This is a genomic window from Micromonospora sp. NPDC005299 (assembly GCF_042872345.1).
Taxonomy (GTDB): Bacteria; Actinomycetota; Actinomycetes; order Mycobacteriales; family Micromonosporaceae; genus Micromonospora.
The window spans coordinates 225459-283129 of record NZ_JBIAKG010000005.1 but is presented as its reverse complement, the minus strand read 5'-3'; the positions used below and the strand labels follow the sequence as shown (position 1 = coordinate 283129).

Annotated in this window: 42 protein-coding genes and 1 pseudogene (2 of these 43 cut by a window edge); 18 read left to right on the top strand and 25 right to left on the bottom strand. The window is 71.4% G+C overall.

The annotated features are described in order from the left end of the window. Positions 1–97: the 3' portion of an RNA polymerase sigma factor gene (locus ACFYPD_RS17160; protein ID WP_387114381.1), read on the top strand. 404 nt of this gene lie to the left of the window's left edge; only the last 97 of its 501 coding nucleotides appear in the window; its start codon lies beyond the left edge, outside the window; its stop codon occupies positions 95–97. Further along, positions 90–824, top strand: coding sequence for a hypothetical protein (locus ACFYPD_RS17155; protein ID WP_387113901.1), 735 nt, complete (start codon positions 90–92; stop codon positions 822–824). The genes ACFYPD_RS17160 and ACFYPD_RS17155 overlap by 8 nt, the downstream gene beginning before the upstream one ends. Positions 825–850: 26 nt before the next feature. Here the strand turns inward: ACFYPD_RS17155 and ACFYPD_RS17150 are convergent, their stop codons facing one another. Together ACFYPD_RS17150 and ACFYPD_RS17145 are read right to left on the bottom strand one after the other, a co-directional pair. Beyond that, entirely contained in the window at positions 851–1555 is a 705-nt protein-coding gene (locus ACFYPD_RS17150) for a response regulator (protein ID WP_387113899.1), read from the bottom strand. Then, entirely contained in the window at positions 1552–2787 is a 1236-nt protein-coding gene (locus tag ACFYPD_RS17145) for a sensor histidine kinase (protein ID WP_387113897.1), read from the bottom strand. Before ACFYPD_RS17145 ends, ACFYPD_RS17150 begins: the two co-directional genes overlap by 4 nt. Before the next feature lie 323 nt (positions 2788–3110). Here ACFYPD_RS17145 and ACFYPD_RS17140 point away from each other — a divergent pair, with 323 nt between their 5' ends. Both ACFYPD_RS17140 and ACFYPD_RS17135 read left to right on the top strand, forming a co-directional pair. Further along, positions 3111–3554, top strand: a complete 444-nt coding sequence (locus ACFYPD_RS17140) for a hypothetical protein (protein WP_387113895.1) — start codon at positions 3111–3113, stop codon at positions 3552–3554. A 294-nt stretch (positions 3555–3848) separates the two neighbouring features. Continuing rightward, a complete protein-coding gene (locus ACFYPD_RS17135; protein WP_387113893.1) occupies positions 3849–4295 on the top strand; it encodes a hypothetical protein in 447 nt (148 codons plus the stop codon). Between the two features lie 29 nt (positions 4296–4324). Here the strand turns inward: ACFYPD_RS17135 and ACFYPD_RS17130 are convergent, their stop codons facing one another. Beyond that, positions 4325–4771: an Lrp/AsnC family transcriptional regulator gene (locus ACFYPD_RS17130; RefSeq protein WP_387113891.1), complete on the bottom strand. Its 447-nt coding sequence runs from the start codon at positions 4769–4771 to the stop codon at positions 4325–4327. A 93-nt stretch (positions 4772–4864) separates the two neighbouring features. Here ACFYPD_RS17130 and ACFYPD_RS17125 point away from each other — a divergent pair, with 93 nt between their 5' ends. The 3 genes from ACFYPD_RS17125 (at position 4865) to ACFYPD_RS17115 (ending at position 6872) form a co-directional block, all read left to right on the top strand. After that, positions 4865–5683: an LLM class flavin-dependent oxidoreductase gene (locus ACFYPD_RS17125; protein ID WP_387113889.1), complete on the top strand. Its 819-nt coding sequence runs from the start codon at positions 4865–4867 to the stop codon at positions 5681–5683. Continuing rightward, positions 5680–6114 (top strand): nucleoside deaminase, encoded by a 435-nt coding sequence (locus tag ACFYPD_RS17120; RefSeq protein WP_387113887.1) that lies wholly within the window; start codon positions 5680–5682, stop codon positions 6112–6114. Before ACFYPD_RS17125 ends, ACFYPD_RS17120 begins: the two co-directional genes overlap by 4 nt. Before the next feature lie 86 nt (positions 6115–6200). Further along, positions 6201–6872 (top strand): DNA alkylation repair protein, encoded by a 672-nt coding sequence (locus ACFYPD_RS17115; protein ID WP_387113885.1) that lies wholly within the window; start codon positions 6201–6203, stop codon positions 6870–6872. Positions 6873–6966: 94 nt separating this feature from the next. On the opposite strand, the gene ACFYPD_RS17110 is transcribed toward ACFYPD_RS17115, so the two are convergent. Further along, on the bottom strand, positions 6967–7905 hold the full coding sequence (locus tag ACFYPD_RS17110) for an aminoglycoside phosphotransferase family protein (protein WP_387113884.1): 939 nt from the start codon (positions 7903–7905) through the stop codon (positions 6967–6969). Positions 7906–7967: 62 nt separating this feature from the next. On the opposite strand from ACFYPD_RS17110, the gene ACFYPD_RS17105 reads away from it, so the two are divergent. Further along, complete coding sequence (locus ACFYPD_RS17105; RefSeq protein ID WP_387113882.1) at positions 7968–8918, top strand: alpha/beta hydrolase; 951 nt, start codon at positions 7968–7970, stop codon at positions 8916–8918. Positions 8919–9020: 102 nt separating this feature from the next. Here ACFYPD_RS17105 and ACFYPD_RS17100 read toward each other — a convergent pair whose 3' ends face one another. Continuing rightward, positions 9021–10118, bottom strand: coding sequence for a sugar kinase (locus ACFYPD_RS17100; protein ID WP_387113880.1), 1098 nt, complete (start codon positions 10116–10118; stop codon positions 9021–9023). 1 nt (position 10119) lies between these two features. Then, positions 10120–10797 carry a bifunctional 4-hydroxy-2-oxoglutarate aldolase/2-dehydro-3-deoxy-phosphogluconate aldolase gene (gene eda / locus ACFYPD_RS17095; protein WP_387113878.1) on the bottom strand — a complete coding sequence of 226 codons (678 nt, stop codon included), beginning with the start codon at positions 10795–10797 and terminating at the stop codon, positions 10120–10122. 97 nt (positions 10798–10894) lie between these two features. On the opposite strand from eda, the gene ACFYPD_RS17090 reads away from it, so the two are divergent. Together ACFYPD_RS17090 and ACFYPD_RS17085 are read left to right on the top strand one after the other, a co-directional pair. Beyond that, on the top strand, positions 10895–12334 hold the full coding sequence (locus tag ACFYPD_RS17090; protein ID WP_387113876.1) for an RNA-guided endonuclease InsQ/TnpB family protein: 1440 nt from the start codon (positions 10895–10897) through the stop codon (positions 12332–12334). Positions 12335–12359: 25 nt separating this feature from the next. After that, positions 12360–13136, top strand: coding sequence for an IclR family transcriptional regulator (locus tag ACFYPD_RS17085; RefSeq protein WP_387113874.1), 777 nt, complete (start codon positions 12360–12362; stop codon positions 13134–13136). Positions 13137–13178: 42 nt separating this feature from the next. On the opposite strand, the gene ACFYPD_RS17080 is transcribed toward ACFYPD_RS17085, so the two are convergent. Genes ACFYPD_RS17080 through ACFYPD_RS17060 form a run of 5 tightly spaced genes read right to left on the bottom strand, consistent with a single transcriptional unit; the run spans position 13179 to position 22019 of the window. Further along, a complete protein-coding gene (locus ACFYPD_RS17080) occupies positions 13179–14618 on the bottom strand; it encodes a glycoside hydrolase family 28 protein (protein WP_387113872.1) in 1440 nt (479 codons plus the stop codon). Continuing rightward, positions 14615–16390, bottom strand: coding sequence for a glycosyl hydrolase family 79 C-terminal domain-containing protein (locus ACFYPD_RS17075; RefSeq protein WP_387113870.1), 1776 nt, complete (start codon positions 16388–16390; stop codon positions 14615–14617). The genes ACFYPD_RS17080 and ACFYPD_RS17075 overlap by 4 nt, the downstream gene beginning before the upstream one ends. Before the next feature lie 30 nt (positions 16391–16420). Beyond that, positions 16421–18601: a DNRLRE domain-containing protein gene (locus ACFYPD_RS17070; protein ID WP_387113868.1), complete on the bottom strand. Its 2181-nt coding sequence runs from the start codon at positions 18599–18601 to the stop codon at positions 16421–16423. Between the two features lie 44 nt (positions 18602–18645). Beyond that, entirely contained in the window at positions 18646–20304 is a 1659-nt protein-coding gene (locus tag ACFYPD_RS17065; protein WP_387113866.1) for a glycosyl hydrolase family 79 C-terminal domain-containing protein, read from the bottom strand. A gap of 11 nt (positions 20305–20315) precedes the next feature. Beyond that, positions 20316–22019: a glycosyl hydrolase family 28-related protein gene (locus ACFYPD_RS17060; RefSeq protein ID WP_387113864.1), complete on the bottom strand. Its 1704-nt coding sequence runs from the start codon at positions 22017–22019 to the stop codon at positions 20316–20318. A 361-nt stretch (positions 22020–22380) separates the two neighbouring features. On the opposite strand from ACFYPD_RS17060, the gene ACFYPD_RS17055 reads away from it, so the two are divergent. The 3 genes from ACFYPD_RS17055 (at position 22381) to ACFYPD_RS17045 (ending at position 29194) form a co-directional block, all read left to right on the top strand. Next, positions 22381–26130 carry a glycoside hydrolase family 2 TIM barrel-domain containing protein gene (locus tag ACFYPD_RS17055; RefSeq protein WP_387113862.1) on the top strand — a complete coding sequence of 1250 codons (3750 nt, stop codon included), beginning with the start codon at positions 22381–22383 and terminating at the stop codon, positions 26128–26130. Positions 26131–26155: 25 nt separating this feature from the next. After that, the gene (locus ACFYPD_RS17050) at positions 26156–27799 is read left to right on the top strand and encodes a hypothetical protein (RefSeq protein WP_387113860.1); all 1644 of its coding nucleotides are present in this window, start codon (positions 26156–26158) and stop codon (positions 27797–27799) included. Positions 27800–27937: 138 nt separating this feature from the next. Further along, entirely contained in the window at positions 27938–29194 is a 1257-nt protein-coding gene (locus tag ACFYPD_RS17045) for a D-alanyl-D-alanine carboxypeptidase family protein (protein WP_387113858.1), read from the top strand. A gap of 26 nt (positions 29195–29220) precedes the next feature. Here ACFYPD_RS17045 and ACFYPD_RS17040 read toward each other — a convergent pair whose 3' ends face one another. The 7 genes from ACFYPD_RS17040 to ACFYPD_RS17010 all read right to left on the bottom strand — a co-directional run bounded on the left by ACFYPD_RS17040 (position 29221) and on the right by ACFYPD_RS17010 (position 37132). Then, positions 29221–30714: a mannitol dehydrogenase family protein gene (locus ACFYPD_RS17040; protein ID WP_387113856.1), complete on the bottom strand. Its 1494-nt coding sequence runs from the start codon at positions 30712–30714 to the stop codon at positions 29221–29223. After that, on the bottom strand, positions 30711–31919 hold the full coding sequence (gene manD / locus ACFYPD_RS17035) for a D-mannonate dehydratase ManD (RefSeq protein ID WP_387113854.1): 1209 nt from the start codon (positions 31917–31919) through the stop codon (positions 30711–30713). The genes ACFYPD_RS17040 and manD overlap by 4 nt, the downstream gene beginning before the upstream one ends. After that, positions 31916–32800, bottom strand: a complete 885-nt coding sequence (locus ACFYPD_RS17030) for an ABC transporter permease (protein ID WP_387113852.1) — start codon at positions 32798–32800, stop codon at positions 31916–31918. Before ACFYPD_RS17030 ends, manD begins: the two co-directional genes overlap by 4 nt. Continuing rightward, the gene (locus ACFYPD_RS17025) at positions 32800–33723 is read right to left on the bottom strand and encodes an ABC transporter permease (protein ID WP_387113850.1); all 924 of its coding nucleotides are present in this window, start codon (positions 33721–33723) and stop codon (positions 32800–32802) included. Before ACFYPD_RS17025 ends, ACFYPD_RS17030 begins: the two co-directional genes overlap by 1 nt. Next, positions 33720–34859, bottom strand: a complete 1140-nt coding sequence (locus tag ACFYPD_RS17020; protein WP_387113848.1) for an ABC transporter ATP-binding protein — start codon at positions 34857–34859, stop codon at positions 33720–33722. The genes ACFYPD_RS17025 and ACFYPD_RS17020 overlap by 4 nt, the downstream gene beginning before the upstream one ends. Beyond that, positions 34856–36076: an ABC transporter substrate-binding protein gene (locus tag ACFYPD_RS17015; protein WP_387113846.1), complete on the bottom strand. Its 1221-nt coding sequence runs from the start codon at positions 36074–36076 to the stop codon at positions 34856–34858. Before ACFYPD_RS17015 ends, ACFYPD_RS17020 begins: the two co-directional genes overlap by 4 nt. Before the next feature lie 66 nt (positions 36077–36142). Continuing rightward, positions 36143–37132 (bottom strand): LacI family DNA-binding transcriptional regulator, encoded by a 990-nt coding sequence (locus ACFYPD_RS17010; protein WP_387113844.1) that lies wholly within the window; start codon positions 37130–37132, stop codon positions 36143–36145. Between the two features lie 181 nt (positions 37133–37313). Here ACFYPD_RS17010 and uxaC point away from each other — a divergent pair, with 181 nt between their 5' ends. Next, a complete protein-coding gene (uxaC, locus tag ACFYPD_RS17005) occupies positions 37314–38732 on the top strand; it encodes a glucuronate isomerase (protein WP_387113842.1) in 1419 nt (472 codons plus the stop codon). 146 nt (positions 38733–38878) lie between these two features. On the opposite strand, the gene ACFYPD_RS17000 is transcribed toward uxaC, so the two are convergent. The 5 genes from ACFYPD_RS17000 to ACFYPD_RS16980 all read right to left on the bottom strand — a co-directional run bounded on the left by ACFYPD_RS17000 (position 38879) and on the right by ACFYPD_RS16980 (position 47634). Continuing rightward, positions 38879–40570, bottom strand: a complete 1692-nt coding sequence (locus ACFYPD_RS17000; RefSeq protein WP_387113840.1) for a family 43 glycosylhydrolase — start codon at positions 40568–40570, stop codon at positions 38879–38881. 100 nt (positions 40571–40670) lie between these two features. Next, positions 40671–41675 (bottom strand): substrate-binding domain-containing protein, encoded by a 1005-nt coding sequence (locus tag ACFYPD_RS16995; protein WP_387113838.1) that lies wholly within the window; start codon positions 41673–41675, stop codon positions 40671–40673. A gap of 24 nt (positions 41676–41699) precedes the next feature. After that, positions 41700–42764 carry an ABC transporter permease gene (locus ACFYPD_RS16990; protein WP_387113836.1) on the bottom strand — a complete coding sequence of 355 codons (1065 nt, stop codon included), beginning with the start codon at positions 42762–42764 and terminating at the stop codon, positions 41700–41702. Then, positions 42761–44299 (bottom strand): sugar ABC transporter ATP-binding protein, encoded by a 1539-nt coding sequence (locus ACFYPD_RS16985; RefSeq protein ID WP_387113834.1) that lies wholly within the window; start codon positions 44297–44299, stop codon positions 42761–42763. Before ACFYPD_RS16985 ends, ACFYPD_RS16990 begins: the two co-directional genes overlap by 4 nt. Positions 44300–44382: 83 nt before the next feature. Further along, on the bottom strand, positions 44383–47634 hold the full coding sequence (locus tag ACFYPD_RS16980) for a DUF2961 domain-containing protein (RefSeq protein ID WP_387113832.1): 3252 nt from the start codon (positions 47632–47634) through the stop codon (positions 44383–44385). Between the two features lie 254 nt (positions 47635–47888). Here ACFYPD_RS16980 and ACFYPD_RS16975 point away from each other — a divergent pair, with 254 nt between their 5' ends. The 3 genes from ACFYPD_RS16975 (at position 47889) to ACFYPD_RS16965 (ending at position 53822) form a co-directional block, all read left to right on the top strand. Then, a complete protein-coding gene (locus ACFYPD_RS16975) occupies positions 47889–48977 on the top strand; it encodes a GTP-binding protein (RefSeq protein ID WP_387113830.1) in 1089 nt (362 codons plus the stop codon). A gap of 8 nt (positions 48978–48985) precedes the next feature. Then, positions 48986–52657, top strand: coding sequence for a GH116 family glycosyl hydrolase (locus ACFYPD_RS16970; protein ID WP_387113828.1), 3672 nt, complete (start codon positions 48986–48988; stop codon positions 52655–52657). 166 nt (positions 52658–52823) lie between these two features. Then, positions 52824–53822 carry a LacI family DNA-binding transcriptional regulator gene (locus tag ACFYPD_RS16965; RefSeq protein WP_387113826.1) on the top strand — a complete coding sequence of 333 codons (999 nt, stop codon included), beginning with the start codon at positions 52824–52826 and terminating at the stop codon, positions 53820–53822. Between the two features lie 85 nt (positions 53823–53907). Here the strand turns inward: ACFYPD_RS16965 and ACFYPD_RS16960 are convergent, their stop codons facing one another. Together ACFYPD_RS16960 and ACFYPD_RS16955 are read right to left on the bottom strand one after the other, a co-directional pair. Next, complete coding sequence (locus ACFYPD_RS16960) at positions 53908–55542, bottom strand: fucose isomerase (RefSeq protein ID WP_387113824.1); 1635 nt, start codon at positions 55540–55542, stop codon at positions 53908–53910. Then, positions 55539–57077, bottom strand: coding sequence for an FGGY-family carbohydrate kinase (locus ACFYPD_RS16955; protein ID WP_387113822.1), 1539 nt, complete (start codon positions 57075–57077; stop codon positions 55539–55541). Before ACFYPD_RS16955 ends, ACFYPD_RS16960 begins: the two co-directional genes overlap by 4 nt. Positions 57078–57397: 320 nt before the next feature. Here ACFYPD_RS16955 and ACFYPD_RS16950 point away from each other — a divergent pair. Next, positions 57398–57671 (top strand): annotated as a pseudogene (locus ACFYPD_RS16950) (ABC transporter permease) (its annotated part continues 100 nt past the right edge of the window); the annotation flags it as partial.

Below are 57671 nucleotides of genomic sequence, written 5' to 3'. Positions count from 1 at the left end.
ACCCACCGGAACCGTCAAGACATACCTCGCCCGAGGTCGAAGAGCGATGGCGGACCTACTGACCGACACTCACCACGAGGAGACCCACCATGGCTGATCCTCACGACGACCTCCGGGCAATCGCCGACGGAGTCCGGCGGGTCACGACGCTGCCCCCGGCCGAGACGTTGCGCCGTCGCAGCGACCGGCGGCGGCGCCGTACCGCCGTCACCGGCGCGGCGCTGACCGTGCTGGTGGTGGCCGCCGGCACCACCCTGCTGCAGGCGCGGGACCACGTCGAGACACCGGACGAGGGCATTGGCCCGGTAGGCCCGGTACCGGCCTCGGTCGTCCCGTCCAGGGCCACCACGCCGGAACAGGAGATCCTCGGCGGCCGGCGGCAGACCCTGATCGTGGTGCCCGGCATGGGCGGGGCCGCGCTCGCCATCGACCGTGACGACGACCGGGTGCGGGCCACCACCGAGCAGGGCATCGACGACCGGGCCCTGTGGGTCCTGCATCCCGAGGGAGACACATTCCGGATCATGCTGGCCACGCCGCGCGGCGCCGGCCAGGTCTGCATGACCGTCGTACACGACGCCGCGCCGGGCAGCGTCCGCGGCCGGGCGTGCGACCCCACCGCGCAGACGCAGCTCTTCAAGATCGAAAAGGTCCCCGACGGGACCTACTCGCTCTTCCAGGGCCGGCGCTACGTCCAGACCGTCGATGGCACCAACGCTCTGGTCCCGGACCTGCCCGAGAGCCTGACCACCACCTACGAGTTCGAGGACCGCGGTCCCGCCGCCCCAGAGCAAGCGGGCGGGGGAAGCACGCCCACCCGCTGAGCAGGTGCCACCGTGGTCAGCCCGCCTCACCCCTGACCCGGGCCTGGGCCGACATGGCCGGCGCCGCCGGCGGGGTTGACGAGTCCCGACTCGTACGCGAGGACGACCAGTTGAACGCGGTCGCGGGCGTCCAGCTTTGACAGCAGGTTGCTGACGTGCGTCTTTGCCGTTGCTCGGCTGATGTGCAGGATGTGCGCCAACTCGGCGTTCGACCGGCCGGCCGCGACCTGCGCGAGCCCCTCGCGTTCACGGTGCGTGAGACCTGCCAGCGCGGTGGGTGCCGGCCGCCGGGGCGGGACAGCACTTCTGACAAATTCGGTTATCAATCGGCGGGTGAGGGTGGGCGTCAGCAGCGCCTCCCCGGTGGCCACCACCTTTATCGCCTCAAGGAGATGCTCGGGCGGGGTGTCCTTGAGGACGAATCCGCTGGCTCCCGCGCGCAGGGCCTCGAATACGTACTCGTCGCGGTCGAAGGTGGTCACCACCAGCACCCGCGTGGTGGGGACCGAATCGGTTTGCGTGATGCGCCGGGTGGCTTCCAGACCATCCATGGTGGGCATGCGGATGTCGATGAGCACCACGTCGGGGCGAAGGGCGTGCACCATCTGGAGGGCCTGCGCACCGTTGGCGGCTTCGCCCACGACGGTCAGGTCAGGGTCGGAATCGACCAGGACCCGGAAACCGGCCCGGATGAGAGCCTCGTCGTCGACCACCAGGACGCTGACGCTCATCGGTCCACTCCAAGGTCGGACTCCACGGACACCGGGAACCGCACGGACACCCGGAAACCGCCTTCGTGGCGGGGCCCGACGTCGGCCGTGCCGCCGAAGAGCGCAGCCCGCTCCCGGATGCCGACGAGGCCCCATCCCGGGTCTCCGGCCTGTCTACCCCGACCGTCGTGGGGTCCGTCGTCGGAAACCTCGACCACCAGCGTCTCATCGGCGTACGTGACGACGACCCGCGCGCGGGTGCGGCCCACGTGTTTGACGACGTTGGTCAGCGCTTCCTGGACGATCCGGTAGACGGACAGTTCCAATGCGGATGGCAGGCCGGCGGGCAGCTCGCCCTGCTCCAGCGTCACCTCGATGCCCGAGGACGTCACCTCGGCCACCAGCGGAGGGAGGTCGGCCAGCGTGGGCGCCGGGGCGGTGTGGCCCTCACCGCGGACCGCGCCGAGCAGGCGGCGTAACTCGCCGAGCGCTGTGCGGCTCACCGTCTCGATCTCGGCCAGGGCGGTACGGGCCTCATCCGGCCGGCTGTCGAACAGCAGGCGCCCGACGCCCGAGCGTACGGCGATGACGCTGAGATTGTGCGAGATCACGTCGTGGACCTCGCGGGAGACCCGGACACGTTCCTCGGCGATGGCGAGGCGGGTCCGCTCGGCCATCTCGCGGCGTTGCCGGGCGGCCATCTCGGTGCGGAAGATGCGGCGAGTGCGAACGGTGTCGCCCGCAAGCCAACCAGCCGCCGCCGCGACCACGTGGACGGCGTTCTCCTGACCGCCGTGAAGCCAGGTCGCCACCCACGCCGACGAGAAGGTCGCCACGACGACGACGCCAAGGGCTCCGAGTGAGACTCTCCGGCTCAGCCGGTCTGCCACGGTGTACATGGCCAGGCCGACGGCGGGCCCGGCGTTGCTGCCAAACGGTGTGTACCCGATGCCGAGGAGGCTGGCGGCCACCGCGCACGCCAGCGTGATCGCGAGAACCGACATCGGTCGTTTTCGTCGGAGGGCCAACGGAAGCGAGGCCCCCGCTCCCAGAGCCAGGATCGCCAGGCGTGGATCGTCGTTGGGGGAATGGCCGACCAACTCCGGCCCGGTCAAACCCACCAGGAGTGCCACCGCGACGACGGTGTCGACACGTTGCCAGGCAACCGGCCCGAATCTGCGGAGCAGCAGCGCGACCTTCCCGCTCAGCGGTAGCGCCACCGTATGTGCGTCGCTGAGATCGCTGTGGCTCATGCGCCGACGGTACCTGCGCCGGGAGCGCCGGCCATCGATCGCCGGAACGGGTCACGACTCCGTCTCCAGGTGTAGGTGAGGCATCTGATCGGGCGCTCGGCCGAGCCCATTTTCCAGGCCCGCCGCCGATGATCCGCGACCACGACCGGTACGAGCATGGTGGTTGTCCGGTCAGGGCGTTCGTACGTCCGCCGCGCTGTCACACGTGACCCATCGAGTGGGGAGATCGCATGAGGCCAATCGGTACCACCACGTCGTCGGGCAACGCACCGTCGGTCCAAGGCAAACGAACGGGATCAGACAGGCGCGGCGGGATCGCCGCCATGGTGGAGTACAACGCGTACGCGGTTGTCGCGTTGCCGGTGAACGTCCTCGGGCTCGTCTGCGGGCCGTTCGCCGCAGCCGCGTTGACGGGCCGGATTCAGCGGAAGCTGGTGGCGCGGCTCCTCGGTGTCCAGGTCAACCAGGGCGGTTCACCACGAGGGCGCGACGCCCGGGTGCCCCTGCGGTACCGCCTGGCCGGTCTGCCCTTCGAGCTGGTGTCCTTCGCGCTGCTGGCCCCGGCCTGGGCCATCTTCATCGCGCGCGGAGTGCTCTATCCGGTTTTCGGCGCGGATCATCTTGAGCAGTCGTGGGGCGGACCGAGTCTGGTGGGCGCCTGGCTCGCCCATGCCATCCAGGGCCCACCGCTACTGCTGATCATCACCTGCTTTCTGTGGCCAGTCAGGAAACAGCAGGCCCGCATAGCCTCCAGGTATCTCCGCTGAGACCCGGTCGCCCTCTGGCGAGGCTCGCTGCCGGTTGGTACGGGCATCAGGCCGTTGCCAGGGCTGCCAGACTCTACATAGGAGCGGTGCGCCGTGAAGCCCGGAGGTCGCGGAGGAGGCAGTTTGATGTTTCGCCGATCGGAGCGACAGGACGCAGACGCGCGCAGGGAGAGGTTCGTCGCCAACAGGGAGAAGGTCAGGTCATGGATCAGCGGTTGGCACTGCCCTGAGGTCGAGTGGCCCGACTTTCCGGAGATCCCCTCCCCCTGGGTGGTGAGGCAAGCGGATGAGCGGATGTGGCTGAAGCGACACGCCCCGTTCATGGACGAGTACGGGTGGATACTGGAGGCCCGACCGGTGTCGCAGGGGATCAGCCAGGTCGTGGCGAACTGGCAGTTCGGCGAAGGACACGAGTTCGATCGTCTCGACATCGATTTTCGGAGCGTCGCGGATCCGCCCTACCTGGCTGAGAAGCTTGCCCTGGGAGCGCACGCGGCCGATCTGAAGGGCTGGCAGGAGGGAGACCTGCAGGGTGTGTACGCCTGGCTCTTCGAGGGGATCGACAGTCGCCCGATGGGCGAAATGGTGCGGGGGCAACACAGGAGCGGGTTCATTCTGTTTCGGCTCACCCGTTGGCCCCACAGCAGCACCGAGATCAACGTTCGGCTGCGGATGACCGTGACGGACACGGCGCTGGACGGCAGTCGGTTGAACAGCGCCGGGGAGTCGCCGTCCCCGTGAGACCGGGCGCCGCCGCGGTCAGGTGTGGGTCAGGGCTGGACGGGTCCGCGATACGGCAGGGTCTGGCGGTAGACGACGCTGGTGGTCGTGCTGCCGAAGCTGGCCAGCTCGTCCATGAGTGTTTCCAAATGCCCCATGGAGGTCGCGGCCACCTTCAGCGTGTAGCAGTCGTCCCCGGTGGTGCGCAGGCACTCCAGGATCTCCCGTCGTTCGGCGAGCAGCCGGTGCAACGGTCCGTGGTGGTTGCCCGGGTACTTCAATCGGACGACGGCGAGCACCGGGTAGCCGACCTTGCCCAGGTCGACCACTGCGTGGTAGCCGGCGATGATGCCCCGCGACTCCAGTTGCCGCACCCGTTCCGTCGTGGCCGACGAGCTGAGGCTCACGCGCCGCCCCAACTCGCTGAGCGAGATGCGGGCATCCTGCTGCAACTGGTCGATGATCGCCCAGTCGACGTCGTCAAGATTCGCGGCCACGGCGGGATCCTACCGGCAAATCAACGGACAGTAGGCCGGGCTGCCGGGAGAAGTGTGTTCCGTAGTCCATGATCACCGAGATAGCCTCTGACCATGCACCTTGGCGTCAACGTACCGAACTTTGGGCCGGGAACCGATCCCGGAGTGCTGCGCGAGTGGGCGCGGCTCGTGGAGGGGCTCGGGTTCGACCTGCTCATGGTGTCGGATCACGTGGCCGTCACCGCGGATGTGGCCGAGCGGTACCCGGCGCCGTTCTACGAGCCGTTCACCCTGCTGTCCTGGCTGGCCGGCATCACCACCAGGCTGCGGCTGGGCACGACCGTGCTCGTGCTGCCCTACCGGCATCCGCTGCTGGTGGCGCGCATGGCCGCCAACCTCCACCAGCTCAGTGGCGGCCGGCTCGTGCTCGGGGTGGGTGTCGGCTGGGCACGTCAGGAGTTCGACGCGCTCGGCGTGCCGTTCACCGCGCGCGGCCGACTGACCGACGAGTACCTGGTCGCCCTGCGCGGTGCCTGGCGCACAGAGGCCGGAGACAACACCACCCCGGTACCCGTCTGGGTCGGCGGCAACAGCGAGGCGGCGATCCGACGCGCCGTCCGGTACGGCGACGCCTGGCATCCGCTGCGGAACACCCTTCCCTGGCTGCGCTCGGCCCTGACGAACCGCACGCTGCCCGGGTTCGCGCCCCGCATCGCCCTGCGGCTGACCACCACACCGATCAACGACCCCGAGCGGCTCGCCGGCGTCGGCACCATCGAGCAGATCCTCGATGATCTCCATCAACTTCACCTGCTCGGCGCCGACACCGTCGTGCTCGACCCCTACCACGGAGATCCGGAGGAGACCCGCCGGCCCCACGCTGCCTGGCAGGCGCTCGCCGCCGTGGCCACCCACTGGAGGAAACCATCGTGATCACCACTGCCGACGAGGATCTCCTGCGGCGCGCGATCGCCCTCGCTGCCCACGCCGTCACCCTGGGCGACGCCCCGTACGGCTCCCTGCTCGCCGGTCCGGACGGCGCGATCCTCGCCGAGGCCCACAACACGGTGCGGCGTGACAACGACATCAGCGCCCACCCGGAACTGAAGCTCGCCCGCTGGGCGGCCCGTGAACTCGACCCTGACACGGCCGCACGCACCACCATGTACACCAGTTGCCAGCCATGCGGCATGTGCGCCGGCGGTATCGTCCGCTCCGGACTCGGCCGTGTCGTCTACGCGCTCTCCACCGAGCAGCTCATCGAACTCAACCCCCAGTCAGGCACCTGGCCGGCGGTAGCGCAGGACGGTCCGGCCCTGTTCGACGAGGCACGCGCCCCCATCGACGACTACTACCGGCCCTGACCTTGTCAGCGCCCCCACCACGTCGTGCCAGCGGGAGCTGACTTCGGTCGTAGGCTGCACCCGCACCTGATGAACAGGAGTTTGAGGTGGCCGAGACGACGCTGACCGAGGTGATGGCCGAGCTCGCCGAGCTCGAGGACCCCAAGACACGCGCGGTGAACGAGAAGCACGGTGACGATCACGGTGTGAACCTCGGCAAGCTGCGCGCGCTCGCGAAGCGGCTGAAGACGCAGCAGGAACTGGCCTGCCAGCTCTGGGAGACGGATGACAGCGCAGCGCGGCTGCTGGCGATCCTGATCTGCCGCCCGAAGGCGTTCGAGCGTGACGAGTTGGACGTCATGGTGCGCGAGGCGCGCACACCCAAGGTGCACGACTGGCTCGTGAACTACGTGGTGAAGAAGAGCCCGCATTCCGAAGAGCTGCGCCTGGCCTGGTCCGCCGACCCGGATCCCGTGGTGGCGAGTGCCGGCTGGGCGCTGACCACCGAACGCGTGGCGAAGAAGCCCGAGGGACTCGACCTCGCAGGACTGCTCGACGTCATCGAGGCGGAGATGAAGGACGCCCCGGATCGCCTGCAGTGGGCGATGAACCACTGCCTGGCTCAGATCGGGATCGAGCACCCCGAGCACCGCGCCCGGGCAATCGGCATCGGTGAGCGCCTGGAGGTACTCAAGGACTACCCGACTCCCCCGGGCTGCACGTCTCCGTTCGCGCCCATCTGGATCACCGAGATGGTGCGCCGACAGTCTGACAGGTAGGAAGGCTCGCGCCGGACCTCCGCTTCGCTGTCGTCGAGGAGCCGCGGTGGAGTCCGACCTGCCAGCCTGAGGGCTTGCCGGGCGTGGTGGCTGTTCATGGCTTGGGTGTGCTGACGGCGCCGGCCGTGTATTCCGAGAAGATCTCGCCGAGGATGCGCAGCGCGCTCCCGGCGGGCTCGTCGGCATCGTCCAGGGTGTAGGCGCAGGTGACGAGCGTCTTCCAGAGGGCCCAGCCACGCCCGCGCGCCCATGTCGCCTCATCGACCGACAGCCGCTCCCGGAACGCCTGCCGGCCGTCAGCGGTCAGCAGCGTCCACGCGATTGCCAGGTCACAGGCTGGATCGCCGACGCCACAGGTTCCGAAATCGATGACGGCTGCCAACTCCCCGTCGATGAGCAGGAGGTTTCCCTGGGCGACGTCACCGTGGAACCAGCTCTGCACACCGTCCCAGCGTGCGTCCAGTGCGCTCTGCCAGATCTCGCGAGCCAGGTCGATGTCGACGTGGCCGTCGAGTGCCGTGAGCGCGCGCTGGGCTTTCTCCTCGTAGGTGCGCAGCGTGCCGCCCCGGAACCAGTTGTGCAGTCCGGGGCGGGGACCGTCAGTGGTATCGACGCGCCGCAAGGCCGCCAGGAACCCGGCCAGGTCGAACGCGAACCGGACGGGGTCGGCGATCCTGTCCGCGCTCGCCGGCTCGCCGTCGAGCCACGGGTAGACCGACCACGAGTAGGGGAAGCCCGCGCCGGGTTCACCTTTCGCCAGTGGGCTGGGGATGGGCAGCGGAAGTTGGGGGGCGAGCGCCGGAAGCCACCGGTGCTCCTTGTCGACCGCCAGGGCGTACTCGGATGCGCTGGGCAGACGCACTGACATCCGCGGGCCGAGGTGGAAGGTCCAGTTGTCCCAGCCGCCGTCGGCTACGGGCTGAACCGTGAGGCCGGCCCACTGAGGGAACTGGTCGGCAACAAGCCGACGCACCTGATCCGCGCCGACGGTGATGCGTTGAGGTACGGGACCGAGGTGCGGAGTGTCGCTCACTGAGGGGCCCTTGTCTGATCATCTCCGGACGGGCTGGTACGGATCATGGGATTCTCGCCTGCATGGCCGAACCGATCAAGTCCTCGCTCGCCGATGCCGAACTGGCCGCCTTCATCGAGACCGTTCGGCAGGATCCCGGACCTCCCGCCCGTGCTGTGGGAGCGGCGGATCTGCGGCGCGCGCAACGGCGCCGTGTCGAAGCCCGCCCCCTAGGCCCCGAGATCGCCTGGGTCGAGGATGTCACGGTCGGTTCGGCCGCCGTGAGGGTGCGCCTCTACCGGCCGTCAGCGGCGGCTCAGCCACTGGTGGTGTTCCTCCACGGCGGGATGTGGACGATCGGCGATCTTGAGTCGCACGACCGGGCGTGTCGCCGGTTGGCGCTCAAGACCGGTACGGCCGTGCTGAGCGTCGACTACCGACGGGCTCCGGAGCACCCGTGGCCCGCCGCCGTCGACGACTGCGTGGACGTCATCCGGTGGGCGGCCACCAGCGAGGCTTCGCGCGCCGGCATCGGAGGCCCGACAGTCGTCATGGGCGACAGCTCTGGCGGAAACCTCGCCGCGCTCGCCTGCCTGCGCCTGCGCGACGAGGGCGGACCACTGCCGGCCGCGCAGATCCTGGCGTATCCCAACACCGATCTGACCCTCTCCTACCCCAGCACGCGGACGAAGGCCACGGGGTGGGGGCTGCTCACCGACGACGTCGCGTGGGGGGCTGAGCAGTGGGTCCCGGACCCCTCTCGCCGCGCCCACGCCGACGTCAGTCCGGTGTTCGCCGCCGACCTCGGCGGGCTGCCGCCCGCCGTTGTCGTCACTGCGGAGCACGATCCGCTTCGGGATGAGGGCAACGCGTTCGCCGCCCGGCTGGCGGCCGCGGACGTTCCCGTCACGCACCGCTGCGAGGCCGGGATGGTGCACGGATTCCTCACCCTCGACACCGTCTCGCCCGCCGCGGCGGCGGCCGGAGACCGAATCTTCGCTGACGTCGCCGAGCTGGTCGCCCGCCTCCGCTGACCTCACGACACGCGCGACCTCGGCGTACTCGGCTACGGGTACTCAGCCGACCCCGACGGTCTGTCGTTCGGGCTCGATCAGGGCCACAATGCGTCCGCCGTACTACCGCTGCACGCGAGCGCCCCCGCCGAGGACGAGCGACTCGACTTCCTTCAGGCTCGCCATCGAGGTGTCGCCGGGTGTGGTCATGGCCAGGGCCCCGTGCGCCGTGCCATACTCCACTGCGGTGGCCAGGTCGCCGGTCTTCAGCAGTCCGTAGATCAGTCCGGAGGCGAAACTGTCGCCGCCGCCGACCCGGTCGAGGATCTCCAGGCCGGCTCGGTGGGTGGCCTCGACGAAGCCACTCCCGGCTGACCAGGCGATCGCGCCCCAGTCGTTGACCGTGGCACTGCGGACCGTCCGCAGGGTGGTGGCCACGACCGCGAAGTTGTCGTACTCCTTGGTGACCGCCTGGATCATCCGCTCGAAGTTGGCGACCTCGAGGTGGGACAGGGACGCGTCGGTGTCGGGCACCTCGAAGCCCAGCGACGCGGTGAAGTCCTCCTCGTTGCCGATCATCACGTCGACGTGGCGGGCGAGCCTGCGGTTGACCTCCCGCGCCCGCGCCTGCCCACCGATGCCCTGCCAGAGGCTGGGCCGGTAGTTCAGGTCGTACGAGATGACGGTGCCGTGCTGGCGGGCGGACTGCATCGCCGCCTCGATGGTGTCGGGGGTGGTGGTGGACAGGGCGGCGTAGATGCCGCCGGTGTGCAGCCAGCGCACCCCCAGCGTGCCGAACAGGTGGTCCCAGTCGACGTCCTCGGGACGCAGCCGGCTCGCGGCGGTGTGCCCCCGGTCGGAGGTGCCGACGGCCCCGCGTACGCCGAAGCCCCGCTCGGTGAAGTTGAGGCCGTTGCGCACGGCGCGACCGATTCCGTCGTAGGGCATCCAGGTGATGAACGAGGTGTCCACGCCACCCTGCAGGACCAGGTCCTCGAGCAGGCGGCCCACCTCGTTGTCGGCGAAGGCGGTGACCACGGCGGTGCGGAGACCGAAGCAGCGGCGCAGGCCGCGGGCGACGTTGTATTCGCCGCCGCCCTCCCACGCGCGGAAGCTGCGGGTGGTGCGTACCCGCCCCTCGCCCGGGTCGAGGCGCAGCATGATCTCGCCCAGCGAGACCAGGTCGTACCGGCAGTCGTCGGCGGGTCGGATCCGCAGCATGTCACGCCTCCGGTCCGGTGCGGGCGACCGCCACTGCGGCCGACGTACGCCGGGTGACCTCGTCCCAGCGTCCGGCAGCGATCAGCTCCGGGGCGACCATCCAGGTGCCTCCGACCGCCAGGACCGCGGGGTGGGCCAGGTAGGCGGCGAGGTTGTCGGTGTTCACCCCGCCGGTCGGGATGAACCGCATCGTGCGGAACGGCGCGGCCAGCGCCTTGATCATCCGAAGACCGCCGAGTTGTTCGGCGGGGAAGAACTTGACGGTGTCGAGGCCGGCGTCGAGCGCCATCATGATCTCGGTGGGGCTGGTGACGCCGGGAAAGACCGGCATCCCGAGCTGCTGGCAGTGCCGGACGACGGCCGGGCCGAAGCCGGGGCTGACGACGAACCGCGCTCCGGCCTCGACCGACTTGTCGACCTGGGCCGGGGTCACGACGGTGCCGGCGCCGACGAGCAGGTCGGGCCGCTCCGACATGGCCCGGATCGCCTCGGCCGCGGCGTCGGTGCGGAAGGTGACCTCGACGCTGTGTAGGCCCCCGTCGACGAGCGCCGCGGCCAGCGGGGCGGCGTCGCGGGCGGCGTCGAGCACGACCACGGGCAGGATCCGACCGGCTTCGACGGCCGCGACCACGCCGCCGGCCTCCGGATCGGACTGTTCAGAATGGCGAACGCTAGTCACATACTTGACCCTATCGACGTCGATCGCCCTGTCAACCCCGCTAGTGCCGTGACCAGAAACGTTCGCCGGGTCGGTTGCCGGGGAGTTTGTCGTACTGGTGGTGTTGGGTGTGGTTGTGCCTCGTCGTCGGGATCCTGCCGCGCCCCGGGTGGTGCATCGCACCGCGCGTGTGGCGTTGCGGGTGACGTCAGGGCAGCGGCGGCGGTGTTTCGGGCTGCTGCGTTCGGCCGGTGACGTGTGGGCGTGTGTGTTGGAGGTCAACGGGTGGCGACGTCGCCGCCGCGACGCGCCGTTGACCAGCTATCAGGAGTTGTGTCGGGAGTTGGCGGTGTCGGGGCCGGGCACGTTCGGGGAGTTGGATTCGACGGGTGCCCGGTCGGTGTTGCGCCGGTTCTCCGACGCGTGGTTCGCGGCGGCGAAACGCCGCAAGGACGGTGACGTGTCGGCGGGGTTCCCGCGCCGGCGGCGGGGGTTGGTGCCGGTGCGTTGGTATCACGGCACGTTCACCCTCGACGGGCGTCGGGTCCGGGTCCCCTGCGCCAGGGGTGCTGCGCCGTTGTGGGTGCGGTTGGCGCGGGAGTTGCCGTATCCGGTTGAGCAGGTCCGCTCTGTCACGCTGTTGTGTGAGGGCGGCCGGCTGTACCTCGATATCACTGCTGAAGTGCCGGTGGCGACGTACCCGGCCGGTGAGGAACCGGACCCGGCAAGGGTGGCCGGGGTGGACGTGGGGATCATCCATCCGTATGCGGTGGCCGGCCCGGACGGTGCGGGGCTGTTGGTGTCGGGGCGGGCGATCCGCGCCGAGCACCGCATGCACCTGGCGGATACGAAGGCCCGCTGCCGTGCGGTCGCGCGGCGGGCGCCGAAGCCGGGGCAGCGGGGGTCGCGGCGGTGGCGTCAGTATCGGCGTCGGGCGCGGCTGGTGGAGGGCCGGCATGGGCGGCGGGTGCGTCAGGCTCAGCACGAGGCCGCCCGCCAGGTGGTGTCCTGGGCGGTACGCCAGCGGGTGGGTGTGCTGCGCGTGGGTGACTCGCGTGGGGTGCTCGACCTACCGGCGGGGCGGCGGCACAACCTGCGGCTGCGGCAGTGGCAGATCGGCCGGCTCATGCAGATCCTCACCGACAAAGCTGTCCTGGCCGGCATCACCGTGCACCTCGTCGACGAACGTGGCACCTCTTCGACCTGCCCGGCCTGCCGGCGGCGGGTACCGAAACCCCGCGGCCGGACCCTGACCTGCCCGCACTGCACGTTTGCCGGGCACCGTGACCTGGTCGCGGCTGCCACCATCGCCACCCGCACCCCGGGCGGCGGACCCACCACCCCCACACCACCGGTCGTGGTGCCCGGGGTGGTCACGCACCGTCGAGCCGGACGACACCTCCCCGGTGCCGGCCAGTCCCGACGTGACCCCCGCCGCCCAAGCAGGGCGGCGCGAGGATCAGTTGGCCCGCGGAGGCCCGCCCCACCACCCGGTGGGGAGTCGCTCGCCCAACAGGCGAGGATCCACAACCCCCACCGGACACCCGGTGAACGTTAGTGGACACCGCACTAGAGTGGCCGCCATGACCTCGCCCGACGGGTTCCTCCCGGTGAAGTCCGCCGGCCGGACGCTGGAGGTGCTCGAAGCGCTCGCCGCCTCGCCGCACCGGCGTTCCCTCGTCGATCTGGCCCGCGCCCTCGACATCCCCAAGAGCAGCCTGCACGGCATCCTCCGCACGCTGGCCCAGCGCGGCTGGGTGGAGAGCGACCTGACCGGCACCCGGTTCGGGCTCGGCCTCCGGGCGCTGCAGGTCGGTGCCGCGTACCTCACCGCGGACGACGCCATGGGCCTGCTCGGCACGGTGCTCGACGACCTGTCCCGGCAGTTCGGCGAGACCGTCCACCTGGGGCGCCTCGACGGGCCACACGTCGTCTACCTCGCCAAACGCGAGTCCGTGCACCCCCTGCGGCTGTACAGCGCCATCGGCCGGCAGTTGCCGGCCCACGCCACGGCACTCGGCAAGGTGCTGCTCGCCGAGCGCCGCGACGAGGAGGTCGACGAGTTGCTGAGCTGGCCGCTGCCCGCCCTGACCCGGCACACGGTCACCACGCCGGACGCGCTGCACGCCGCGCTGGCCGACGTCCGGCAGCGGGGCTACGCGGTGGACCGCGAGGAGAGCACCGAGGGCATCGTCTGCGTCGCGATGGCCGTACCCCTGCGGTCCCCCGCCGCCGACGCGATCAGCCTCTCCGTGCCGGTGGCCCGGCTCGGGCCCGACACCCAGGAACGGATCGTGGCGGCGCTGCACCGGGCGGTCGACCAGGTCCGCGCGGCCCGCGGCCTGCTGACCAGCGCCTGACCCGCCGCTCGACCCCGGCCCGACGTGGAGCGGCGGCAGCCGTCACGCCGAGGCCAGGTCGAGCGGCACCCCGTTCTCCAGCACGTTGCGCAGCACCAGGTTGTCGACGTGCTCCACCACATCCGCGCGGCTGGTGGTGCCGAAGTCGACGTCGGTGAGGGTCACCGTCTCGATGTGCGCGTCGGGGTAGCCGCGCAGGTTGAGGCCACGACCGGCCGACCGGACGGTGAGATCCCGGACGTGGATGTCGCCGACGACGGGCTTTAACCCGTACCCGGGCCCCTCCTCGTAGTAGAAGTTGATGTCGATCACCGCGCTGGCGACCTCGCCGATGCGGATGTCCCGGGCGTGGAAGCCGGTGATGAACCCGCCGCGCACCGAGTTCGTCTTGAACCGCAGCGCGATGTCCAGGTGGGGGCTGGACATCTCGCAGTCGCGGACGAACACGTCACGCACGCCACCGGACATCTCGCTGCCGATGGTGACGCCGCCGTGGCCGTCCCGCATCAGGCAACCCTCGATCAGGATGTCCTCGCTGGGTACGGCGACCCGGCGCCCGTCGGCGTTGCGCCCGGACTTGATCGCGATGCAGTCGTCACCGGTGTCGAAGGTGCAGTCCCGGATGACGACCAGTCGGCTGGACTCGGGGTCGCAGCCGTCGTTGTTCGGGCCGTGCGAGTCGACGGTCACCCCCTGCACGAGGACGTTCGTCGACAGCGTCGGGTGGATCTCCCACATCGGGGACCGGACGATCGTGACCCCCTCGATGAGCACGTTGCGGCACCGGTACGGCTCGATGAACGACGACCGCAGGTAGTCCCCCTCGCCGAACACCCGCTGCTCGACCGGCACCCCCTGCTCGGCCATCGCGAGCAGCCGGGCCCGGGCGTCGTCCTGCTTGGGGTCGCCGGGCCGCCAGCCGTACTCCGGCTTGCCCTTCCACGGCCACCAGTGCGCGGTGTCCGCCTGACCGTCCAGCACCCCGGAGCCGGTGACGCCGATGTTCTCCTGCCCGTACGCGTAGATCAGCGGCGAGTAGTTGTAGAGTTCGACGCCCTCGAACCGGGTCAGCACGGCGGGCAGGTAGTCGGCCGGGGTCTGGCTGAACAGGACCGCCGCGTCGGCCGTGACGTGCAGGTCGACGTTGCTGAGCAGATGGATGGGCCCGGTCAGGAAGCGTCCGGCCGGCACCACCACGTGCCCGCCACCGGCGGCGTGGCAGTCCGCGACGGCCCGCCGGATGGCGTCCGTGCAGTCCGTGACGCCGTCACCGACCGCGCCGTAGCCGGTGATGTCGAACCAGCGGTCCGGGAAGTGCGGCCGTCGTACCTTGGCGCTGATGTACTCGGCGCGGGCCCAGGGGTTTCCGCCGGGCGTCGGGTCGGCGGACGCTCGGCCGCCGAGCAGCGGCGTCAGGGCGGTGGCGGCCCCGGTGGCCGCCGCCCACCGGAGGACGTTCCGCCTGCTGTGTTCCTTGGTCATCGCGCTCTCCCGGGATCGGGTGGGAAGCATTCGGCAGGTCGGCCGGTCCCGCCGCGGCGGGACCGGCCGAGGGATCGTGGTTCAGGTCCCGTTGCACAGTGCGAGAAGGTGACGATCTGCGCGGTGCCCGGCGCGACGGTCACCGTCGCCGACCGGTGATCGACCGCGACGGCCGTGGACTGCGGCGCGCCGGTGGCGACTCCCGCGGGCGACACGCTCCGGCCGCCGAGGGAGATCTGCGCGGCGTCCAGCGCGGCCAAGCCCTCCGGCGCCGCGCTGCGCAGGGTCACCTGGCTTCCGGTGCCGTACGCCGAGGGCAGGTTCAGCGTCACCGCGTCCCGGGTGCTGCCCGCACGGGCCGGGTCCTGGACGTTGATGAGCACCACGGTCAGCGTGTCGGCGTTTCCCTTGACCGCGTACGCACGGAGCTTGTCCAGGTGCTCGTCGGCGAGATCGAGGTCGACGAACCGGCCCTGCGGCACCTGCCGGAACGCCCAGATGCCGTAGTAGAGCGGGTTCGCCGACAGCTCGTTCGCGTCGAGTGCCGCCTGGTCGTCGGCGCAGAACGCACCGTAGTAGCGGTAGGAGATCGGGTACTCGGCGGAGTCACGCGCCTTGAAGTCGCCGCAGACGCCGGTGGTGTTGGTGTGGAACTGCAGCCGGTCGACGCCGCTCTGCGCCGCCTGCAGGAGGTAGTCCAGCGACCAGAGCGCGGTCGCATAGGAGTTGCTGACCCCGGGCATCCCGCTGCACGAGGCGCTGTTCGACTCGTTGAGGGTCATCGGGATCCTGCCGTGCAGCTGGTCGTCGACGGCCATGATGCCGGCCAGCTTGCTGCGGGTGTTCGTGTAGGTAAGCGGGGACATCAGCTGGTCGACGGTCACCGTGGAGGAGCCGCAGTGGCTCCACGGGTACCAGTGCGACGCCACCTCGGCCAGCACCTGCTGCGGCTGAGTGGACCCGTCGGCCAGTGCGGCGGAGATGAAGCCCTCCAGCCGGGTATTGGTCTTCGCGGTGTTGGCCGACGGCCCGACGATCTTCAGGTTGGCGTGCGGCAGCGCCTGGTCGATGGCGGCCCGGTACCGCTTCGCCGTCTCCCACATCTCCGCGTCGGTCAGGGTGGTGACGTTGTCGTACTCGTTGCCCAGCTCCACCCCCAGCAGGTCGTCGCCCAGGGTCCGGTACGCGGCCGTCACCTCGGCGACCACCTGCTCCAGGCTGACGGCGGGCGACGGGTCCCGGGTCGGGTTCTTGATTTTGGCGGGGTCGATGATCTTCTTGAGCGGCGCGCCGAGGGTCACCTTCCAGCCCGTGGCGTCCAGCAACTCCTTGAGGTGGTCCAGGTCGCTCTGGTCGACCGTGCCGCCGATCGCCTCGGGCGGGGCCGGCGCGTCGGTCCACGTGCCGAAGGCGGGCCACACCAGGTCCATGGAGTAGCCGCCGAGCCGGATCACGCCCTGCGGACCGAGCGTCCGCAGCCGCTCCGCCATCCGCTCCCGGGTCAGGTAGCCGTGCGCGAAGTCCGCGGACTCGACCGAGAAGCCCTGGAAGTCCCCACCCAGCACCGCGTTGCGTCCGTCCACGGTGGCCGTGAGCGTGAGGTCCGTCGTCGCGGCGGAGTCGTCAGCGGTCGCGGGCAGGCCGCCGGCCGCCACGAGACCGGTCGCCAGCACGCCGGCGACCAGCGACCGGCGCAGGAGACTTCGCCGTACGGGGACAGGGGTCGCGGCGCGGGCGCCGCGACCCGGAGCGGCAGTGCCGTCGGTGTTCATGGGTTCTCCTCGCAGTGGTGGTGGGTGGCATCAGCGGTACAGATGCAGTCGGGGGCGGAGGTCCGGCGCGGGCGCGGCACGTCCCGATAGTTCGAGTCGCCGACCGTCGTCGGCGGTGTCCTCGCCCCGCTTCCGCTCCCGGATCAGCAGGAAGCCGAGGCAACGGCCGCGAGCGTGGCGCAGCGCGTCGGTGACGTCGAGCCGGACGGGACCGGTGGCACGGGTCGCCGTGAGCTGACCGGCCGGGTACAGCTGGTCGCCCACCGACGTGGGCCGGACCGCGCCGGGATCGAGGTGCGGTGCTGACTCCCAGGTCAGGTCGCGCTCGGTCCAGGACGTGTCGGTCATGACGTACGCCATGACGGTCAGCGGCGCCCCGTCCGTGCTGTCGCCGTGCAGCTCAAGTACGGCCCGGCGCGCCGCCGGGCCGCCGCCGAGATCGAAGGCGAGATAGCTCACGGCCGAGGTGCCGCCCGGGTCGAGGGCGATGGCGAGGCTCTGCTGTGCGCCGCTGGCGGCCGGGCCGCCCTGGCTCACCGAGGCGTCGGCGTAGGCCTCGATCGAGCGTGCCTCACCAGGGTCGGCCACGGTGACCAGCCAGACGGCGTCGGCGGGCTGGGTCAGCGTGATCCTGCCGTCGGCGGGCAGCGGGACGACCGTCGTGATGCCTCCGCTGTATGTCGGGCTCACCTCTTCGACGACGACCTCGCCCCCACCGAGGCTTAGCACGCCGAGGTCCAGCGAGACGGGGCCCGCGGGGCTGCCGCTGGGGCGGGGCAGCCAGAGGTGATGGCAGCGGGTCCGCTGGTCGCGGCTGACCGGGACCGTCCCGCCGTCCCCGGTTGCGGCATGCAGCAGCCGGCGCTGCTGGCCGGCGAAGCCCTTGGCGAAGAGGCGGTTCACCTCGGCGGCCTTGGTGCCGCCGTGGATGTCGTAGACGCCGCTGTGCTCGACGTGGTAGCAGCCGGTGCCGTACGGGATGCCGTTGGCGCGCATGGTGTCCTGGAACTTGAACACGATCATGCCCTCGGCCTGAGCGGTGACCGCCTCGCCCCAGATCCGGGCCAGGTCGCAGTAGATCAACGGGGTGTCGAGGTCGTCTCCGCTGGTCTCGAACGCGCTGGTGTTGCGGCGGTTGAACTCCGAGTAGACGATGGGCAGCTCCGCGCCGGTCGGGGTGTACTCCCGCATCCGCTGCCGCATCATCGCGAACTCGTACGCGTAGACGTCCGCCGTCTTGTTGTACTGGTGGGTGTCGAAGACGTGGAAGATGTCGTAGTCCACCTGGGCACCGTGGTAGTCGGTGCGCAGGTTCCGCAGCGAGATCTCGCCCCAGCCGTACCGGTCGTCGCGGGCATCGGCGTCGGGGTCGGCGTCCATGTGATCGTTTCCGCGGGAGCTCGACACGTGGGTGACGACCGGCGCGTGGACGAGGGGCCGCAGGCGCTTGCCGTAGCGCTGGTTGACGTCGGCGATCGCGCATCGCACGGCGTCCGACGCGATCTGCAGCCCGCGGATGTAGATCTGCTGGTCGACGATGTCCCGGGCGGCGCTCGGGTGGTCGGGCTCGTTGACGAAGTTGAAACGCTCCACGTCGTAGTCCCGGGCCAGGTGGTAGGTGAGCGCGTAGTGCTTCTGCCACTGCTGCCACAGACCCGACCACGGGCTGTTCCAGCGCAGCTGCGCGGCCTCGATGATCGGGGTGATGCCGAGCCGCTTGAGCTCGGCGAGTTGGTGGTTGAGTCGGTAGAAGTTGGTGGTCGAGTAGACGTGGTGCTCGAACACCTCGTGCAGCAGCGGCCAGTCAAGGAAGCGGTTCTGCTCGGGGCTACGGCGCAGTTCGTCCTTAGCCGCGTCGAAGGCATGGACGTCGGAGATCCCGGCGCCCGGGTCGAAGGCCTCGTCGGGACACCAGTCCTCGAAGGACGCGAAGAAGCGGACCGCGTTGACGCGGGAGTACGCCAGCCAGGCGCTGGTGTTGCTGCCGGGCATGAAATGACCGGTGTTGTAGCCGACGAGGGGCATTCCGCGGCCGGCCGTGGCCGTCGACACCACGACACTCAGCGGGCCGCCGGCGGGGGCGGCCGCCGCGGGACGACCGCTCCGAGCCCCGGCCATCGTCGCGGCGGCGGTGAGCCCGAGGCCGCCGAGCAGGGTGCGTCGGCTGAGGCCCCGGGGCGGGTGGACCGGGTCCGGTGCTGGACTCTGCATGGTGCGGCTCCCGTCGTCCTGGATGGTCGGGGGCGTCTGACCGGTCAGTGGGAGAAGGTGACGAGCTGGGCGGTGCCGGGCGCGACGGGGACCTCCGCCGACCGCCGGTCGACCGGCACCGTGCTCGGGCGTGGGGTGCCCGTGGCGGTGCCGGCGGGTGAGATCTGCTGGTCGCCGAGGGTGATGCGGTTGGCGTCGAGGGACGCGAGCCCGTCGGGTGCGGTGCTTCGCAGGGTCACGGCTCGCGCGGTGCGGTAGGCCGCGGGCAGGTTCAGCGTGACTGTGTCGCCGGTGCTGTCGGCGGCGGCGGGGTCCTGGACGTTGATGAGGACGACGGTGAGGCTTCCGTCGCGGCCCAGGACGGCGTACGCGCGAATCTGGTCGAGGGCGGTGTCGGGCAGGTCCAGGTCGAGGAACTTGCCGGTGGGCACCTGGCGGAACGCCCAGATGCCGTAATAGAGGGGGTTGGCGGAGAGCTGGCCAGCGTGCAGCGCTGCCGGATCGGCCGCGCAGAACGCGCCGTAGTAGCGGTACGAAATCGGATAGTCGGCGGACTCACGCGGCTTGAAGTCGCCGCAGATGGCGGCGGTGTTGGTGTGGAACTGCACCCGGTCGACGCCGCCCTGCGCGCCCTGCAGCAGGTAGTCCAGCGACCACAGCGCGGTGGCGTAGGAATCGCTGACCCCCGGCATCCCGCTGCACGAGGCGCTGTTCGACTCGTTGATCGTGGACGGAACGGTGTCGTGCAGCCGCGCGCTGACCGCCCGCATGCCGGCCAGCTTGGCCCGGGTGTTGAGGTGCGTCTCCGCGGACATCAGCTGCTCGATGGTCATGGTCCGGCCGCTGCAGTGGCTCCACGGGTACCAGTGCGAGGAGAGCTCGGCGAGCACGTGCTGCGGGTTGACGGAGCCGTCGGCCAGCGCGGCGGTCACGAACTCGTCGACCCGGGTGCTGCTCTTCGCGCCGCTGGGCGAGGGCCCGGCGATCTTCAGCCGAGCGTGCGGCAGCGCGGTGCTGATGGCGGCCTGGTACCGCTTGGCCGTCTCCCACAGCTCCGCCCCGGTCAGGGTGGTGACGTTGTCGTACTCGTTGCCGAGCTCCACGGCCAGCAGGTCGTCGCCGAGGGTGTCGTACGCCGCCTTCACCTCGGCCACCACCTGATCGAGGGTGACCTGCGGCGACGGGTCCCGGGCGGGGTTCTTCACCTTGGCCGGGTCGATGATCGACTTCAGCGGGGCACCGAGGGTGACCTTCCAGCCGGAGGCGTCCAGCAGCTGCTTGAGATGGTCGAGGTCGGCCTGGTCGACGGTGCCGCCGATCGCCTCCGGCGGCGCCGGCGCTCCGGCCCACTGCCCGAAGGCGGGCCAGACCAGGTCCATCGAGTAGCCGCCCAACCGGAGCACACCCGGGCCCAGCGTACGCAGCCGTTCGGCCATCCGCTCCCTGGTCAGGAAGCCGTGCGCGAAGTCCGCCGACTCCACGGAGAACCCCTGGAAGTCGTCGGCCAGCCGGGCGCTGTGCTCGTCCAACGTGGCGGTGATGGTCAGTTCGGTGGTCGCCGGTGCGGCGTCGCCGGCGACGGCTGCGCCACCGGGGTACGGCACCAGCGCCGCGACCACAGCGCTCACGACGAGGCACCGGCGCAGCCGCAGGCGGCCACCGGAGCCGCGGGTCGCCGGTCCTCGACCTGTCACGTCACGCATCTCGGTCCTCCTCAGGCAGGTGCCGGAAGTTGGTGCCGCCCGCGCTGGGCGAGGTAGAGGTCCTCGACGGACGGGGCGGATCCGTGGTCGGCGAGCAGCGACTCCAGGTCGCCGGAGAAGTCACGGGACAGGCCGCTGCTGCTGCCCTCGACGCCCTGCACGCCGACCGTCGCGCTGCGCGGCGCCACGTCGGCGATGGTGATCGCGTACGGGCGGCCGTTGGTGATCCGGACGTTCCAGTGCGCCATCCGCGCCCCGAAGAGGGGGCCGGACGCGGCTGATCCGCCCACCCGCCCGTTGTTCTCCAGCGTGATGTTCGTCCGGACGTTCTCGAACGGGAGTGCCCGGTGGGTGTCGAACGTCCCCTCCGCCATGCGCCCGCCGCGGTACACGTTGCCGGCCGAGAGGCCTTCGACGTTGAGGCCGTGGTGGATCGCCCCGGAGGCGACGGGAACGCTGAACCGCTCGATCTCGAAGTCCTCGACCAGGTTGTCGGTGGACTGCATGCGGCAGGCGAAGCTGTGGTGGGCGGCCCGTCCGCCGACGGCAACCCCGGTGATGGTGACCGATTTGGCAGTGGTGAGCCCGAACCCGAGGTCGCAGTTCTCCACGCGGACGTCGCGGGCCCAGCAGTCGTGCACCGCCTGGAAACACACCCCGTTGGAACCCGGATGCCGGTTGTGCGCGGTCTGCGGGACGAGCTCGTTGCGGATGGTGAGGTTCTCGACACCGGCGTCGCTCACGGTCGGCCCGATCGCGCGCAGTCGCGCCGGCCAGCCGGGCCGGAGGTCGTACTTGAGCGGCTGCGCCAGCCGGACGACACGCTCGCCGAGCACCGCCTCCACCCGCACCGGCCACTGCAGGGTCGCGTACTGCACGTACTGCCCGCCGGATCCGGTGACGAGCTGGGGCGCCGAGCGGGGCCAGTCGTAGTCGCGGGTGCCGGGCACGTCGCCGGCGAGGTGCTGCAGCAGGCTCGCGTCCGGCGGGTTCTGGCACTCCAGCACGACCATGTCGCCGGGGGTGAGCCGGTCGGTGCCGGAGACCACCAGGGTTCGCTGGCCGCGGGACGTCGCGCCGACCTCGGTGAGCACGTCACCGAGCAGCCATCCCTCGGTGCCCGCGTAGTCCTCGGCCTCCGAGCGGGCGCGCCGCTCGGGCGCGACGAACCAGATCTGCCCGCCGGTCCAGGACCAGCGGCTGTTGCCGTTGGACTGGCGGTTCGGCCGGTAGCCGTCGTCGAGGGTGCGCGTGAAGTGCAGCACCGTGGTGTCCCGGCGGGTTCCCCTGAGCACCACCCCCGACCAGTGCATCCACACCGGCCCGGAGAGCGTCCAAGTCCCCGGTGGCACCAGCACCACGCCCCCGCCCTGCTCGCCCGCCTGCCGTACCGCGGCGTTGAACGCCGCCGTGCAGTCCGTCCCGTTCGGACGGGCACCGAAGTCGGTGACCTTCGTGGCGACCGCGGGCCGCGGCGGCCGCCCGCCGAGCCGGTAGCCGGCGGTGGAGACGTCCGGGAGCAGCGGATGACAACCGGGGGCCTCCCGCCACTGACGCAGGAGGTCGGCGGCGGCGTCACGGGCCGGTCCGGGGCTGGCGGGTTCCGCCGCCCGGGCGGGCGGAGTCACGCCGGCGAGGGTGGTGGCGGCGGTGGCGGCCGCGCCCAGGCCAAACAGTCCACGTCGGGTGATGGCGGAATCCGGGATTGGCGCCATGTTCTCTCCTCCGAGCCGTGCGGAGCCGACCTGAAATCGTTTGCGGTCCGACGTTCACGACACCAAACACTTGGCCGGGGGTCAATGCGTTACAAGACTGAAACTTGTTTCACTCCCGCTCCCCCGACCCGGCGGTCTCCTTCAGCACGAAGAAGGAAAGTGCCGGTCGGCGGGTGACGGCCGCTGGCGCGGGCAGCTCCTGAAACTTGTTTCATCCCGCTGGACGCATTGACGGACGCGCCCGTCGTTTGTTGCCATCAGGTAACCGCAAACGGTTTCAGAGCCCTGCCACGCCGAACGGCGACGGCACCTCACCGGCCGGCGGGACCGCCCGGACCACTACACCCGCGAGGACGCTGTCATGAGGATCCGGCTACCCAGAACGATCGTCGCCTGCCTGTCCGCCAGCATCGTCGCGCTGGCGCTGGTGCTCGTCGCACCCGTCGGTGGCGCCGGCGCGGCCGAGCCGGCACTCCGGTTCGACAGCCCGAGCGGCCGCCGGCTCAGCGGCACGGTGGACCTCGCGATCACGGCTCCGCCGGGAACCACGGCGGTGCGGTTCTACCTGGACGACGTGCAGCTGTCGGAGCTGACGGACCTCTACGCCCGACAGACGAAGACCGCGCCGACCTGGGCGACCGCGACAGACGCGACCTGGTTCCCGAACGGCGCACACGACCTCAGGGCCGAGGCCGACACCCCGTCGGGCACGCTCACCGTGACCAAGCAGGTCGTCACCACCGCCCCGCCCGCCGGGCCGGGCCACACCCGCCTGACCGGCGGCTGGCGCTTCTCCACCGCCTCCGAACTGCCGGCCGGGGCACTGGACGGCGCCGTGCCGCCGGCGGTCCGGCCGGACCACGACGCCGGCACCTGGCCGCTCATCGTGGTACCCGACTCGTTCGGGGCGGTGCGGGCGAGATGGAACGACGACAACGGCGTGCTCGGGGTCTACCGGCGGACCATCGACCTCGACGCGCCCGATCCGGGCGAGCGGACCGCTCTCGTCTTCGAGTCCTGCTTCTGGACCTGCCGGTACTTCGTCAACGGCGTCGATGTCGGCACCAGCACCGGTGGTTACCTGCCCACCCGGCTCGACGTCACCGACGCGGTCCGCGCCGGGACGAACACCATCGCGGTGGTGGTCGACAACCGGGTCTCGGAGATGGGCGAGTACGCCCGCCCGGTCCAGGGCCTGTACTGGAACTGGGGTGGCCTGCTCCAGGAGGTGCGCCTCGAGCGCTCCCCCGCCGTCGCCCTGACCGAGACCAGGGCCGAGGGCACCGCGGCCGGTCGGTTGACCGTACGCCCGACCGGGGTCAACGCGGGCGGCTCACCGCAGCAGGTCGCGGCGATGCTGACGGTCGACGGGCCCGACGGCGCGCGTGTGCTCGGCCCGACGCGGGTGACCACCACGGTCCCCGCCGGCGGCGGCGTGGCCACGCCGATCACGCTTGACGTCCCCGCTCCCGCGCTCTGGGACCTGGACCACCCGAACCTGTACACGGTGCGCCTGCGCCCGCTCGGTGACGCCGCCTGGCGGGAACTGGTCGAGCAGACGGGCTTCCGCACCGTCGCCGTCGACGGCCTCGACCTGCTGCTCAACGGCAAGCCGATCCAGGACCTGCCGGGCTTCAACCGGCACGCGGACTATCCCGGACTGGGGCGTACGCAGCCGGACGGGCTGGCCGACCGGGAGATCAAGCAGTTGCACGACAAGGGCTTCCGCATCTTCCGGCCCGCGCACTACCCGACCACCCCCGCGGAACTGGACGCCGCCGACCGGTACGGCCTGCTGGTCATCGAGGAGATCAACAACATCAGCTCGCAGCCGGGAACCTTCCTCGGCCGCGCCGACGTGCAGGAGTTCGGCAAGCGGACGCTGGCCCGGATGATCGCCCGCGACCGCAGCCACCCCAGCCTCTTCGCCTGGTCCGTCGGGAACGAGAACGCCACCGAGACCGACGGCGCGGTGGACTACGTGCGCACCGTCATCGCCCACGGGCGCAGCCTCGACCCCACCCGGCTCTACACCCAGGTCTCGCACCGGCACACCCGTGACCGCGCGTACCCCTACCAGGACTTCTTCGCCACCAACTACTACGCCGGCTGGTACTCGACCCTGGAGAGCCTGACCTCGCATCTGGACGCGTTGCAGAAGATGACCGGCCAGCCCCTCCTGCTCAGCGAGTACGGGGCGGAAGCCGTCCACGAGCGCGCCGGCCTGGATCGCGGCACCGAGTACTACCAGGCCTATCTGGTCGACGAACACAACCGGCTGCTGCACGACCGCCCGCACCTCATCGGCAAGATGTACTGGACCTCCACCGAGTTCTGGTGCACCCCGACCTGGGGTTCGGGTCAGAACCCCGAACCCGTCCCGCCCTTCCACACCAAGGGCCTCGACACCTACCAGCGGGAGCACAAGCTCGGCTGGCGGGTGATGTTCTCGCCGGTACGGATCGCGCGGGCCAGCGTCCTCGCGGCACCACTGGACCGGCCAACCTCCTTGCGCCAGCGGGTGACGATCGTGGACGCGCTAGGCCACGGCGGGCACGGGACCGTGGTGGTCGAGCCTCCGCCGGGCTTCGCCGCCCAGCCGGTGCCCTTCGCCGTGCCCGCCGGCGGCGAGACCACCGTCGAGGTCACGCTGACCGGCACGCTCACCGCCGGGCACGTCTCCTCGACCGGGTTCGTCCGGGCCCTCGTCGACGCCGACACCGAGGCCCTGCCGGTGCCCTTCACCGTCCGCGGCAGCGACAGCGTCACCAGCCCGGCCGGGGACGAGTTCCCGTCCGGCACGCTCGACCCCGGCTGGCAGATCGTCCGCCCGGACGACTCCGGGTGGAGCCTGCGGGACCGGCCGGGCGCGCTGCGGCTGTCGACGCTGCGCGGCGGCGAGACGGGGGCCGGCGGCGACGGACGGAACCTGTTCGTGCGTACCGACACGCCGCAGTCCGACTTCACCGCCGCCGCCACCGTCGAGGCACCCGACCTCTCCGCGGACTTCCAGCAGGTCGGGCTCTACGCGTACGTCGACGACGACAACTATGTGAAGGCCGACCTCGGCTGGGTCGACGGGCGCCGCGCGCTGGAGTTCCTGACCGAGTCGGGTGGAAAGGTCGGTGCCCGGTCGTCGGTGCCGTACGACGGGCGGTCGGCCCGGCTGCGCCTGGTACGCCGGGGCGCCGACGTCGCCGCGGAGTACTCGAGCGACGGGCAGTACTGGTACCGGCTCGGGACCGCGAGCCTCGCCGGGTCACCGAAGGTGGCGGTGCAGGCGGTCGGCGGCAGCACGGCGCCACCCGTCGTCCCGACGTACGTCGACGACCTGGTCGTGCTGACCTCCGGACACGTGTCGGTGCAGGACCTGGCCGTACCCGGCCAGCCGCTGTTCGCCGGTGAGGCGGGACAGGCCGTGGTCACCGTGGCCAACGGCACCGACCGTCCGGTGTCGGTCGACGCGCGGCTGGCCGTACCGGAGGGCTGGACGTCGGGGACCACGACGCGGGAGGTGCCGGCGTTCGCGAAGGTGAGCATCCCGGTCCCCGTGACGCCCGCGCCGGCGCCGCAGGTGGCGACCCTCGCCGCGGTGGTGACGGCGACCGACGCGCCGCTTTACGGCCGGCCGGAAGCAGCGGTGGTGACCACGCCGCGGGGTGACCGGGTCGGGCTCGCGCTCGACGCCGGCACGGCCACCAGCCCGCTGCTGCCGACGTACCGCCGGATCTCGCCAGCGGATGCCTGGGACGCGGACCGGGGGTACGGCTGGATCGGCACCGCGCCGCAGTCCCGCGACCGGGGCGGCCCGGACGACCTGCGCCGCGACATCGTCACCGGGCAGGTGCCCGCCACGCTCCGGCTCGCCGTGCCGGCCGGCACCCACCAGGTCGCCCTCCTCGTGGGCGACGCCGGTTTCCCGGCCGACGCGATGACGGTGTCCAGCGCGGGACGCACCCTCGCCCACCTGGCCAGCCCGACCGCCACCGGGCAGTTCACCTGGCTGACGTTCCCGGTCGACGGGGGCTCAGACGGGCGCACCGTCGACCTCGACTTCGCCGCCGACAACGCCGGCCAGTACTGGCGGTTCGCCGCACTCGTCCGGTCCTGAACTCGAAGCTGAAAGGCGTACCCGTATGAGAAGACATCCGGCCCGTGGCGCCGCCGCGGTCGTGGCCCTGGCCGTGCTCGCCTGTCCCGGCGTGAGCGTCGCCGCGTCCGCCGATCCCGGCGAGTCGCACGCGTCCGTGCGGCTCGACCCACGCCGCATGGTGGGCGGCGGGTCCGTCCCCGCGCACTTCGTCGGATTCAGCGTCGAGTGGTCGCTGATCGAACGGTACATGGGGCCGAGCGCCCGGCCCGCCTTCGTCAACCTGCTCCGCAACCTGGACACGGGCTCGCTGCGTATCGGCGGTTCGTCCCAGGACGTGGTGCGGTTCGACGCGACCGCGACGAACACCAACGAGGTGATCACGCCTGAGGACCTCGCCGACATCCGGGCCACCCTCGACGCGGCGAACGCCGACGGCGGCGACACCCCGCGCTGGGCGGTGACCCTCGGCACCGCCATGGCGCCGGCCACCGCGGGGCGGCCCTGGCGCGGTCCGGAGCACGCCAGGGCCTTCGTCACGCAGGGAGTCCAGCCGGCGTTCTCGGGTGCGGACGAGTACGTCGCCGCCGTGTCGCTCGGCAATGAGCCGGACCTCTCCTACGGCTACGACCTGCCGGAGTACCTGGGCGACTTCGCCGCCTACTCCGGCGCGGACGTCACCGGGCCGTACCCGCTCGTCACGCCGAACACCAGCGAGCCCATCTCGCCCTGGCAGAGCATCGCCGACGGCAGCGTGCAGACCCGCTTCTTCAAAGACTGGCCGGCCATCCTCGACGCCACCGCCGGGCCGACGAAGGCGAAGGCCGGCACCTTCGGGCCCTGGGCCGCCGACCACTTCTACCCGCTGGCCCGCACCTGCGCCACCGACCCGTACCGCTGCCCGACCATCCCGGCGCTGCTCTCGGACGAGCGGCTGGACAACTTCACCTACCAGGTCTACACCCACGCCGACGAGGCGGCCCGCCACGGCCTCGCCTACCGGGTCGAGGAGCTCAACACCGCCGCCGGACGCGGCGCCCCGGGCGTCAGCGACGTCGCCGCCAGCGCGGTCTGGGCGCTCGACGCGATGTTCAACGCGGCCTGCCCCCAGCCGCCGCACGCCCCGTCGGTCAACGCGGAGTGCGGCACCGGCGCGATCGGGGTGAACTTCCACAACGCCGAGGTGCGGGCGTTCTTCCACCCGGAGGAGGGCAACGGCTACTACAACGCGATCGACTTCGACCCGTCACCGGCCATGGGAGCGCCGGCCCCGGCGCCGGAGTACTACGCGCTGCTGCTGTTCTCCCGGTTCGCGCAGGGCACCACCGGGCTCCGGCCGGTGCCCGTGACGGTCAACGCCGCGCAGGGCGGGCAGGTCAAGGCCTGGCGCGTCGACGGCGCCGCGTCCGAGCGACGGCTGTTCCTGATCAACAAGGGTGACCAGCCGGCGTCGGTCGACGTGGCGGCGCCCGGCGCGACGTACGAGCTCGACCGGATGACCCCGGACGACCCGAGCGGCGCGGGCCGCACCCTCGACGCGCCGGCCGTACGCATCGACGGTCGGGCCGTGTCGGCGGACGGCGCCTGGCCCGGCTTCCGGCCGGCCGTGGGCACGACCGAGGCGGGGCACGCCCGGATCACGCTGGGCGCCGGTGAGGCAGTCGTCCTCACGATGCACGGCCACGCCTGAGACGGCACACGCACCCGGTGATCGTGGTCCGGCATCCAGGGCCACGATCACCGGGTGCGCCGCATAAGATCCCTCTTTCGAGATGGGCTGCGGCAACCGCTCGCCCTCGGCTGCCCGTTCGAGGGGGATTTGGTTTCGTTGTCGGTCTACCATTCGGCGTCCTCGCTCCCGAACCGTTCCCGGCCGCGCCGACGGCTGGTGGTCATCCTGCTGGCCGTCGTGCTGGCCGCGCTGGCAGCGCTGGCCGGCGTCCAGCTCACCCGGAAGCCGCCGCCCGTCGCGCTGCGGCTGTCGGTGCCGGCCGCACTGTCCATCCCGGGACAGGTCACCGGCGTGCCCTGGCCACGGCAGGGCCAGGCGCAGCTGGACGTGGTGGGGCTCGGCACGCTGGGGCGGTCCGGCGGACATGCGTCGGTCCCGATCGGCAGTGTCGCGAAGATGATGACCGCCTACCTGGTGCTCACCGACCATCCGCTCGACGCCGACCAACCCGGCCCGGCCATCACCGTCACCGCCGCGGACGTGGCCGACTATCGTTCCCGCATCCCGAGCGGGCAGTCACTGGTGCGGGTCGCTGCCGGCGAGCGGCTCACCGAGCGGCAGGCGTTGCAGGCTTTGATGCTGCCGTCGGCCAACAACGTGGCCGCGATCCTGGCCAAATGGGACGCCGGCAGTGTCGACGCCTTCGTGGCGAAGATGAATTCCACCGCCGCGCGGCTGGGACTGGCCGACACCCACTACACCGATCCCAGCGGGTTCGAGCCCACCACGGTCAGCAGCGCGGCGGACCAGACGATGCTCGCCGAGAAGGCACTCAAGCTGCCCGCGTTCGCCGAGATCGTCGCGCAGCGGAAAGCGACCCTGCCGGTCGCCGGCACCGTCCGCAACTACAACGACCTGCTGGGCACCTACGGGGTGTTCGGGATCAAGACCGGGTCCACCGACGAGGCCGGCGGGAACCTGGTCTTCGCCGCCCGCCTCGCCGTCGCCGGCCGGACCCTCACCATCGTGGGCGCGGTACTGGGCCAGCCCGGCAAGGACACCCCGGAGCAGCTCGTGGCCGTCAACGCCGTCACCCGCAAGCTGCTCTCCGCGGCCAAGCGGCTCGTGCGGGCGTACGAGGTGCTGCCTGCGGCCGGCGTGGGCGACGTCCGGGCCGCGTGGGGTGGGTCGGTCCCGGTACGGACCGCCGCGGCGGTGAAGGTCATCGGCTGGCCGGGGCTGCCGGTCACGGTCGCCATCGAGCGGGTGACGCCCGGATCGCAGGTCCGCACCGGTCAGCACCTCGGCACGGTGACCGCCCGTACCGGCCTCGGTGCCGTGACGACCGACCTGCGCGCCGAGGCGGACCTCGCGGGACCGTCGTGGTCGTGGCGGCTGACCCGAACGTCGTAGCGCCACCGGTGGCCGATCCGGGCGGCTCACCGGTTCGCGGTGAGCCGCCCGACGTGTTCGGTCAGCGCCGCCCGGAAGCCGTCGTGCTCGGGAAGGTCCGCGCCGAAGATCTCCTCGACGCGGAGCAGCGAGTCGACCAGCCGCCCCGGGTTGCCCGTGCCGGCGGCGGCAGCGGCCAGTAGCCGGTCCGCCAGCGGATCGTCGAGCGGCAGCTCCCGCCCGCGCACGTCGCGACCCTGGGCCACGTACGCCATCCAGGCCGCGACGGCGAGCGCCGCCTGCCGCGGCACCGCCCCGGCGGCCAGGCGGTCGCGGACCGTGCCGAGCAACCGGACCGGCAGCTTCTGCGACCCGTCCATGGCGACCTGGACCGTCCGGTGCCGCAGCGCCGGGTTGGCGAACCGCTCCAGCACCTGGCGCCGGTAGTCGGCCAGGTTCAGGCTGTCCGGTGCGCGCAGGGTCGGCGCCACGTCCTCGACCATCAGCGCGTCGGCGGCCGCGGCGAGTTCGTCGTCGGCGAGGGCGGCCGCGATCGTGTCGTGACCGCGCAGGGCCCCCAGGTACGCGAGCAGCGAATGGGTGGCGTTGAGCATGCGCAGCTTCACCGACTCCCAGGCGGCGACGTCGCTGGTGAACACCGCGCCGGCGCGGTCCCAGGCGGGCCGGTCCGCGGCGAAGTCGTCCTCGATCACCCACTGGCGGAACGGTTCGGCCACCACGACGCCGCGGTCCTCCAGCCCCAGCACCGCCCGGACGGCGGCGCGGTCGTCGTCGGTGGTGGCCGGCACGATGCGGTCGACCATGCTGGACGGGAAGCGCACGGACGCCGCGATCCAGTCGGCGAGCCCAGCGGCCTCGGCCTCCGGCAGCGCCTCCAGGAAGTCGTGCACCAGCCCGCGCAGGACCTCGCCGTTGCCGACCAGGTTGTCGCAGGAGAGCACGGTGACGGGTCCGGCGGCGCCGGCCGACCGGCGCTGCAGCCCACGGACGACCTGCCCGACGACGGTCCGCGGCGGGCGCCCCGCGAGGTCGGCGCAGACCTCCGGGTCCGTCCGGTCCAGCCGGCCGGATCCGTCGCGGCGGTAGCCCTTCTCGGTCACGGTGAGCGTGAGGACGCGTACGGCGGGATCGGCGATCCGGTCGACGACCGTCGCCGGGTCGCCGCCCCCGAAGAGCACCTCGCGGACGCTGCCGACGACCTGCAGCGGCGCCGCGCCGTGGCCCCGCTCCCGCACCGTGTAGAGGCCGTCCTGCGGCGTCAGCTGGTCGCGTACGGAGGCGGATCGTTGGGTGACCCCCGCGATGCCCCAGTCGTCGCGGCCGGCCGCCGCCGCGGCCACCTCGGTGAAGATCGCCTGGTGCGCCCGGTGGAAGGCCCCGATCCCGAGGTGCACGACGCCGACCCGCAGCGCGCGCGGGTCCACCGCCGGCGGGGTGAACGCGCCGCCCCGCGCGAGGCGGTCCAGGGTGTCGAGGCGCAGCCGCGGTGCGGCGGCCACCACCTCGCTCCGTGCTCTCACCACGGGTGCACCGTCCCGTCCTCCAGGCGGTTGACCGGCAGGTACGCGGGCGAGTACGGGTAGCGGGCCGCCGCCTCCTCGTCGATGTCCACGCCGAGGCCGGGCACCTCCGCCGGGTGCAGGTAGCCGCCCTCGAAGTGGTAGCCGTGCGGGAAGACCTCGTCGGTCTGCTCGGTGTGCCGCATGTACTCCTGCAGACCGAAGTTCGGGATCGCGATGTCGAGGTGCAGGGCCGCGGCCATGCACACCGGAGACAGGTCGGTGGCCCCGTGCGAGCCGCTGCGCACGTGGTGCAGGGCGGCGAAGTCGAAGATGCGACGCAGGTGGGTGATGCCGCCCGCGTGCACCACCGTGGTACGGATGTAGTCGATCAACTGCTCGCGGATGAGCTGGGCGGCGTCCCAGACCGTGTTGAACACCTCCCCCACTGCCACCGGTGTGGTGGTGTGCTGGCGGATGAGCCGGAAGCCCTCCTGGAAGTCGGCGGGAACCGGGTCCTCCATCCAGGTCAGCGCGTACGGTTCCAGGCTGCGCCCGAGCCGGGCCGCCTCGATCGGTGTCAGCCGGTGATGCACGTCGTGCAGGAGCCGCAGGTGGGGCCCGAACTCGTCGCGGACCCGGGCGAAGACGGACGGCACGTGCGCCAGGTACCGCTCGGTGGACCAGGTCGCCTCGGTGGGCAGTGCCGCGTCGGCCGGCTCGTAGAACATCTTGTCGCGGCTGACGCCGTAGGTCCTGGCCAGTCCGGGCACCCCGCACTGCACCCGCACCGCGCGGTAACCGTGGTCGACGAACCGGGCCACTTCGGCCAGCACCTCGTCCACCGTCTCGCCGTTGGCGTGGCCGTACACCGTCACGCCCTCGCGGGAGCGGCCGCCGAGCAACTGGTAGACGGGCAGGCCGGCCACCTTGCCCTTGATGTCCCACAGCGCGGTGTCCACCGCCGCGATGGCGCTCATGGTCACCGGGCCGCGCCGCCAGTACGCGCCCTGGTACAGGTACTGCCAGGTGTCCTCGATCCGGGCCGGGTCCCGGCCGATCAGCAGCGGTACGACGTGGTCGCGCAGGTACGAGGCGACGGCCAGTTCACGACCGTTGAGGGTGGCATCGCCGACACCGGTGACGCCCTCGTCGGTGACGATCTTCAGCGTGACGAAGTTGCGTCCCGGGCAGGTGACGACGACCCGGGCGTCGGTGATCCTCACGGCTCCGGTTCCTCCTTGACCCGCGCGACGAGCTGCGTCGGGTTGACGTACCGAAGGGCGATGACGAGCAGCACCACCATCATCGCGGTGTACATGACCGCCATCGCGTCCACCGACTGCTGGGCGCGGATGCCCGCCGCGGACATCGAGTAGTAGAGCGCGACGACGAGGGTCTGCGAGTCGGGACCGGCGGTCAGGAAGGTCAGCTCGAACATGCCGACGGTCCGGACCAGGACGAGGATCGCCGAGGCCAGCATCCCGGGCAGCAGCAGGGGCGCCAGCACGTGGAGGAAGACCGACCGCAGCCCCGCCCCGCACATCCGGGCCGCGCTCTCGATCCGCGCGTCGATCTGCTCGATGAACGGCGTCATGGTGAGGATCACGAACGGCACCGAAGGAACGAGGTTCGCCAACACGACGCCGGAGAGGTGGCCGGCGAGGCCGAACTTGTAGAGCACGGTCGCCAGCGGGATGCCGTAGGTGATCGGCGGCATCAGGATCGGGAGCAGGAAGACCAGGTAGATGGTCCGCTTGCCGGGGAAGTTCCGGCGGGCGAGCACGTACGCCGCCGGCACGCCGATCAGCAGCGACAGCCCCACGACGAGCAGGGACACCTCCAGGGTCACCTTGATCACCTGGAACAGCGCGAACTCGGTCCACGCCTCGCCGTACCACTTGGTGGTGTAGCCGTCCGGGAGCCAGGTGTTGAACCAGCGCTGGCCGAACGAGCTGACCAGCACCGACCCGACGACGCCCAGCAGGTTCAGGAAGAAGAAGATGACCGCGCCCCAGACGAGCCAGGCGGCGGGGCGGGCGACGATCCGCCGCCGGGGACGGACGTCCGGGGCGGCGGCGCCGGTTGCCGCGGTGGTGGTGACCATCAGCCCTTACCTCCCGTGGACCCGGTGTAGAGGCGCGTCCGGGCGAACAGCACCACCGAGATGACCACCAGCTCGATCAGTCCCATGATCATCGCGATGGCCGACGCGTAGGGGTAGTCGTACTGCTCGTAGGCCGCCTGGTAGGCGGCGATGGAGATGACCCGGGTCTCGCCGGCCGGGTTGCCGACCAGGACCGCCGACGGGAACACGCTGAACGCGAGGACGAACGTCAGGCAGAACGTGGTGGCCAGCCCCGGCATCAGCAGCGGCAGGGTGACCATCCGGAACCGCTGCCACCAGCCGGCGCCGAGGGTCGCCGCGGCGCGCTCGAGCGTCGGGTCGATGCCGGACAGGTACGACAGCACGAGCAGGAACGCGAAGGGGAAGCCCGTGATGATCAGGGAGAAGAAGACGCCCCAGTAGTTGTGGATGAGCCGGATCGGCTCGTCGGTGAGGTGCACCGCGGTCAGCACGCGGTTGAACCACCCGGTCGGGCCCAGGAAGTTCAGCAGCCCCTGGGCGGTGAGCACGGTCCCGAGCGTGATGGGTACGACCAGCAGGATCGTGACGAGCCGCTTGCCACGGAACCGCCCCCGCATCCGGTACGCGATCGGCACCGACGCCACCACGTTCAGCAGCGCGGCGGGCAGCGACAGGCCGAGCGTGGTCCAGATCGTCGCGCGCTGGTAGGCGTCGCCGAAGAAGCGCGCGTAGTCGCTGAACGGCCCGCCCTCGGTCGGCTGGAACGACAGGCCCAGCCCGTAGAAGAACGGGTAGAGGAAGAGCAGCACGACGAAGAGCAGCGCCGGGGTGAGCAGCCACAGTTGCCGGTCGACGCCGCGTTCGGCGAGGCGGTGCTGCCAGTGGGCCCGCGCGGGCCGCCCGGCGGACTCCCCCGTGGAGGTGGAGGTCACGGCAGTCATCCGACCAGCCCTGGTTCCTCGAGCACGGCCGCGGCGTCGGCGGGTCCCGCCGCGGGGGCCGGGTCCCCGGGAAAGACCAGCAGCCGCTGGGGATCCATGCTCAGCGTGACCCGGTCACCGGGGGCGACGCGCTGGTCCGTACGCAGGTGGACCCGGACGCCGGCGGCGGTCACCGCCTCCGCCGCGAGTTCCCGGCCCTGGTACTCCACCACCTCGATCTCGGCCGGCACCGCGTTGGTCGACGCGCCGGCCTGGTCGACCCGTACGTCCTCCGGGCGCACCGCCACGATCACCTCGTCGCCCGGCGCCACCGGACCGACCGGGTCGCCGACGAGCCGGAAGCCGTCCCGTTCCACGGCCACCGTGTCGTCCACCCCCGCCTGCACCCGCATCGACCAGAGGTTGCGATAGCCCATGAAGTCGGCGACGTGCCAGTTCGCGGGGCGGGTGTGCAGCTCCTGGGGCGGCCCGATCTGCTGCACCCGGCCGGCGCGCAGCACGACGAGGCGGTCGGCCAGCGAGAGCGCCTCCTCCTGGTCGTGCGTCACGTAGACGGTGGTGAGCCCCAGCGACTGGTGCAGCCGGCGGATCTCGGTGCGCATCTCCAGGCGCAGCTTGGCGTCGAGGTTGCTCAGCGGCTCGTCCATCAGCACCAGCGACGGCTCCAGGACGACCGCCCGCGCGATGGCCACCCGCTGCTGCTGCCCGCCGGAGAGCTGGCCGGGCAGCTTGCCGACGTGCTCCTCGAGCTGTACCAGGCGGATCGCCTCCTCGGTGCGGCGGCGGATCTCGTCCTTCGGCAGCCGCCGCATCCGGAGTCCGAATGCGATGTTGGCCCGTACGGACATGTGCGGGAAGAGCGCGTAGTTCTGGAACACCATTCCGAAGCCGCGGCGCTCGGGCGGCAGGGTGTCGATCCGCCGCTCGTCCTGCCAGATGCTGCCCCCGGTCAGGGGCAGCAGCCCGGCGAGGCAGTTCAACGCGGTGGACTTGCCGCAACCCGAGGGACCGAGGAGGGCGACGAACTCGCCCGCCTCGATGGTCAGGTCGAGGTCACGCAGTGCGTCATGGCCACCGAACCGACGCGACACGCCCTCCAGTCGCAGCTGGGAGAAGGCCTTCGTGCCGGTGGTCATCCCTGCTTGACCTTCCCGCTGCCGACTTCCCGGTCCCACCGGTCGAAGGCCGCCACCAGCGCCTTCGCGTCCAGCGGCACCTCCTTCGGGTTGTTCGCGATGAGCGACTCGTACTCCGGCCGGCCGAAGTCCCGGATGGCGTCCTGGCTCTTCTGCGGCGCGTCCGACAGCTGGACGCCCTGCAGTGCCGGGCCCGGGTAGAAGTAGCCGTCGTCGTAGGCCTTGGCCTGCTGCTGCGGGGTCAGCATGAACGCGAGCAGGGCCAGCACAGCGGCCTGGGTGTCGGTGGACACGCCCTTGGGGATCACCGCGTAGTGCGCGTCGGTCACCCAGTGGAACCCCTGCAGCGAGGTGACCTTGGCCTCCTTCGGCACGGTGCCGAGGACCCGTGGGTTGATGTCCCAGCCGGTCGTCGAGGCGATCAGGTGCACCGATCCGTTGGCCAGGTTCTTCATCGTCTCGGTGGTGCCGGACGGGTAGTAGTCGACGTACCGGTTGAGCTCCTTGAGGAAGGTCCAGGTCTTGTCCCACCCGTTCACCGGGTCCTTCGGGTCCTTGTCGCCGAGGATGTACGGCAACCCCATCAGCAGGGTCCGCCCGGGACCGGAGTTCGACGGGCGGGCGTACTGGACCTTGCCGGGATGGGCCTTGGCGTACGCGAGGAGCTGGTCCGCGCTGGTCGGCGGATTCGGCACGGTGGCCGGCAGGTACTCCAGCAGCGGGCCCGACGGATAGTAGGTGACCGTCACGCCCGCGTTGCCGCCGAGCTTCTGCATGGCGGCGGCCGGTTCGAGATAGTTCTTCATGCCGGACAGCCGGCTCTCGAACTTCGGCAGCACGTCCATCCACAGGCCCTGGTCGATGCCGGCCGCGAGCCCGTCCACGCCGGTGAGCACCAGGCCGATGTCGACCCGGTTGGCGTTCTGCTGCGCCTTGATCTTGCCGGCCAGCTCCGGGGCGGGCGACTTCGAGTAGGTGACCCGGGAGATGACGTCCGGGTTTCGCTTGACGAAGTCGTCGATCATGCCCTGCGTCAGTTGCAGGTTTCCCGCGACGTCCAGGACGTTCAACGCCACGGCCTTCTTCGGCTTGTCGGGAACCTCGCCGTCGCTGTCGCCGCCGGCTCCGCCGGAGTTGTCGGGCGCGCCGCAGGCTGCGGTGACGGTTAGCAGGGACGAGGCTGCGGCGATCAGGGCGCTCCGCCGGGTAATGCCCATGAGACGTTCCCTCTCTCGATCATCTTTGAAGACGGAGGTACGGGGACGGCCTTTCGACCGGGATGCTCAGTCGGTCCGCGCGACCCCCGTCGATCCGCGGACCAGCAGCTGGGTGGGGAGCTCCCGGCGGACGTTGCGCGCGCCGTCAGGCTGCTCCAGCAGTGCGAGCAGCAGGTCGACGGCGGCCCGTCCGGCCTGCTCCTTGGTGAGCGAAACAGTGGTGAGCGTGGGCGACGACATCGCCGACATCTGGATGTCGTCGATGCCGATCACGCTGATCTCCCGCGGTACGTCCACGCCGCGGTTCCGGAGCCGATCCAGCAGGCCCAGCGCCATGAGGTCGTTGTAGGCGATGACCGACGTGACGCCGGAGGCGATGACGAGATCCGCTGCGGCGATCCCGCCCTCGAACTGGGGCGGGAAATTGCCGGCCACGAGCAGCTCCATGCCCGCCGCGGCGGTCGCCGCGTGCAGCGCCCGCACCCGATCACGGTTGGACCAGGAGCTGCGCGGGCCACCCACCCATCCCACCCGGCGATGACCGAGGGCCTGCAGGTGCGCGACGGCCTGCCGCATGCCGTCGGCGTTGTCGAAGACGACGGACGGCAACTTGCCGAAGCGTCGGTTGACCATGACCAGGGTCGTGGTCGCGGCAAGCGCCCGGATGTCTTCCTCGCGCCCCCGCGGAGAGCAGAGGATGAGCCCGTCCACCTGCTTGGCGAGGACACGGACCAGATCCCTCTCCGCAGCCGGATCCTCGTCCGTGTCGGCCAGGAGGACCGCGTAGTCCGCCTCCCGGGCCTTGGCCTGCACGCCCTTCACCAGGCTGGGAAAGAAGGGGTTCGCCAGGTCCGGCACGATCAGCCCGACGTTGCCGGTGCGACCGGTGATGAGACCTCGCGCGGCCCGGTTGGGTTCATAGCCCAGCCGTTGGGCCGCGCGCAGCACCCGCTCCCGAGTCACCGGGTTGACCAGGTCGGGCATCGACAGCGCCCGGGACACCGTGGACGGCGAAACGCCGGCATCACGCGCCACCTCGCGGATCGTCGCTCGCAACGTCCCACCTCCTCGGTCACGGGAACCGCACGTCGGAAGTCTGAAACCGATTGCAGAACTCTGTCAATACTCTGTTGCATGAATGTTTCCAAGCTCTGCTGGGGCAGTCCCTTGTGGCAGACACCCGTCGATGCAATCCTTTGCAGGCCCGGTTCCATCAACGCCTCAGAGGAGAAGCTGCGTGGCACAGCTGCGTCTGCACCCCGACCGTGCTCTGCCAGAAGGCGACAGGCGGACGCTCGCCCGCCGGATCTACCACTCCACCCGGGAACTGCCGCTGCTCTGCATGCACGGACACGTGGACGCGGCCGTTCTCGCCGACGACCAGCGGTTCTCCGACCCGGCTCACCTGCTGGTCGTGCCGGACCACTACGTGACCCGGATGCTCGTGTCGCAGGGCATCACGCTCGACCAGCTCGGCGCCCCCCGTCTCGACGGCCCGACGGCCGAGACCGACCCCCGCGCCATCTGGCGGCTCTTCTGCGCCCACTGGCACCTGTTCCGGGGCACGCCCAGCCGCTACTGGCTGGAACACGAGATCGCCGAGGTGCTCAAGCTCGACATCACCCCCGGGCCCGACACCGCCGACGAGCTCTACGACCTCATCGACTCCCGGCTGGCCGAGCCGGCCTTCCGTCCCCGCACCCTGCTCGACACCTTCAACATCGAGTTGATGGCCACCACCGACTCCGCCGCCTCGCCCCTGGACGACCACGCCCGGCTGCGCGAAGCGGGGCTCGGCGAACGGGTGGTGCCCACCTTCCGGCCCGACGACCTGACCCACATCGGCACTGCCGGCTGGACCAGCCGGCTCGGGCAGCTCCAGGCGCTCACCGGGGTGGACGCCGGCGACTACGACGGCTATCTCGCGGCCCTGCGCGCCCGCCGTGACGCGTTCAGAGCGGCCGGCGCCCGCGCCACCGACCATGGACACGTTTCCGCCGCCGCGGAGCCGCTCGCCCTGGACGATGCCCGCCGGATCTACACCGACGCGTGCAACGCCACCGTCACCCCTGCCGCAGCACAAGCCTTCGCGGCTCACATGCTCTTCGAGATGGCCCGGATGTCGCGCGACGACGGGTTGGTCATGCAGATCCACCCCGGGGTGCTCCGCGATCACGATCCCGGGATCCACGCCGCCTTCGGCTCCGACCGCGGTTTCGACATCCCCGTCGCGGCCGAGTTCACCCGCGCGCTCCGACCCCTGCTCAACGCCTTCGGCCGCGACCCGGGCTTCCGGGTGGTGCTCTTCACGGTCGACGAGACGGCCTACTCCCGCGAACTGGCCCCGCTCGCCGGCGTCTACCCCGCCGTCCGCCTCGGAGCCCCCTGGTGGTTCCTGGACAGCCCCGACGGCATGCGCCGCTTCCGCGAGTCGGTGACCGAGACGGCCGGCTTCTACAACACCAGCGGGTTCGTCGACGACACCCGGGCGTTCCTGTCCATCCCGGCCCGGCACGACCTGGCCCGGCGCATCGACGCCGGCTACCTGGCCCGCCTCGTCGCGGAACACCGCTTGACGGAGGACGAGGCGATCGAGACCGCCGCCGACCTGGCCTACCGCCTTCCCCGCGAGGCCTACGCCCGCCGGAGCGAGTGAGGGCGATCAGCCGCGGGTGGCCGAGGTCGTGTGCACGCCATGGTCGCCGTCGACGGCGACGGCGGACCAGGCCGCACCGTCGTACCGGCTGTACCGACGGCCCGGGGGCCGGCCACCTGCTCCGGTGACCGGCCCCGGGCCGGGGGCTACGCGGCGCCGTTCAGTGAGGCGGCCAGCGCGGCAGCGAACCCGGTGTCGGCGGGCGCGCCGCTCACGCCGATGCGCCAGGTCCCGCCCGCGAGGTCGCCCACCGGCAGCGACCGTCCGCCCGGCTGCCACAGGGGCTGCCAGGCGACCGAGCCGCTCGGCCGGTTGAACCACCGGTTGTCCTCGCTCCAGGCCGACCCGGCCCGGTACGCGACCGCCAGCGTCGTGGCGTCGTCCGTGGCGAGCACCCACGGGGTGAAGCCCGCCGCGTCCCCGTCGCGATCGGCGCCGCCGGGGTCCGCGAGCCGGGGCAGGGTCGAGTCGAGATTCCAGGCGGCCTCCCAGACCGGCGCGCTGGTCGGGCCGGTCACGTGCCAGACGAGGTCGACGTCCACCGTGGTCGGTGCGAACCGGAAGCGCCAGTCGACGGTCACCGGCTCGTCGCCGAGCGGGATGCCGGCCAGGAGCAGGTCCGCGCCGTCGGCCGACACGGTCACGCTCCGGGCGGGGCCCGCCGTGTCGGTGGGCCCGAAGGTCCCGACCGCGAGGTAGGGCGCCGTGGATCGGAACGACGAATCCGTCACGGGCCGGTACGCGCCTCGGCCGGTCGGGTCGGCCTCGTAGGAGACCAGCCGGGACTCGGGCGCCGTCTGCACGACGGCCCGGTAGTAGGGCGTGCTGACGAGCCGCCCCTTCGTCACCACCGGCGTACGCCAGTTCAGCGGCGCCAGCCAGAGCCCGCCCTGACCCCAGCCGGCGCCGGTGACGTACCACTGGCCGGTGCCGGAGTCGTCCTTGACCACCTCGGCGGCGTGCGCCTCGATCCGGCCGGCGAGCTGGTCGACGGTGAAGTGGAACGGGTCCTCGCTGCGGTACACGCGGGTGTCCTGGTAGCCGCTCTCGCAGCAGACGAAGAGATACCACGAGCCGTCGTGGTGCACCACGAACGGCGACTCGGTCGGCCCGCCGAACGTGCCGGTGGCCGGGTGTTCGAAAGCGGTCCGCCGGTCGCTCCAGTGCACCAGGTCACGGCTGGTGCGGTAGGCGACGATGTGGTGGCCGCCGGCCGGGGTGCTGTTGGCGGTGTAGTACATGACCCACTCGTTACCGACCCGGGTCACCATCGGGTCCCGGCCGTCGAAGCCGTCGGTGAAGAGCGGGTTGCCCGGGTGCCGCGTCCAGGTCGTCAGGTCCTTGGACGTGGCGAGGTGCATCCGGTACGCCTCGTGGTCGGCGGTGCCGCCCGCGTAGAACATGTAGTAGGTGCCGCCGTGGAACAGCACGTACGGCGCCCAGATGTGGGTCTCCCCCGCGCTCGGGTCGGCCGCCAGGGCGAACGGCTGCTTCGTCCACGGGCCACGGGGTGACGGCGCCGTGGCATGGCCGAAGAACTTCTCGTCCAACGGGTTGGCCGGCTCGGCGTGGGTGATCGCGAAGACGTGCCACAGGCCCGTTGCGCGGTCACGCACCATGGTGTGGTCGTTGTAGTACCAGCGCTCGTTCTCGCCGACGCTGGGGTCGTACACGTTCACGAACTCGCCGGCGGTGACCTGGACGGACCGGTTCTCGTACGGCTGGTTGCTCAGCGCGGCGGTGTCGGCGGCCCGGGCCGGCGCCGGGGCCACGATCAGTCCCAGGGCGAGGGCGAGCAGCGCGGACAGCCGACCGACGCGGGACGGTGAACGGGGCATGCGTTCCTCCAGAGCTCTACGGGTGGCGAGGTGGTGCGCCGGACGGGCGCTTGGCGCGCTGGTCCGCCGCCTGCCTGCGGCGGCGGACCAGCGCCGGGCCCTACTGCTTGCCGCCGAGCGTGGTGTACACCTCCGCGGCGTTCTCCTTGGTGATCTGCATGGTGCCGAGCGTGGTCGTCTTCGGGACGTCCTTGGCGCAATCGACGAGGATCTTCTTGGCCAGGTCGATCGCCTCACGCCCGCCGGTCGCGTACTGGAACGTCGCCTGGAGGCGACCCTGCTCGACGGCCTTGATGCCGCCCGAGGGGACGGGCAGCGCGTCGATCCCGGTGAACTTGATCGCGGTTTCCTTGCCGGCCGCCTTCGCCGCCAGGTAGGCGCCCTCCGCCATCGGGTCGTTGTGCGCGTACACCGCGTCGATGTCCGGGGTCGCCTTGAGCATCGCGTCCATGACGCTCTGCCCCTTCTCCCGCAGCCACTCGGCGGTCTGGCTCGCCACGATCTCGATCTTCGGGTTGCTCGCGATGCCCTCCCGGAAGCCCTGGGCGCGCTCGGCGGCCGGGGTGGAGCCGGGCAGGCCGGAGATCTCCACGACCTTGCCACCCTGCGGAAGCAGCGTCTTCGCGTAGTACTCGCCCGCCGCCCGACCGATCGCGACGTTGTCGCCACCGATGAAGGCCGTGTACGCGTCGCCCTCGACCTTGCGGTCCAGCACGATGACCGGGATCCCCTGGTCGTACGCCTTCTTGACCACCGCGGTCAGCGGCTTCGCCTCGTTCGGGGAGATGATCAGCAGGTTGATGCCCTGGGAGAGGAAGTTCTCCACGTCGGCCACCTGCTTGCTGTTGTCCTGAGCCGCGTCCGAGACGACCACCTTGAAACCGGGCACGGACTTCGCCGCGTTGCTCACGTCGTCGTTCATGACCTGCCGGTACGGCTCGGCGTTGTTGGCCTGGGACATGCCGATCAGGAAGTCCTTGCCGCTGCCGCACTTCGCCGAGGCGTCGGAGCTGCTGCTGCCGGGGTCGTCCTCGACGCTGCACGCCGAGGTGGCGACGAGCGCGGCCAGCGCCAGGATCGTGGCGGCTCTTCGGGCGTAACGCATGGTTTCCTCCATTGGGGTGGTGGGTCAGGCGATGCGGGGACGTAGCTTCTGCAGCGCGGCGGCAGCCACGATGACCAGGCCCTTGACGACCAGCTGCACGTTCGCGTCGATGTTGTTGAGGGCGAGGATGTTGTTGAGGATCCCGAGCAGCAGGGCGCCGGCGATGGTCCCGCCCATGGATCCACTGCCACCGGCGAGGCTCGTCCCGCCGATGACCACGGCCGCGATCGCGTCCAGTTCGTAGCCGGCGCCGTCGTTCGGGCTGCCCTGGTTGAGCTGCCCGGCGTGGATGATCCCGGCCAGCGCGGCGAGCAGGCCGGCGATCGCGAACACGGTGATGCGGACGCGGCGCACCGGCACCCCGGAGAGCCGGGCGGCCTTCTCGTTGCCCCCGATGGCGTAGACGTGCCGGGCGAAGGCCGTGGTGCGCAGCACCAGCAGCGCGCCGACGCCGATGGCGAGGAACAGCAGCGCCGGCACCGGGAGGATCCCGTTGATCGACCCGCTCAGCGTCGAGAACGCCTCCGGGGCCTCCTGCGGCCCGTCGCCGTAGGCGATGGGGATGCCCAGCCCGCCGGACCACATCCGGGCGATGCCTCGGGCCGCCTGCAGGCCGGCGAGGGTGACGATGAACGACTGGATGCCGAGCCGGGCGACGATCGCACCCTGGGTGGCGCCGAACGCGGTGCCGATCAACAGCACGATCAGGACCGTCGGCAGGATGCCCAGGCCGCTGTCGACCATCAGGGTGGCGGACCCGACCGCGGCGAGCCCGAGCACCGCCCCGACGGAGAGGTCGATTCCGCCGATCAGGATCACGAATGTCATCCCGACCGCGATGATGCCGATCTCCGAGACCGCGCGGACGATGTTGGCCAGGTTCCCGGAGCTGAGGAAGACGCTCTCGCCGTTGCGGACGGGCGACACGGCGATCGCGATGACGAAGACGGCGGCCAGGCCGAACAGGCTCTGGAACCGGAAGAAGCTGTCGACGATCGCGTGCCGGTCCCGCGGCAGCCGGATGGGCCGGCGGCGGGGCGGTGTCTCGCGCGGCGCTTCGGCGACGGAGGTGGGGTTCGGCGAGTTCATCGGGCCTCCTTGGCATCGTCCCCGTTGGCCGCGGCGAGGATCGCTTGTTGGGTGGCGGACGCGCGGGGCAGCGCGGCCGCGGTACGACCGCGGTGCAGGACGACCACCCGGTCACAGAGGCTGAGCAGCTCCGGCAGTTCGGACGAGGCGAGCAGGATCGCCATGCCGGTGTCGGCGAGTTGGTGCAGCAGCCGGTAGATCTCGGCCTTGGCTCCGATGTCGACGCCTCTGGTCGGCTCGTCGAGCAGCAGCAGCCGCGGTCGCGTCAGCAGTTGCTTGGCGAACACGACCTTCTGCTGGTTGCCGCCGGAGAGCGTGGCGGTGGGGACCGCGGGCGAGGCGGCCTTCACCGCCAGGGCGCTGAGCTGCCCGGCCACCGTCCGCTTCACCGCCTGCCGGCGTACCAGTCCGAGCGTCGTCAGTGTCGACAGCGCCGAGAGCACGACGTTGTCGGACACCGAGTGCTCGAGCATCAGTCCGGCGCCACGCCGGTCCTCGGGGACGAACGCCACCCCGCATGCCAGGGCCGACCGTGGGCCGTGCGGGCGGTACGGGCGGCCGTCGAACGTCACCTGTCCGATGTGGCGGCCGGAGCCCCCGGCCCCGAAGAGCGTCTCGAGCAGTTCGGTGCGGCCCGCGCCCATCAGCCCGGCGAGTCCGACGATCTCGCCGGAGCGCACCGTGAGGTCGACTCCGGCCGGCTCGGTCCGCCCGGGTGTCGGCCGGCGTGGCGTCACGGCGAGTCCGCGGACGTCGAGCAGCACGTCCCCGGGCTCGTTGCGCCCCTCTCCGTACAGCGCGTCGACCGACCGACCGACCATCAGCTGGATGATGTCGTCGCGGGAGGCGGCCTTCGGATCGACGCTGCCCGCGACGCTGCCGTTGCGCAGCACGGTGACCCGGTCCGCGACGACCTCGATCTCCGCCATCCGGTGCGAGATGTAGACGATGCCGACGCCGGCCCGGCGCAGCTCCGCGATCGTCGCGAAGAGGCGTTCGACCTCGGCGTCCGCCAGCGCGGCGGTCGGCTCGTCCATGATCAGCACCCGCGCGTTGAGCGACAGCGCCCGGCCGATCTCGACCAGTTGCTGCTCGCCGACGCGCAACGACCCGACGAGCCGGCGCGGTTCGAGGTCGGCCCCGAGGGTACGCAGGTGGTCCGTGGCCTGCCGGCGCATCCGCCGGAGGTCGACTGTGCCCATCCGGGTGCGCGGCTCGCGCCCGAGGAACATGTTCTCCGCGATGGAGAGCCCGGCCACCAGGTCCAGCTCCTGGTGGATCGTGGCGATGCCGGCGCGGTGGGCGTCGGACGGGCCGGCGAAGCTCACCGGCCGCCCCTCGAGCTCGATGGCGCCGTCGTACTCGGTGATCACGCCGGAGAGGATGTTGATCAGTGTCGACTTGCCGGCGCCGTTCTCGCCGAGCAGCGCGTGCACCTCACCCGCCCGGACGGTGAGGTCGATGTCGCGGCAGGCGTGCACACCGCCGAACCGCTTGCCGATGCCGGTCATCCGGACCAGCGGGCGTTCTGTCATGCGGCACCTCTGAGTCGTCTGCGGGTCTGCTGCGGGTCGGGCCGGAGCCGCCGGGCCCGTGCGGACCCGGCGGCTCCGGTCGGTCACGAGACGAGCCGCGCCTCGACGTAGTCGAGCCCGGCCAGGTAGCCGACCGACGCGGCGGCCTTGCCGGTCACGGTCAGCGTGAGCGTGTGCCGGCCCGCCGTCAGCTCCCGCTGGCCGTAGTCGAGCGGGTCGCTCACGACCACCTCCGGCGAGTGGTACGCGTCGAAGGCCGGCCCGATCCGGGCGCCGTCGATCGCCACCGTGTTGGTGCCGTAGTCCCGGGCCAGCGTCTGCACGAGGCGCAGGTCGTAGGTCCCGGTGGTGGGCACGGTGAAGGTGACGGTGACGCTCTGGTTCGGCCCGTTCGCGTGGAACCACAGCTGCGCGCTCTGCGACCAGTGGATGCCGCAGCAGTCGCCCTGCGGGTCCGCCGGCGCGTCGGCGCTGACCGCGGGCAGGAGCGATTCACCCTCGATCCGCAGCGTGTCGCCGGTACTGGCCGAGGCGGTCGGCGAGTACGGCCCCGCGTTGCCGGCCGCGTCCACCGCGCGCACCCGGTAGTACCAGGTCTCGCGCAGCCCCAGACCCGCGTGCTCGAAGCTCGGGCGGGTCGTGGTGCCGACCCGGTTGCCCGGCCCCGGCGTGAAGCCCGCCTGGCGGGAGGCGAACACCTCGTACCGGGGGGCGTAGACGTCGTCCGGGGCCGGCTGCCAGGCCACCGTCACGGCGTTGGTCGTGCCGCTGGTGGCGGTGAGCCCGCTGACCGCGCCCGGCCGCGTGTGGTCGGTGAACGGGGTGACCAGGCTGAGCACCGCGTACCGCGCCGCTGACCAGGCCGGAGCGCCGGCGGTCGGCGTCAGGGTGACGGTCACCGCGTCCCTGCCCCGGGTGAGCGCGGCCGGGATCCGGTACTCGTCCTCCAGCCACCGGTGCGACGCGTTGGCCAGGGGCTGCGACCAGGTGCCGGCGTCGCGCCCGTCGACCTGGACCGCCACCGACTGGTAACCGGCCGATTGGTCGCCGACGCGGCGCAGCACCGCGCCCGCGTTGTCCTCGTCGAGGGCCACCCGGAACCGGATCGGGTCGGTGGAGGCGCGGACGTCGTCGGTCACCGGTCGGGGCGCGCCGTCGTCGCCCTCGAAGGTCGCCGTGAGCACCGTCCGGTCACCGCCGGAGGCGTACCGGTGGGCCGCCTCGCTGGCGGCGTCGCCCACGTCGACCGTGTCCGTCCAGCGCTGCCCGACGGCGTCCTGGCCGTACCAGTACGCGGTGGAGCCGTACCGGGCCGGGTCCTGGTCGCCCGGGCCGTGCTCGATGCCGAACCGCAGTCCGGTCGAGAACGCCATCGACTCCGCGAGCATGAGCCGGTACGCCCCGGTGCAGTCGTACCGGCAGCCGTAGTCGGCGATCTCGTGGGCCGGGTTGCCGTTCATCGGCGCGGAGAACGTGCCGTGGTTGAAGTACCAGCCGCTCTCGTAGAAGTCCTCGGTGCCGGTGCCGTGGATGCTCGGGCTCTGCGCGCCGTCCACGTAGACGCGCTCGTCACCCTCCAGGTAGTTGCGCTGGTTGCCGGCGGGGATGTGCCCCTCCATGGTGTGGGTGACCCCCACGAACTTGCCCCGCCCCGCGACGTCGAGGAAGAGGTGGTCCGCTCCCGGCGTGGTGTCGGCGCTGGTCGCCGTCGCCCGGAAGTAGCCGGTGTCGCCTGTCGGCCGCAGGGCCGCCGCCCAGCGGGCGGACTTCGCCGTGGTCACCGTGGCCACCGACGGCTTGATCGCCACGTCGGACCCGTTGCGCAGCTCGATCGACCAGCGCGACCGGTAGGGCATCGGCCACCAGGCCGACAGCGTCGCGGTCGCCGGGTCGACGCCGAACATCAGGGACCGGACGGAGTGCAGACCGAGGCCGGTGCCGAAGAACTCGCCGAGCGGGGCGTCCACCGTGGTCTTCCCGTCGAACGAGATGCGCAGCCGGGTGTCACGCAGCACCGCGTCGGACGCGGCGACGGCCGCCTTGCGCTCGTCGTCGGCCGGGTAGGAGGAGGTGTTGCTGCCCTGCCAGGTCTGCGCGGTGATCCGGTAGCCGTGCGCTGCCTCGACGTCGGTGTGCGCCGGGCCCAGGTCGACCGTGTCGGTGCGCGTCGCAGTGCCGGAGACCAGGCTGTCGACCCAGTACGTGAACTCGTTGACGTCGAGGTCGGACGAGACGAACTCGTTGCGGATGGTCAGCGTCGACTTGCCGGCTGTGGCGCTCGCCGGTAGCTCGACGGTCTGGTCCAGCCAGGTGCCGAACGGCACCGGGTCGTTGGCCGGCCACTCGGCGACCGGTACTCCCTCGACCAGGATCCGGGCCCGCTGGTGCCCGATGTGCGGGTCGAGCCGGCGGGTGAGCCGTACGCCGGTGTTGGCCGGGTCGACGGCGACGGTGAACTCGCTGCCGCCGCCGGCGCCAAAGGCGCGACCGTCGTCGGCGATCGGCTCGGGCGCGCCGACGAGCTGCGGGATCTTCAGCTGGAGTGCGGTGATCGCGCCGGGGCCCACGCCACTGGCGAGGGTCGCCCGACCGCCCGCGGGGACGGCGAAGGTGCGCTCGGCCGCCGCGGCGCCCGGCTGGGCGGGCTTGGGGTCGCGGGTGCCGGCGGCCTTGAGCTGCGCGATGACGTCCTCGGCCCGGTCGGTGGGGTCGAAGGTGCGGACGCCGTCCGAGGTGGTGAACTTCCGGTAGGAGACGTGGTGGAAGATCGGGTTCTTCTCGGTGGTGACCCGCATCGAGCTGCGGTACGTCATGGGCGCCTTGATGTAGACGCCCCCGGAGCTCTGCGCCGCGTTGGCGACCACCGGGTAGACGAAGGGAGCACCGAGCTTGCCGTCCACGACATCCTGGAGCTTGGCGTCGAGCACGGTCTTTCCGTCGAGGACGACCTTGATGGTGCCCGTGGCGGAGACGTTGCCCTCGTCGCGGGTGAACCAGATGGAGTCGATCTCGCCGGCGCCGGTCGCCTCGGCGATGACGCAGCCCTCAGCGCTGGTGCGCAGGCATGAGTACTGGCCGGAGAAGCCGTCGTCGTTGCCGCCGCTGCGGTCGAAGCTGGAGAACTGGTAGGCCCGGGATCCGTCGGTGAGTTCCGGGAGCCGGTCGAGCCGGCGATAGACGTCCCAGCCGACGGGGCCGTTCGTGGTCGGGTCGGTGGAGGCCGAGGCCGCTCCGGCGAGACCGACGACGGCCGAGCCGGCGATGAGCGTCGCCGCGGCGGCGGCACCGAGCAGCCGCCGCGGCGAGGTACGTGGTGCGCGGGTGGTGGGTGTCATGAATCGCCTTTCCACATCGGTGGGTGGGGCGGGTCGTGAGGCGCGGCAAGGAATCGATTTCTCGCCGCAGTTGCGATCAGGTTAGGCAGCCGTCGGGCGGCGGTCAATCCTCCAGTGCTGACGACGAGGTCGGCGGCACTTCGACGTTGACAGCCCCACCCGCCGCTCCTAGGGTCCTCGATCAGAACCGAGCAAACGATTTCTCGCTCACAAAAGCGCCCCGCGACCCCGCGGCGCGCTGGGAGGGGGCAGCCGTGCCCCGACTCGTCGTCCTCACCGGATTCCTCGGCGCGGGCAAGACCACGACGATGCTGGCCGCCGGACGGCTGTTCACCGCACGCGGCGGCCGGGTCGCGGTCATCACCAACGACCAGGGCAGCGACCTGGTCGACACCCAACTGGCCCGGGACGCGGTGCCCGACGTCGGCGAGGTGACCGACGGCTGCTTCTGCTGTCGCTTCGAGGACCTCGCCGACCTGGTGACGGACCTGCTCGACACCGGGCGTGCGGACACCATCCTGACCGAGGCCGTCGGCAGCTGCACCGACCTGCAGGCGACGGTCATCCGCCCGCTGCGGGCCCGCTACGGCGACCGCCTCACGCTGGCTCCGCTCACCACGATCGTCGATCCGGCGCGCGTCGGCGTGCTCGACGGCGACCTCGGCTACCTGTTCGACCGCCAACTCGCCGAGGCCAACCTCATCGCGGTCAACAAGTCCGACACCCTGCCCCGCGCCGAGTTCGACGCGCTCCTCGACCAGATCCGGCGCGGCTACCCCGGCGCGGGCGTCCTCGGCTACAGCGCGAGCCGCGGCGAGCACGTCGACCAGCTTGTCGCGCGGTGGACCGGCGAACCACCGCGCGGCCGGGACGTGGACCTGGACGTCGACTACGACCGGTACGCGGCGGCCGAGGCGCGGCTGAGCTGGCTCAACCAGGTATGGCAGGTCTCGGCCGACGGCGGGTTCTCCGCGCGACGCTGGGCACACGTCGCCCTCGAATCGCTCTCCGCCGCCTGCGCCCGGCGGGGAGACGTCATCGGTCACGCCAAACTCGCCGTCCAGACGCCCGCCGGGCTGATCCGTATGAGCGTCGTGGCCGCCGGTGACCCGCCGCGGCACGAGCCCGCCGGGCGCGACGGACCGCCGGTGGCCCGCGCCACCGTGCTGGTCAACGTCCGCGCCACCTGTCCACCGGAGGACCTCGAATCACTGGTACGGGCCGCCGCCTACGACGCCGACCTCGCGGCCGGCGCCGCCGCCCGGCCCGGCCCGGCGAACGCCTTCGCGCCGTCCTACCCCCGCCCCGTGCACCGTCTCCCGGCCACACCGGCCCGACCGTAGGAGGACCCATGGCTGACCAGTGCTGTCCCGGCAACGCCTGCAGCCCGAACCGCCGACAGTTCCTCACCCTCTCCCTCGGGCTCACCGCCGGCACCGTGCTCGCCGGCTCCCGGGCCGAGGCCGCCGCCGCCCTCGGCGTACCCGAGGACCGGCTGATCGGCGTACCGGTCGACAAGGCGCTGCCACCCGACTGGTCCACGGCGCTGTACCGCCGGGGCGAGCCGACCAGCTACGAGGGCACCGACCTCCGCTGGCTCGGCATGCCGGTCGGCGGTGGCGCCACCGGCCAGCTGTACCTCGGCGGCGACGGGCGGCTGTGGAACTGGGACATCTTCAACCGACCGGCGGCCGGCACCACCGACGTCGGGTACGCGAACCCTCGGCAGCCCGCCTCCCCCGTCCGGCACGGTTTCGCGCTGCGGACCCGGTCGGGCGGGCGGGTCCAGACCCGCGCGCTCGACGCCACCGGCTTCGATCAGGTGCGTTTCACCGGGCAGTACCCCGTCGGCACGATCCGGTACCGGGACGACGACGCTCCGGCCGAGGTCACCCTGGAGGCGTTCTCACCGTTCGTACCGCTGTCGGTCGCGGACTCGACGCTGCCGGCGACCGTGCTGGTGTACACGCTGCGCAACACGTCGCACCGAACGGTGGACGCCACTCTGCTCGGCTACGTCGAGAATCCCGCCTGCCTGGACACCAGGACACAGCGCGGGATCACACTGCGGTCGACGGCGTTCGGCGACCGGTCGCTGCGCGGAGTCCGGTTCTCGGCCGCCGAGCAGACCGAGACGGCCGACCGCCCCGACGTGGTCTTCGAGGACTGGGATCGGGACACCTACGACGGCTGGACGGTCGAGGGCAGCGCCTTCGGCACCGGCCCGGTGCTGGTCGCCGAGATTCCGGACTACATGAAGAGCGGCGGGCCGCTCAACGCGACCGGACAGCGACTCGTCACCTCGCACGACTTCCGCGGGGCCCAGGGCGACATCGGCCGGGCCGACGCGCCGACCGGCAAGCTCACCAGCGCCCCGTTCACGGTCTCGCGCAAGTCGATCCGCCTGTCGATCGGCGGCGGCAACCACCCCGGCCAGACCTGCGTCAACCTGCTCGTCGACGGCGCGGTGGTCGCCACGGCGACCGCCCGCAACGCCGAGGCGATGCACAGCGTCTACCTGGATGTCTCCGCGCACGAGGGGAAGTCCGCGGTCATCGAGATCGTCGACGCCCACAGCGGGGCCTGGGGCCACGTCAACTGCGACCGCATCGTGTTCACCGACGCCACGCCCCGGCCCGAGATCGTGTTCGAGGACTGGGAGCGCGACACCTACGACGGCTGGACCGTCGAAGGCAGCGCGTTCGGTGCCGGCCCGGTGCTGGTCTCCGAGGTGCCGGACTACATGAAGCGCTTCGGCGATCTCGGCGCGTCGGGGCAACGGTTCGTCACATCGCACGACTTCCGCGGCTCCGGCGGTGACTCGGGCCGGGCCGACGCCGCCACCGGCAAGCTGACCAGCCGGCCGTTCACCGTCGAGCGCCGCTACGTCAACGTGGCCGTGGGCGGCGGGAGCCACCGCGGCAGCACGTGCGTCAACCTCCTGGTGGACGGCGCCCTGGTGGCCAGCGTGGCCGGCCGCGACGCGGAGCCGGTCAGCGTGGCCACCATGAACGTGTCCGCGTACCAGGGCCGCACGGCGGTCATCGAGATCGTGGACGGGGACACCGGCGGGTGGGGGCACGTCAACGTCGACCGCATCGCGTTCAGCGACGTGCCGACGGACACCCGGCCGCTGGACCAGGTGCCCGACAACGGCACGCTCGTCCTCGCCGCGCTCGACGGTCGGGCGGTGACGCGTCCGTCGCTCGCCGGGTGGGACACCCTCGACGAAGTGTTCGCGGCGGAGTCCGGCCCCACGGAGGTGGACGGCTCGCTGGCCGGGCAGGCCGGATCGGTGAGCGTCGCGGTCCGCCTCGCGCCGGGCCAGAGCCGCACCGTGCGATTCGTGCTCGGCTGGCACTTCCCCGTGCCGGACCGCGTGTCGCTCAGCTTCCTGCGCGGCTCGGACAGCCTGCGCCGGCACTACGCGACCCGGTTCGCCGACGCCCGCGCGGTGGTGGAACACGTCGCCCACGACCTCGACCGGCTGGAGGCCGACACCCGCGCCTGGGTGAAGACCTGGTACACCGACGCCACCCTGCCGCACTGGTTCCTGGAGCGCACCCTGGCCCCCGCGTCGACGCTCGCCACCAACACCTGCTACCTGTTCGACGACGGACGGTTCTACGGCTGGGAGGGTGTGTACTGCTGCCCGGGCACCTGTGAGCACGTGTGGAACTACGCCCAGTCCATCGCCCGGCTCTTCCCACAGCTGGAACGCGACACCCGCAGCAGAGTGGACCTCGGCATCGGCTTCCACCCGGACACGGGCCAGATCGGCAACCGCGCCGAGGCCGACATGGGCTGGGCCACCGACGGGCAGTGCGGCACGATCCTGCGCTGCTACCGGGAACACCTGACCGCGCCGGACGACACCTACCTGCGGGTGAACTGGCCCCGGCTACGGCGCGCGCTGGAATGGATCATGGAACACGACGTGGGCCCGGACGGCACGCTCGACGGCCCGCAGCCGAACACGCTCGACACCACCTGGTACGGCCAGATCGCCTGGATCACCGGAATGTACGTCGCGGCGCTGCGGGCGGGCGCGGCGATGGCCGACGAGGTGGGCCAGCCCGAGTTCGGCGACCGGTGCCGGGCCCTCGCCGATTCCGGCAGCCGGCACCTGTCCACGGAACTCTTCAACGGGGAGTACTTCATCCAGGAGGTCGACCCGGCCCACGCCGATGCGATCAACAGCAACCGTGGGTGCCACATCGACCAGCTCTTCGGGCAGAGCCTCGCCGGTCAGCTCGGGCTCCCCCGTGTCGTGCCGGCGGAGCAGGCCGTCAGCGCCCTGGAGAGCCTCTACCGGTACAACTTCACGCCCGACCACGCCGCCTACCGGGAGGGCAGCGTCATCCCGGGCGGCCGCTGGTTCGCGATGGAACACGAGTACGGCATGCTGATGACCACCTGGCCGCACGGCGGCGCCGACACCGCGGCCGGAAACCCCGCCAGCTGGGCCGCCATGTACTTCAACGAGGTGTGGACGGGCCAGGAGTACCAGGTCGCGGCGCACATGCTCCAGGAGGGCCTGGTCGAGGAGGGGCTCACCCTCACCCGGGCGGTGCACGAGCGGTACGCCGCAGGCAAGCGCAACCCGTACAACGAGATCGAGTGCGGCGACCACTACGCCCGGGCCATGGCCAGTCACGGTGTCTACCTCGCGGCCTGCGGATTCGAGTACCACGGCCCCCGCGGCCACATCGGGTTCGCGCCCCGGATCAGCCCCGACCGGTTCGCCGCCGCGTTCACCGCCGCGGAGGGGTGGGGCCTCTTCCGGCAGGAGCGCCACGGCGGGCACCTCACCGGTACGGTCGAGGTCCGGTACGGCCGCCTCCGGGTGTCCAGCGTCGCTCTGGCGGTGACGCGTACCCCGGCACGGGTGACGGTGCGGCTGGGCCATCGCACACTGCCGGTGCGTGACTGGTCGTGCCGGGACGGGCGCATTCTCGTTACCTTGGACGCCGAGGTCGTGGTCGGTCGGGGGGACGCCCTCCAGGTGATGCTCAACGGCTGAACGTGTCGGCGCTCGTCACGGCTCGTGTCGAGCGCCGGCGCGGACGCCCGTGACTATTCCGTCACTTTCCGCCCGTAAGATGCCCAGTCCCCGCACCGGCGAGGGTGCGGGGAGCGGGCACTCGTTCTCGGGCTTGTCATCGTAGGAATCCACCGGACGGAGGCGAATGGCGACGATCTACGACGTGGCGCGGCAGGCTCAGGTCTCGCCCGCGACGGTCTCGCGGGTACTGAACGGCCGTACCACCGTTGATCCGGTCATGGCCGCGCGCGTGCACCAGGCGATGCAGGACCTCGATTACCGTCCCAACGCGGTCGCCCGCAACCTGCGCCTGAGCCAGACCAGCCTCTGGGCGGTCATCATCTCCGACATCGGCAACCCCTTCTTCACCTCCATGGTGCGGGGGGTCGAGGACGTCGCGCAGAGCGCCGGGTACTCCGTGGTCCTGTGCAACTCCGACGAGGACCCGGAGAAGGAGTCCCGGTACATCGCGGCGGCCCTCGCCGAACGGATGGCCGGCGTCATCATCTCCACGTCGGGCCGTTCGACGGTGATCAACCGGCTCGTGGAGGCCCGCATCCCGGTCGTGGCGATCGACCGTCAGCTGCGCGGCGTCACCATCGACACCGTGCTCGTCGACAACGTGCACGGGGCGGGGCTGGCGACCACGCACCTGCTCGACAACGGCTACGAGCGGGTCGCCTGCATCACCGGTCCCCGCCGGATCTCCACGGCCGCCCAGCGGCTCCGGGGCTACCAGCGCGCGCTGCGGGCGCGCGGGCGGGAGGCGACCGACGCCCTCGTGCGGTACGCGGACTTCCGCGAGGAGGGCGGCTACCGGGCCATGGCCTCGCTGCTCGACAGCGACAACCCGCCCGACAGCGTCTTCGCCACGAACAACCTGATGACCGTGGGCGCCGTCGAATGCCTCGTCGACCGCGGTATCCGGGTGCCGGACGAGGTCGGGGTCGTCGGATTCGACGACATTCCGTGGGCACACCTGGTCCGGCCGTCGCTGAGCACCGTCTCCCAGCCGACGTACGACCTCGGACGCGCCGCCGCCGTGCTGCTCACCGAGCGGATCGCCAACCCGTCGCGGCTGCCGTCGACCGTCACGCTCAGCACCGGGCTCCAGGTGCGCGACAGCTCCACCCGCCCGAGCTGACCGTCCGCCGGTACGGCGGGGTGGCCGCACTCCGGCCCGGCGACCCGGCCGGGCCCCACGGCCGGCCGGGTCGCCGAGCGGGTATTCAGAGGTTGACGTCGCCGCAGAGGTGCACCTGGATGCCGAGGTCGGCGAACATCGCGGCCTTCACCCGCAGTGCCCGGTCGGCGGTCTCCGCGTCCGGCGCGTAGGCGACGTTCACGTGGTTGGCCTTGTGGCGGGCCATCAACTGGTCGCGGCCGACCCCGTGCAGCACGGCATGCATGATCGGCCACTGCGGGTTCGTGGCCTCCAGCCGGCGCCGGGTCTCCTCCTCGGGAAGCTCGACGACGGTCGCGCGACCGAGGTCGACGTGCAGCCCGCCGTCCATGATGAACACCCGGGACCAGACGATCTCGCCCGGCTTGGAGACCCCGCTCAGCGTGCCGCCGCCGAGCGGGAAGAACATCGGCGGCTGCCGCATGCTGTACGACTTGTCGTACCCGCCGTTGTGGGACGCCGGCACCGAGCCGGAGATCTCGAACACCCAGACGAAGTCGTTGCCGTAGGTCTCCCCCCACCGGATGTCGTGCAGGGTGGTGGCCGGGTCGAGGCCCATGGCGGTCCAGATGCGGTTGGTGACCAATGAGTCGACGGCCACCCCCTCGTCGACCTCGTTGAAGTGCGGCAGGGGCTCCCCCGCGTAGAGTTCCCGGCTGCCGTCGCGGCTGCGTACCGGTGGTCGCTGGACGTTGTTGAGCAGCCCCTCGGCCAGGTCGCTGGCCGGGACGGTGTCCTTCAGCCCCTGCTGGTACTGGATGCCGACCGCGTCCAGGCCGAAGTCGTCCGCGATGCGCAGGGCGGCGACGTACATCTTGAACTGGCTTGTGAGCTGGGCGTCGGTGAGCTCTGTCGCCTCGTCGGTGCCGGTGTGGAAGGTCATCCCGGCCTCGTCCAGCCAGCGGCGGACCGCGTGGGCCTCCTCGTCTGGGACCCGTGCCATCTCGGCGACCAGCGCGCTCTGCGACAGCCGCTCCTTGTAGATGCCCAGCGGGTTGATCAGCTCGTCGTCGAAGATCGCGTTGTACATCCCCATGCAACCCTCGTCGAAGACGCCGATGATGGCCTTCTCCCGGGCCAGTTGCGCGGCCAGGGCGCGACCGAGCTCGACCTCCGCGTCGTCCGGCAGGGCGGGCAGATCGCGCACGTGACTGGTGTCGTGGCGCAGCTCGCCCGTCTCCAGCCAGGTGCGCAGCCCGTTGACCGCCCAGTCGTCGGTGAAGTCCCGGCTCCACAGCGCGGAGTGCCGCACGTCCGCCTTGGTGAGGCTCGCGGTGAGATTGAGCAGGCCGACCAGGCCCGGGAACTCGCCGCTCCAGTTGGCCACGATGAGGATCGGTCCCCGGTGGCTGCGCAGCCCGGCCAGGACGTGGTGGCTGTACTGCCAGACCGCCTCGACCACGATGAGCGGCGCGTCGACCGGGATGCGCTTGAAGACCTCGATGCCGGCCCGCTGGCTGTCGATGAAGCCGTGGCCCTTGTCCGGGTCGAACGCGTGGCCACGCTCGACCTTCCAGCCGAGCGCGTTGACCGCGGCCGCGAGGTCGGCCTCCAGCTGCTGCTGTGTAGGCCAGCACGTGATGTTCGCGCGGGGCCGGAGATCGCCACTGGCCACCGTGTAGACGGTGCCGGGCGCCGCGGCGGGCGGATCGACCAGCACGGGCAGCGGGTAACTGGTCATGGGGCGACTCCTTCGGTGCGTGGGGTGTCGCTGGCCGCCGGCGGGCCGGCGGCCAAAAGACGGTCCTGACGTGCAGCGAGCGCGTGCGCGACCCGCTTGGAACTCGTGTAGAGCTCCCGGTAGAGCCCGTAGAGCTCGTCGTAGTCGGCGGCCAGCTCGGCCCGGGGCTGCCGGATCTCCTTGACGGGGTTCCACGCCTCGATCGAGACCGGCCACCCGGTCCGCGCGGCGAGGAAGGCCGCTCCGTAGCTCGCGCCGATGGTCTGCGACGGGATGACCTGGGCACGCCCGGTGACGTCCGAGACGATCTGGGTCCACAGTCCGCCCTGGGTGCCGCCGCCGACCGCCACGACCCGTCGGATGTCACCACCGCTCGCCTCGATCGTCTCGATGTTGTGGCGTACACCGAGAGCGGTCGCCTCGAGCGCGGCGCGGTACAGGTCACCGCGGGTGTGCGAGACGGTGAGGCCGGCGACGACGCCACGGGCCCGTGGATCCAGGATCGGCGTGCGCTCGCCCGCGAAGTACGGGAGCATGAGCAGCCCTCTCGCCCCCGGGCCGGAGGCCTCGGCCAGCCGGAGCAGCTCGGGATAGTCCGGTGAGCCGAACAGCTCGCGGAGCCACGCCGTGATCGCGCCCGAGGTGGCCAGGCCGCCGGCGAGGTTCCGCGTCCCGGGCAGGGCACCGACCGTGCCCCACAGCGACGGGTTCGTCAGGCGGGCCGTGACCGTGTGGACGAGGAACATCGTGGTGCCGTACATGAGCATCAGGTCGTCGACGCCCTGCGCGCCCACGCTGATCGCCTCCGACCAGGCGTCGATGGTGCCCGTGACCACCGGGACACCCGCCGGCAGGCCGGCCTCCGCCGCCGCGCGCGACGTCACCGTCCCGGCCATGTCGCCGGGCCAGCGCAGCGGCGGAAGGACCAGGTCGGGTGCGATCTCGTCGGCCCACGGCGCGTACCAGTCCTGGCCCTCGGTGTCGTAGAGCGGTGTGCACTGGCTTGCGGAGTGCTGGTCGAGCACGTACTGGTCGGTGAGTTTCCACGCGAGCCACGAGCTGGGCATGAAGAGCCGTCGGGCCCGGGCGAAGAGCTCCGGTTCGTTGTCGGCCACCCACGCCACCTTGGCGCCCGCCGCCTGGCTGGACAGCGCCGAGCCGCACCGGGAGAGGATCTCCTCGGCGCCGAACCGCTCGGTGAGGCGGGCGATCTGCGGGGTCGAGCGGGTGTCGACGCCGTAGAGGATGGCCGGGCGCAGCGGGGCGTTCGCGGCGTCCGTGAGCAGCACGCAGGGACCCATGCCGCTCACCCCGACGGCGACGACGTCGGCGTCGCCCGGTGCGAGGAGCTCACGGCTGAGCGCGACGAACTCCTGCCACCAGACGTCGGCGTCCATCTCCACCCAGCCCGGTCGCGGGCGGCTCACGTCGTGCGACCGGGTGGCCGAGCGGAGGACCCGGCCGTCGGTGTCGACGAGGACGCCCTTGCTGCTCGATGTGCCGATGTCCACGCCGAGGACGGCCGCAACCTTCATGGCGCCACTGTTTCAGCAATCGATTTCCGAATCAAGACCGATCCGTCGGCGTCTTTCACTACCGGGTCGGGACACGCGCACCGGCGTGCTGGCGTATCGCCTGATCAACGCGAGTGGTGGCAGGCCCACGGGAGCCGGCATCGCCGGGAAACCGTTAACTCAGCTCGGCTCCAGACATGGTCGTCCCACCGATCCCCCGCGATGCACGACGCGATCTGATGCGCGGACCCACACTCTGGCGGCCGCCCTACGGCCATCCCACCGGCGACCTCGGTCCCAGAAGCCTTCGCCGCGGGCCGGACCACTCACGGCGACGGACGGGATTCAACCCGTCGGCGAGTCTCCTCGACTGGCTCGGCGCGATCGGATCATCGTTCTGCTCGGCTTCGCGGCCGGCTGGCTCACGGTCACCCTGGGACTGTCGGCCAAGTCCCCGGAAACGGCGGATCTGGCCTCCGTGCCGCTGGTCATGCTGCCGTTCTTCTGCAGCGCGATCGTGCCGGCGGACAAGATGGGGCCCGGACTCCGCGAGTTCGCGGAGTATCAGCCCTTCACGCCGATCATCGAGACCCTGCGCGGGTTCCTCGACGGCGC

Bases quoted from the DNA above. Each gene is read 5' to 3' on its own strand.
- ACFYPD_RS17055 (WP_387113862.1), top strand. From the start codon at position 22,381: ATGAGGATCCGGCTACCCAGAACGATCGTCGCCTGCCTGTCCGCCAGC.
- ACFYPD_RS17030 (WP_387113852.1), bottom strand. From the start codon at position 32,800: ATGGTCACCACCACCGCGGCAACCGGCGCCGCCGCCCCGGACGTCCGT.
- ACFYPD_RS17050 (WP_387113860.1), top strand. From the start codon at position 26,156: ATGAGAAGACATCCGGCCCGTGGCGCCGCCGCGGTCGTGGCCCTGGCC.
- ACFYPD_RS16995 (WP_387113838.1), bottom strand. From the start codon at position 41,675: ATGCGTTACGCCCGAAGAGCCGCCACGATCCTGGCGCTGGCCGCGCTC.
- ACFYPD_RS17020 (WP_387113848.1), bottom strand. From the start codon at position 34,859: ATGACCACCGGCACGAAGGCCTTCTCCCAGCTGCGACTGGAGGGCGTG.
- ACFYPD_RS17100 (WP_387113880.1), bottom strand. From the start codon at position 10,118: ATGCTGCGGATCCGACCCGCCGACGACTGCCGGTACGACCTGGTCTCG.
- ACFYPD_RS17125 (WP_387113889.1), top strand. From the start codon at position 4,865: ATGCACCTTGGCGTCAACGTACCGAACTTTGGGCCGGGAACCGATCCC.
- ACFYPD_RS16985 (WP_387113834.1), bottom strand. From the start codon at position 44,299: ATGACAGAACGCCCGCTGGTCCGGATGACCGGCATCGGCAAGCGGTTC.
- ACFYPD_RS17075 (WP_387113870.1), bottom strand. From the start codon at position 16,390: ATGAACACCGACGGCACTGCCGCTCCGGGTCGCGGCGCCCGCGCCGCG.
- ACFYPD_RS17000 (WP_387113840.1), bottom strand. From the start codon at position 40,570: ATGCCCCGTTCACCGTCCCGCGTCGGTCGGCTGTCCGCGCTGCTCGCC.
- ACFYPD_RS16980 (WP_387113832.1), bottom strand. From the start codon at position 47,634: ATGACACCCACCACCCGCGCACCACGTACCTCGCCGCGGCGGCTGCTC.
- ACFYPD_RS17015 (WP_387113846.1), bottom strand. From the start codon at position 36,076: ATGGGCATTACCCGGCGGAGCGCCCTGATCGCCGCAGCCTCGTCCCTG.
- ACFYPD_RS17140 (WP_387113895.1), top strand. From the start codon at position 3,111: ATGGTGGAGTACAACGCGTACGCGGTTGTCGCGTTGCCGGTGAACGTC.
- ACFYPD_RS17150 (WP_387113899.1), bottom strand. From the start codon at position 1,555: ATGAGCGTCAGCGTCCTGGTGGTCGACGACGAGGCTCTCATCCGGGCC.
- ACFYPD_RS17080 (WP_387113872.1), bottom strand. From the start codon at position 14,618: ATGACCAAGGAACACAGCAGGCGGAACGTCCTCCGGTGGGCGGCGGCC.
- ACFYPD_RS17145 (WP_387113897.1), bottom strand. From the start codon at position 2,787: ATGAGCCACAGCGATCTCAGCGACGCACATACGGTGGCGCTACCGCTG.
- ACFYPD_RS16965 (WP_387113826.1), top strand. From the start codon at position 52,824: ATGGCGACGATCTACGACGTGGCGCGGCAGGCTCAGGTCTCGCCCGCG.
- ACFYPD_RS17025 (WP_387113850.1), bottom strand. From the start codon at position 33,723: ATGACTGCCGTGACCTCCACCTCCACGGGGGAGTCCGCCGGGCGGCCC.
- ACFYPD_RS17085 (WP_387113874.1), top strand. From the start codon at position 12,360: ATGACCTCGCCCGACGGGTTCCTCCCGGTGAAGTCCGCCGGCCGGACG.
- ACFYPD_RS16970 (WP_387113828.1), top strand. From the start codon at position 48,986: ATGGCTGACCAGTGCTGTCCCGGCAACGCCTGCAGCCCGAACCGCCGA.
- ACFYPD_RS17155 (WP_387113901.1), top strand. From the start codon at position 90: ATGGCTGATCCTCACGACGACCTCCGGGCAATCGCCGACGGAGTCCGG.
- ACFYPD_RS16990 (WP_387113836.1), bottom strand. From the start codon at position 42,764: ATGAACTCGCCGAACCCCACCTCCGTCGCCGAAGCGCCGCGCGAGACA.
- ACFYPD_RS17060 (WP_387113864.1), bottom strand. From the start codon at position 22,019: ATGGCGCCAATCCCGGATTCCGCCATCACCCGACGTGGACTGTTTGGC.
- ACFYPD_RS16955 (WP_387113822.1), bottom strand. From the start codon at position 57,077: ATGAAGGTTGCGGCCGTCCTCGGCGTGGACATCGGCACATCGAGCAGC.
- ACFYPD_RS17105 (WP_387113882.1), top strand. From the start codon at position 7,968: ATGGCCGAACCGATCAAGTCCTCGCTCGCCGATGCCGAACTGGCCGCC.
- ACFYPD_RS17065 (WP_387113866.1), bottom strand. From the start codon at position 20,304: ATGCGTGACGTGACAGGTCGAGGACCGGCGACCCGCGGCTCCGGTGGC.
- ACFYPD_RS16960 (WP_387113824.1), bottom strand. From the start codon at position 55,542: ATGACCAGTTACCCGCTGCCCGTGCTGGTCGATCCGCCCGCCGCGGCG.
- ACFYPD_RS17070 (WP_387113868.1), bottom strand. From the start codon at position 18,601: ATGCAGAGTCCAGCACCGGACCCGGTCCACCCGCCCCGGGGCCTCAGC.
- ACFYPD_RS17135 (WP_387113893.1), top strand. From the start codon at position 3,849: ATGTGGCTGAAGCGACACGCCCCGTTCATGGACGAGTACGGGTGGATA.